The following is a 57,671-nucleotide window of genomic DNA, read 5'->3' on the forward strand; positions in this document are numbered from 1 at the left end:
AACATCTTAATGTCAATTGATATTATTTATTTTTTGATCAATTGGTTAAGGTTTGATCTCCCCCTGCATTAAATGTCACATGCAAAACTCTGCAAATTTAAAAATCACCTAGAAAAAATAACAAAGTTTGAACTGCTGAGATAGTTCTTGGAATAAAGATAGTGGAAGGCATTTTAACTTATAAAGAGTGGTAACTAGTAGATACATTTGAAGCTATAAATCTCCTCAACTGACAGCTAGTTGAGGAGGTTTAAAAGAAAAGCATATTCACCAAGCAAAATATTGACGAATATGTGTTATTTACTGAGCAGCTTTAGGTTCTGCTTCTTCTGCCTTTTTAACTTCTAAAAGCTCCACTTCAAAAACCAATGTTGAATTAGGTGGTATATTCATTTGACCCGATTCACCATAAGCCAAATCTGGTGGAATGACCAATTTAATTTTGCCACCAGGTGCAATTTTTTGCAATCCTTCAGTCCAGCCAGGGATCACTTGCCCTAAGCCGAAAGTAGCAGGCTTATCTCTAGAGTAAGAACTATCAAACTCAGTACCATCAGTCAAGGTACCACGATAGTGAACAGTAACTGTATCTGTAGCTAAAGGAGCCTTGCCTTCGCCTTCTTTTTCAACTAAGTAAAGTAGACCGCTTTCAGTCTTAATTACGTTCCTTTGATTGGCAAAATTCTGACGGTATTTGTTACCTTCTTCAAGAACTTTTAACTTATCCGCCTCCAATTTAGCTTGCATTTTAGCTTGTAAATCATTTGTGTAATCACTTAATATTTTATCAACTTCTTCTTTTTTCATGGTACTTTTACCATCTAATGATTCCTGGAGCCCACGAATCAAGTCTTCTTTTTTGATTTCAGATCCCAAATTTTTTTGCTCTTCTAAAGTTGAGTCAACATAACTTGCAAGGGAGCTGCCCATTGCATAACCTACTTTAGAAAGATCTATATTTGCTTTTTCATCTGCAGCAAATGCTGAGGAAGCGACTAAAACTAAAGCCACGCTTGAGGCTAGAAAGTTTTTTTTAAATAAAGACACCATAAGAACTCCTTGTTTAATTTAATAAATCTCATGAAAATCCTTTAAAGACCTCATGATGTAGAATTGCTAAATCTTCAATATGACTACACTTAATTCTGATTGAAAGATTACAACAAAATTGATTTTACGTCAAAATATGAATAACTCTTATTTATGAAAAAGGCAACTATTTAACATAATCAAATACGACTCTTTCTTCTCGTACTTTTCCGATTAACTCTTTAGCAACTTCATGAATCGGTGCTATCTGATAAGCATCTAAGGCTTCTTTATCAATAAATGTACTGTCTAATAATACATCCATACTCGCCTCTAATTTATCTCCAGCAATAATTACCTCAAAATGTGTGATACCAGGTAAATTTTTACAAGCCATTAAAGCGTTATACACCCTTTCTAAATTTTCCGCTTTAGAATATCCCTCAGCATTTTCTTTTAATTTAAACATCACAATGTGGCGAATCATCTTCTATTCCTCTATCAATTCCATCTAAGTTTCTTGTACTCACTAAATACAGATATTTTGAAAGTACTAAGCTATGCAAAATTTTTTTTCTAACATATTAGAAAGGTAAAAGTACATATTACTACACTTTTATCATTAACGCCGATTAACTCCTACTATCACTAGCCTGTTTTAATAAATTGCGGCTTTCTATTAAGAACTGATCAGCGTGGTCTGAAAACCATTGAGAAATTTGATTAAATTCCTGAACAAATGAATACTTATCTTTATTTTTTATCATAACTAAAGCTTCTGAAAAAATCTGATAAAATTTATCGATCGTTTCGATATTTTTATCAGATGACATAATAATATCTGCATATAGAGTAGGATCTTGTGCGAACAAGCGACCAACCATGATAAGTTCTAATCTGTAGATTGGAGAAGACAAATTGAGTAATGTATTTAAGTTAGCCTTCTGCTTACTCAGATTTAAACCATAGACAAAAGTCGTGAAATGTCTAAGAGCTTGAATTAACTGCATGCATTCATCATGTTCTTCAGGTGTTGTTTCTACTATATGGGCTCCCCAAATTTTGAATTGCTCAATAAGCCAATTATATGCTTTTTCATGCCTACCTTTTGTCAAAGCAATTACTTGTTTAGCAAGACTTACAACATCGGGACCAAACATAGGATGGAGCCCCACAACTGGACCTGTATGTTTTTTCATCATTACATCGAGTGGTTTTTGTTTTATTGAAGTTAAATCACACAAAATACATTCTTCTTTTAATATAGGAAGTTTTTCTATCACTTCGATAGTTTGACTAATAGGAACAGAAATCACCACTAGCCCTGCATTTTTAAGTGCATTTACTTTAATATCATCTTGCCAATCATTCGTCCCAAATAATACAACTTGGTAACCAGATAAACGAAACAACTTCGCATACAATTGCCCCATCTGTCCATAACCACCGATAATAACAATATCACCAAGCGACTGATTTAATTTCTTAAAACCCTTATCATTTTCACTTGTATAAGATTCACGCATGATTCTCCTTAAGATATCTTCAATGAGATCACCTGATATCCCAAGAGATTCTGCTTCTGCACGTCTTTTAGTAAGCATGCTTTTTTCTCTAGTAGGATCATATATAGGTAAACCATGCAGGCTTTTTACTTCTCCTACTTGTTCTACCAACGCCAAACGAGAATGCAGCAAATCCAAAAGTGCACGATCTATTGAATCAATTTGCTGCCTTAAATCACTTAATTCGTTAATAGCCATTAACTCAGTTCCCCTTAATTGATTCAATACAGAAAGTCTCTGTAAATAATACATTACAAAACATCTCGACTAATTTTACCTTTTTTTTCCAATAAATCATCATATTTTTACGAATTCCCCTAGAATACTTCCTCTCTTTTTTTACGATCAAGTTTACACCCCAATTGAAACGTAAACTTTAGATTACAAACAGGACTTTAATCAATCAAAACCTTAAATAAGAAAATAATTTAGCTTGCTGATTGTACTTCTAAGTTTACTCCTTGGGGTGAACTTAGTAGGATACTTGCGAGTTTGACACTCCTTTTAAGGAGATAAAACAAACAATTCTATCTAACTAATCCACTTTATCAAAGAGACTGTAAATATGAATGTACATAAAGATAATTTAAATAACGTAAATATCACAGACGAAAGTATTCTAATGACACCTTCGCAGCTAAAAGCGCTGTATCCATTAAGCCAAGAAGGAGCAAAGTTTATTGCTGAGGCTAGAAAAACAATCTCTAATATTATCCATAAAAGAGATCACAGACTGCTTATTGTTTGTGGCCCATGTTCTATTCATGACGTTGACGCTGCAATCGAGTATGCCCACAAATTGAAAGCGCTTTCTGATTCACTGTCAGACAATTTGTATATTGTAATGAGAGTTTATTTTGAAAAACCTCGTACTACGGTTGGTTGGAAAGGATTAATCAATGATCCTCATATGGACGGTTCTTTTGCAATTGAAGAGGGATTACAAAAGGCGCGTAAATTGCTCCTAGAACTAACTAAGATTGGTCTTCCTTTAGCAACTGAGGCCTTAGATCCAAACTCTCCACAATATCTTGGCGATTTGTTTAGTTGGTCTGCAATCGGAGCAAGAACAACAGAATCACAAACGCATAGAGAAATGGCTTCAGGGCTCTCTATGGCTGTAGGCTTTAAAAATGGAACTGATGGCAGTTTAGACACTGCCATCAATGCTCTGAGATCTGCTGCTATGCCACACAGTTTTGTGGGTATCAATCAACAAGGTCAAGTTGCGCTATTAAAAACCCAAGGAAACCCAGATGGTCATATTATTTTACGCGGTGGAAAATGCCCAAATTACAAAAAAGAAGATATTTTAGCTTGTGAAGCAGCCCTAGCAAAAGCAAATATTGAACCTTCATTAATGATTGACTGTAGCCATGCAAATTCTAATAAAGACTATAGAAATCAACCTTTAGTTGCTAGAAATACGAAAGAACAAATATTAGAAGGAAATCGTTCAATTACTGGTTTAATGATTGAAAGTAATCTTTTTGAGGGTAATCAATCATCTGAATGCCCAAAAAATGAAATGGTCTATGGTGTATCTGTAACTGATTCATGCATCAGTTTTGATAGCACAATTGATATTTTAAAAGAATTGAATGATGAATTAAGTTCTGTATTAAGATCAAGATTTGCTTGATTTTATCCAAAATTATCGAATGTATAAACGCAGGCTTTGCCTGATGATTATAATTTTTTATAATAAATAGAGAGCTTTGCATAAGGGTATGAATTATCATCAAATGGAAAAAGCGGTGTAAATTCATACCGAAATGCTGTTATTTTGCATATATTTTGTTTGTTTTTAAATCGCAACCTGATTACTAAATATGCGAGCTCAAAATTCATACAGAAATTCAAAGGTCTCAAATAGTTAAATGTTCCCATTTATTACTTTTGCCTCGCCTTATAAACATATTAATACGTGCAGTCTTCAAGGCGAGATAAGGGTAGTCGGAGGTTGGAATTGTTTTGAAAATTTATTGATTTAATTTTCTTTTTGACTTTACAACTTCACGGTTAAAATGTAAAATTAACAATCATTTTAATAGTACAAATTTAGTATGAAATTAAAAGATGTTTAAAATTTAACCGCCTAAGTTAGGCCTAAACAACACAAATTGAGGTAAAGGGCACATGCCAGTTATTAAAGTTAGAGAAAATGAGTCATTTGACGTTGCTTTACGTCGTTTCAAGCGTGCTTGTGAAAAAGCAGGTATATTAGCTGAAGTTCGTGCACGTGAATTTTATGAAAAACCAACAACAATTCGTAAACGCGCTAAAGCTTCTGCTGCTAAACGCCATGCTAAAAAATTAGCTCGTGAGAATGCACGTAGAACTCGTTTATACTAAATTTTTTGACGTAAATTTTAGCTTAGTTGCTTTTATTCACTCGTTTAAAATATCTATTACAACCGCAGCTAAGCTGCGGTTTTGTTTTTTGAGGCTTGCATGTCTGGTAGAATACCTTCAGATTTTATTAGTGATTTATTAGCTCGTGTTGATATTGTTGATGTAATCGACTCAAGAGTTAAGCTAAAAAAACGTGGGAATAACCATATTGCTTGTTGTCCTTTTCATCAAGAAAAAACCCCTTCTTTTTCCGTCAGTCAATCGAAACAATTTTTTCATTGCTTTGGATGCGGTGAGTCAGGAAATGCAATCGGTTTTTTAATGAAATACGACAGATTAGATTTTGTTGATGCAATCGAAGAATTGGCATCAAGCCAAGGGCTCGATGTTCCCTATGAATCGTCAAATGGTAAAAATAGGCTACAGAGAGACACCAAAGTCAATCTCTATGAATTAATGGATAAAATATCCCAATTCTATCAAATACAACTCACTTACCCTACTGCAGAAGCTGCAAATACATACTTGAATAATCGAGGAGTATCTTCTGAAATAATAGCCAAATACCAAATAGGTTTTGCTTCAAAAAATAGCTTAATTAACAGAATTAAAGATCGTGCAGAGCAGTTTGAAACACTTTCCCTACTCGGTATGCTAGGGCAAAATGAAGATAAAAAATATTATGAACGCTTTCGCGATAGAATTATGTTTCCCATTAGAGATAAGCGAGGAAGAACTATAGGTTTTGGCGGACGAGTCATAGAAAATATCTTACCTAAATACCTAAACTCGCCAGAAACAGTTTTATTTCAAAAAAGTAAACACCTCTATGGCTTTTATGAAGCGATTAATAGCTCACCGCCTCCTTCTAAAATAATTATCGTTGAAGGTTACATGGATGTTGTTGCACTTGCCCAATTTGGCGTAATCAATTCTGTAGCCACTTTAGGAACTGCAACATCTAAAGAACATCTGCAGTTACTTTTTCGTTCAGTAGATACAGTTATTTGTTGCTATGATGGTGACAAAGCAGGTCGTGATGCAGCATACAGAGCATTACAAGCGGCTCTTCCGATTTTAGAAGATGGCAAACAAATCCAATTCACATTTTTACCTGAGGGAGAAGACCCTGACACTTTAGTAAGAAAAATTGGTAAAACACAATTTGAACAATTGCTAGATGATGCAATGGGTTATGATGAATTTTTATTTGAAACTTTAATAAAAGATAAAGAATTAGACAACAAACAAGGGATCACTAAATTAAGCGCGCAAGCTATCCCATTAATTGCGCAAGTTCCAGGTATTACTCATCAACTATTGTTAAAGAGACAACTAGGTAACAGAATAGGACTTAGAGATTCAGTACAAATTGAACAGTTATTTCATGCGTATTTGGTTCAACAATCAAGAAAACCAAAGCATGATAGAAACCAAAGAGCTGATTTCAATTCAAAATTGGCGCAACCCTTTACATCGCTAAAGACAATACCATCAAATAGTAAGGCATTAACTTCAGGACTAAGTGAAAAGAAAAATTCCCCTAACCTCAATATATTACTTATGCTGCTAATACAAAATCCTCATCTTGTGGATTTAGTTCCCTCCACTGAGGGATTAGACGAAAATATATTTAGTGACTTAGCCATATTTAACTACCTAATTGAGCTAAGTAGAAGTAAAAATAATCTTTCAACTGGGCAACTCTTAGTGTTAATTGAATCTGATGAAGATCTCAACTCCATCCCTAACTTAAGTGAGTTCGTTAAAAAGTTTGCTGCCATACAGCATGAGATTTTAGAAGAATATATAGAAGATACCTTCCTAGAATCCTTAGCCAATTTATATGACGAATTACTTGAAGTTAGACAAGACGAGTTAATTTCAAAATCAAAACTAGCCGGAAAATTATCACTAGAGGAACAACAGGAATTACAAGCTCTAACGGTCGCTTTGAAAAAAAACTAAACTGACTCTTGAAAAAGCTTATATTAACTCAACATTATCTTTAGACGTATCTTGATGATCTCATTTTGTTTAGCAGCAAATTATATATTTTGATCCGTTTTAATTGCTCATTTAATGCAGAAATTTGAGAAAAACTTGTTAGAATATGATATAATTAAAAGTCTAAGATTATTAATCTAAATTTAAATGACTCTTTTTACAACATGGCTTTATTTTACGCCTTGTAGCCTCTCACTTTTTTAATGTACATTTAATCGGAAAGCACATATGGAAAACTCACCACAGTCACAGCTCAAAATCCTTGTAACAAAAGGCAAAGAGCAAGGGTATTTAACTTATGCTGAGGTTAATGACCATTTACCTGAAGATATTGTCGATTCAGATCAAATTGAAGACATTATCCAAATGATCAATGACATGGGTATTCAGGTTTTAGATATTGCCCCTGATGCTGATGATCTTCTTTTGACAGCCCCACCGCTTGAAACCGACGAAGATGCGGTTGAAGCAGCTACACAAGTATTATCAAGTGTAGAATCTGAAATTGGTCGTACAACTGATCCAGTAAGAATGTACATGCGAGAAATGGGAACGGTTGATCTGTTAACCCGTGAAGGTGAAATAGCTATTGCTAAACGTATAGAAGATGGCATAAATGAAGTACAATCTGCAGTATCTGAATACCCTGAAGCAATATCTTATCTTTTAGAACAATATAAGCTCGTTGAAGCTAATGAAGTCAGATTATCTGATCTTATCGTGGCATTTGTTGATCCAACAATAGCAGAGTCTGATGTCGAAACAGAATTAACGTTGGAAGATGAACCTATAGACACAGATATTGATGAGCCTGAAGACGATGAAGAAGTTGATGCTGATGCGGGTGAAACAGACAACAGTATAGATCCAGAAGTCGCAAGAGAAAAATTTGGTCAATTATCTGGACAGTATGAAATCACTCTAGCGATGATAAAAAAACATGGCCGGTCTCATGCTAAATCAGTAGCTGAAATTATCAAGCTTTCAGATATATTCAAACAATTTAGATTAGTCTCTAAACAATTTGATTATTTAGTCGCGAACATGCGAACCATGATGGATGAAATCCGTGAACAAGAAAGGCTTATCACTAAATTGTGTGTTGAGTATTGCAAAATGCCTAAAAAGAATTTTATGGCCTATTTTGTTGGTAAAGAAACTTCTATGTCATGGTTTGATAAAGCATGTGGTCTGAAAAAACCTTTTGCAGAGAAGTTACCCTCGGTGAGGGATGAAGTGGAACGCGCTGTAAACGCACTCTGCGAGATTGAAAAAAATACGGGTTTAACATTACAGCAAGCAAAAGACATAAACAAACGAATGTCATTAGGCGAAGCAAAAGCAAGACTTGCTAAAAAAGAGATGATAGAGGCTAACCTACGTTTAGTTATATCTATCGCTAAGAAATATACTAATCGCGGTTTACAATTTCTTGATTTAATCCAAGAAGGCAATATTGGGTTAATGAAAGCGGTAGATAAATTTGAGTATCGTCGTGGGTATAAATTTTCAACTTACGCCACATGGTGGATAAGACAAGCCATAACGCGCTCGATTGCAGATCAAGCAAGAACTATCCGTATACCTGTTCATATGATCGAAACAATCAATAAACTCAATAGAATTTCAAGGCAAATGCTCCAAGAAATGGGCAGGGAAGCTACACCTGAGGAGTTATCTGAAAGAATGGGAATGCCAGAAGATAAAATCCGCAAAGTACTTAAAATAGCTAAAGAACCAATTTCTATTGAAACTCCAGTTGGAGACGATGATGATTCACATTTAGGGGATTTTATCGAAGATACCGCGTTAGAACTTCCTATTGAATCTGCAACGATGGAAAGTCTCAAAAATGCCACCCAGGAAATTTTGAGTGGTTTAACAGGAAGAGAGGCAAAAGTTTTGCGTATGCGATTTGGTATAGATATGAATACAGATCATACTCTAGAAGAAGTAGGTAAGCAGTTTGATGTTACACGTGAGCGTATCCGTCAAATAGAAGCGAAAGCATTACGTAAATTAAGACATCCAAGCCGTTCTGATGTATTAAGAAGCTTCCTGGATGACTAAAAAAGATTAAAAATACGGCAGATAAACGAAAGTCACTAGATTTTTTCATCTTAAACATATATAATCTTCCGTATATTTTAAAGGCCCTATAGCTCAGTTGGTTAGAGCATCCGACTCATAATCGGCAGGTCGCAGGTTCAAGTCCTGCTGGGGCCACCATTCTAATAATTCCTCTAACTTTTTGAACTACCAATATCATAGCTTTATTTCTCTGTTAACAATTAAACTAATTAATTAGTTTTATATATTCTATCATCCATCAATTATGTCTATTGTTTATAATAGCTATGAACTTATTTTAAGGTAGAATCATACAAAGTGTATAATAACAATATTCTATGAAACACTCACCTTAGAAAGATAGATACCGTATGATCTTATAGCTATTCTTTTTCTTCCTTTTACCGCTACTCATTCAGTTAATTTAGATACTAGGAATGTACTAACTTGAAATCAATTAACTATAGTATAATTAGGCTAGAAAATCACATCAGTTGGCGCGAATATAATGAATGAAAGTTTTTGCTTAAACGATTAAGATATTATTCAATGATTTATAGACGCACAGAATTAATCTTTATCAAAACTTATTCGCGAATAGTCAATAGTAGTTCCCTTGCTGCTCTTTTGATTTAGCGTTTATTGATAATAAATACTTATTTTTATATTAATGAGATAGGTAGGTTATGATTTAATGAAAAATATAGAAGAACAGCATCTTTTATACTTATCAGTAAAACTCATTGAATATGTAGAATGCAATTTTGAGTTTTAGATATGTATTCTCACAATTGGCTATTTCTGCGCTCTAGATAAAAAACATAAGCTTTTGATTTAAAATAGAAACTCAGTAGCGAGAGTAACACTTATCTTAAAAGCCACAGGAATTTATTGTGGGCCTGGTGAAAATCAAGATATAGGTTTTAGCATGAATTATTGCAGCTGACTTACCATCGAAATACAATCTACTTTAACAACATAAAGTCTGCACAGTAGAAAAACAGTGCAGTCTTAACAAGGAATATAATTGGAAAAGTAGTAAGATCATCCACGAAAAATAATTACGAGGAGAATATTTATAAAATTAGCTAATAATATTAGGTTTATCCTTGTCGTTATTTTGTATTAATTCACTTTTAGGTTTAGTACTGGTTGATTTACTTTCTAATTTATTTTTATCTACAACATAGGATTTAGCCAAAATTAAGTCGTGGAGTCCTTGCCTATTTTTCAAAATAAATTGAATGATAATTAACGGAAAAAGAAATGGCAGCACTACATATTTGATCAGATTACGTAAATAGGCATGCAAAAATGTTAGTTTACCTCCTTGCTCATCAATAACTGCCATACCAAGCAATAATTTCCCTGGTGATGCTTTTAGTTTACTTGATTCTAAAAAAGCAAATAACAACATTGGTATTTGCCACAATATAAAACTAAATAGATAAATATGTTTTTCAAAATTTAGATTTTCAAGTGAAATATCTCCATTGTTATCGACAAGGAGTATATTTTCAAAAAGATTTATCCCCGAAACAAAGAGTAAAAGGATATGGGCTAAATCAATAATTAAAATATCTATGACATAAGCAATAAAACGCTCTGAATGGGAAGCTAATTGGTTTTGCTGAATCATAAAACTCTCTCTTTTTTCATACGTAGAATCATCTATTTTACTCTTTTCTGTCAGTTCCAAAGAACTATTTATTCCACATTTATAAGTTTCTGTTTGTTCTTTATGGTGATTTTCAATTGTCATCTCTATATTTGTGATCCTTTTAAGTGTGGGAATACTTTTTAATTTTTTGAAGTTAGCAAAATTGGATGAATAATAAAGAATTTAATCTTTGCTAATTGATATAATTAGTAGGGAATTGCCATAGCAAGACTCGACAAAGTAATAAGAATAATAGAAAAATAAAATAACTTTTTCGATGCTCTTTGATAGCATAAGGTTAACGGCATTTGATCTTGAAAAGTAGTATTACTCGAGGGTATTTTAAATAATTTAAAAGCAAGAAATAACCAATAAACACTCAAAATAAATGCTACAAAAGTGTAAGCTAAGCGTTTTTGTTCGATTAATCCTAAGGCAGTGCTTAACAATAGAAAAATAAAACAGTAAATAAGACACTCTACTTGTGTGCGCTTTAGACCTTTTACGTGCGGTAAAACGGGAATTTTAGCTACTTTATAATCTTCAAAACGATTGAGTGCAATAGCATATGCATGTGGCATTTGCCATACACTGAACATCAATAGAAGAATAAGCGCACTTAAATCAAAATGATTAGTCACAGCGACATAACCAATAACTGGCGGAACAGCCCCAGAAACACTGCCTATTAAAGTGCCGTAAATCGAATTGCGTTTAAAGTATAATGAATAAAATCCTACATAGACTAAGAGACCAAGTAAACCCAAAAGCCCTGAGAGAGGATTGACAAAATAAAATAGAACCAGTAAACCAGCTATTGTCAGAATTACACTATAAAAAGAGCCTGCAATAAGACTTATTTCACCTGTTACCGTAGCTCGCATAGAAGTACGCTTCATTAGGGCGTCAATATCCCTATCTATCAGATTGTTTGCGACACAACCACCAGCAATTATCAAAGCAACGCCTAAGATTGACCAAAAAAAAAGCAGAAACGGATAAGCCTCACGGGTGGCTAAGAAAAAGCCCCCGAATACAGCTATTAAATTTCCAAAAATAATCCCTGGTTTGGTTAATTGAATATACGCTTTTAACATAATTGTAATAGTATCACTTAATTCACTAAGAGTGAATTTTATATTGAAATCATTATGAAGAGAACTTTAGCAACCAACATAAAAATGAGAAAGGCTGCAAAAAAATGCAGCCTTAGGAGTTAAGTGAAATGTACCTCACTTAAAATATTATTCATTTTACATACTTAACTAAGCATCATATTATGATGCAAGCTCACCAATACCCAAACAGAACCTGCAACTACTATGCCTACGACAATAATCGTATAAATCATAGAAATAAAGTTCCAACGTTGTTCTTTTGACGTATTAATATGTAAGAAATAAACAATATGCACAACCATTTGTATAGCCGCACAAACAGAAATAATCACCATTTTAGTTGACGACGCCATTTCTGGCATATTCATCACAACGGCAAAAGGGATCACTGTTAAAATAACTGCTAAAACAAACCCAATAACATAAGATTTCATTGAACCATGATAATGTGCTGAAGGTGAATGATTTGCGCTCATTATATGCTCCCCATCAAATAAACAAAGGTGAATACGCCAATCCAGATAACATCAAGAAAATGCCAGAAAAGACTTAAGCACATCAAGCGAGTACAATTTGTTTCAGTAACACCACGTCTTGATACTTGAATCAACATAACAATTATCCAGATAAGCCCAGCAGTTACGTGAATACCATGAGTTCCAACAAGTGCAAAGAAACCAGATAAGAAACCACTTCTATCAGGGCCAGCACCGATACTAATCAGATGGTGAAATTCATAAAGTTCAATAGCTAAGAATCCTGAACCCAGCAAAAAAGTGATAAAAAGCCATATTAAAATTCCACTTTTATTATTCACTTTCATAGCCAGCATAGCAAAACCAAACGTAATACTACTGATTAATAAAAACGCTGTTTCAGCAATAACAAGATTCAAGTTTTCGAAAATTTCACTCGGGGTCGGACCACCAGCAGTACCGACCACTAAGACCGCATAAGTCGCAAATAGTGCTGCGAAAATTAAGCAGTCACTCATCAAATATACCCAGAAACCTAATACTTTAGTTCCTTGAGCATCATGATGATGCTCATCATGTGAATCATGAGCATGACCATCAAATTGCATTGTATTACTTGTCATATTTCACTCCTGCTTTATCAAGTTCTGCATAGTGAGCATTCTCAACTTCTTCAATTTTATCGACTTGAACATAGTAATCGATATCTTCATCGAAACTTTTAATTATCCAAACTACAATTGATCCCACAAAGCCAACAAGTGCTAACCACCAAATGTGCCAGATGAGTGCAAAACCCATGACCAAGAGAAGACCACTTATATACATACCCGCAGCCGTATTTTTTGGCATATGAATTGGAGAATAAGATTTTGGTTTTTTATACAATGTACCGTTCGCTTTCATTTCACTCACTGCATCTCTATCTGATACTTTAGGTAAAACTGCAAAGTTATAGAAAGGAGGTGGTGATGAAGTCGCCCACTCTAAAGTACGTCCATTCCAAGGATCGCCAGTTACATCGCGAAGTTTATCTCTATTTTTAATACTTACAATAATTTGAATCACTTGACTTGCAATACCTACTGCAATAATTATTGCACCAATCGCAGCCACAACTAAAAGAGTGTGATATTCAGGATCAATACCTTGACTTAAACGACGCGTCATACCTTTGAAACCAAGTACATAAAGAGGCATAAATGCTACATAGAAGCCTATGAACCAGCACCAAAATGCCAATTTACCCCAGAAAGGCTCAAGTCTAAAGCCCATTGCTTTAGGGAACCAATAGGTAAATCCTGCAATACATCCAAAGACCACAGCGCCAATAATTGTGTTATGGAAGTGAGCAATCAAGAATAAACTATTATGAAGTACTGGGTTCGCAGCAGACACTGATAATAAAACGCCTGTCATTCCGCCAATAGTAAAAGTAACTAAAAAACCTATCGTCCAAAGCATGGGCACTTCCATTTCAACGCGTCCTTTATACATGGTAAATAACCAGTTAAAGATTTTGACACCTGTTGGAATAGAAATAATCATTGTCGCTACACCGAAGAATGCATTAACCGCAGGACTATTTCCCATCGTAAAGAAGTGATGGAGCCAAACAATGAATGATAAAATTGTGATAGCAACTGTTGCCCAGACTAAAGAGGTATACCCGAACAGACGTTTACGTGAGAATGTCGCAGTAACTTCCGAGAATACACCAAATACTGGTAGTACAAGAATGTAAACTTCAGGGTGTCCCCAAATCCAAATCAAGTTGACGTACATCATCATATTCCCACCCATATCATTGGTGAAAAAATGCGTACCTAAGTATCTATCTAACGTTAAAAGTGCAATAGAAACAGTTAATACAGGGAATGAGATGATGATAAGAATATTCGCACAAAGCGATGTCCATGTGAATACAGGCATTTTCATTAAAGTTATGCCAGGAGCACGCATTTTTAAAATGGTGGCAAAAAAGTTAACACCTGTTAACAAGGTACCTATCCCTGAGATCTGAAGGCTCCAAATCCAATAATCTACGCCCGTACCAGAACTATATTCTGTCAAAGAGAGCGGAGGATATGCAAGCCAACCGGTTTGAGCAAATTCACCCACACCGAGTGAAATATTGATAAGTACAACACCCACAACAAACAACCAGAAACTCAAGTTATTCAAAAATGGGAATGCCACATCTCTTGCACCAATTTGTAATGGAACAACAATATTCATCAAACCCACAATAAATGGCATTGCCATGAAAAAGATCATGATGACGCCATGGGCAGTAAAAATTTGATCATAGTGGTGTGCATTTAAATACCCCGCTTCGCCAGCCGAAGAAAGGACTTGCTGTCCACGCATCAATAACGCATCAGCAAAGCCTCTAAAGAGCATAATAAATGCAACCACGATATACATAATACCTATACGCTTATGATCTACTGAAGTAAACCAATCGCGCCATAGCCAACCCCACAATTTATAGCGTGTGAGAAGTCCCACTACGAGAGCACCAATTATACCAATAGCAAGAAGTGTTACTACGATTATTGGTTCATGTAATGGAACGGCATCTAACGTTAATTTTCCAAACATATTTTCGTTCCTCTAAATAGAATTAATGAGTCGCTGCATCATGTGCATGATGAGCACTCTCATCGTGCCTTTGACCGCCATGGTCTGCGTGATTAGCATGCCCAGCGTTATCACCTGCATATAAATTTTGAGAAAACTGCGTCACGACGTCTCTAAAAAGGCCTGGTTTAATATTAGTAAAATATTGTACTGGTGCATTTTCAGAGGGCTTTGCTAAGACTTTGTATGCTTCAAAGCTATTTAAATCTGCACCCTCAGCACGAACCTTATTTACCCAAGCATCAAAATCATTTTCATTTTTAGCTAAGGCTTTAAATTTCATACCAGAGAAACCAGGGCCACTGTAACTTGCAGAGATGCCTTTGAATTCCCCAGGCTCGTTAGCAATTAAATTTAGCTTAGTTTGCATACCAGCCATCACATAAATTTGACCACCTAGTTGAGGAATAAAAAATGAGTTCATGACTGATTGAGAAGTCAATCTAAATTCTACAGGCCTGTCAACAGGTAGAGCTAATTCGTTTATAGCTGCAACACCTTGTTCTGGATAGACAAATAACCATTTCCAATCCAAAGAAACGACTTCTACGACTAAAGGTTCTTTATCGCTTTCAAGTGGTTTATATGGATGTAAAGAATAGGCTGTTTTCCAAGTGATTGTTCCTAAAATGATAATAATAATTAAAGGAACCATCCAAACAACAAATTCAATCTTATTTGAGTGTTCCCAGTCCGGCTTATACTCATTTTTAGTATTTGATGCTCTATATTTCCAAGCAAAAAATACGGACAGAACAATAGCAGGAATAACAACAATCAGCATAAGGCCTATAGCCCAATAGATTAAATCACGTTGCTGAACACCTACTGCCCCTTTCGAGTTAATAAGTGCAGCATTTTCACATCCCGTTAGAACAAACAGAGAAGCAAAAAGTGTGAAAAAACCCATTGTTTTTAGCCAGGTTTTGTATTTATTTAATAAATTCATTGAAGAACCTCTGACATAATAGAATTAATGGAGTTTTCAAAGCACGCATTATTCTAAGTCATATTGCAATACAAAGTAAATCATACTTTCAAAATGTTGTGATATCCGTGTTACTTTTAATCTTTAAACCACAACTAAGTTACATTACACACACAAATTTTTAACATCCTCTTAACAATTGGGCTTATTCGCCTTTTCTTTATAACTTAAATCAATAAAGTGGTAAAAATATTAAAGTATTTATTTCGCTTATGTACTTATTTTTCTGCATAATTTGTTGCAAAATTGCTAATTCTTTTTATTGTTTTGGCATCTTTTAATTCTTTAAATTTTGTTGTTAATAAATTGAGATTTTAAAACAGAATAATTTTAGCGTTGTATTCATCAAATCTTGATAAAGTACAATTTAGTGTGTATGAATTAGAAAAGTTCTGCAGTGAATAAAATATTATTCAATCCTCATAAAAATTATTTTTGGTAAAATAATACATAAGATTCATTATAGATGCAGGGCATAGCCGCTAAATTAATCATGTCCCTTTTCATTTGATGTCCAAACGTTAGCCATATGGAGTGAAGTAAATAGACTATATTTATCAGCTAATTTGACGATTTGCAACAGTTCCACCCAATAGCAATCAAGATGCAGGTTTTGGTTAAGTTTGCGCCACCTGAATAGTCCTTGGAATACTATCTGTACATGCAACTGGAAGTAACTCTTGTATATTTAGTCATTTTGGGTAGTATAAAGTAAGCATTATTTTTGCACTGTCAAGCAATTGAACTCGCTTTGGTTAACCTAACAAATTCAGATTAAAAAGCAAAAAAATAGTTCTTTAGGCATGCGTTATATCCCAATTAAACAAATTGGATTTGCTAAGATGATTTAAGTCATGTTAGGCTTATTAATCAATTTAGATGGTTATGTTTCGTGTTACACTACGAACTAAAAAATGCTTTGCTATCAATCCGGTAATTAACATTTTTTTAACTTATTTTATCACTTATTTTATCAAACTTAAGAGAGCCAATATATGTCTAATAAACCATTTGTATATCAAGCCCCTTTTCCTCTTTCACCAGATGATACCGAATATTATCTTTTATCAAGTGATCACGTTTCTACTTTTGAATTAGAGGGACAAACTTGTCTTAAAGTTCATCCTGAGGCACTCTCTTTAATGGCTATGCAAGCATTTCATGATGCTTCCTTTATGCTAAGAACAAGTCACCAAAAACAAGTGGCTTCAATATTGCATGATCCTGAGGCGAGTGATAATGATAAATATGTTGCTTTACAATTTCTTAGAAATTCGGAAATAGCGGCAAAAGGAATTTTACCTACATGCCAAGATACAGGAACGGCTATTATCATGGGTAAAAAAGGACAAGGAGTTTGGACTGGTGGTGGTGATGAAGCTGCATTATCTAAGGGTGTATATGATGCATTTATTAACAATAATCTGCGTTATTCTCAAAATGCCCCTATTGATATGTTTAAAGAAGTAAATACCGGCACTAACTTACCTGCACAAATCGATCTTTATGCGGTTGATGGTAATGAATATCATTTTTTATGTATTGCAAAAGGTGGCGGTTCTGCAAATAAAACCTTTCTATACCAAGAAACCAAAGCGACCCTTTCGCCAAATGTGTTAAAAAAATTCCTTGTTGAAAAAATGAAATCTCTCGGCACATCAGCCTGCCCTCCTTATCATCTTGCATTTGTTATTGGTGGTACTTCTGCTGAAGCAAATCTTAAAACAGTAAAATTAGCTTCGACTCACTATTACGATACGCTTCCTACAGAAGGAAATGAACATGGTCAAGCATTTAGAGATATCGAACTGGAGCAGGAACTTTTACTTGAAGCTCAACAATTAGGTATTGGTGCGCAATTTGGTGGTAAATACTTCTGTCACGATGTTCGTGTGATTCGCCTTCCTCGTCATGGTGCATCTTGCCCTATTGGAATGGGTGTTTCTTGTTCAGCTGATAGAAATATTAAGACTAAGATTAACAAAGAGGGTATATGGATAGAAAAACTAGAAAATAACCCTGCTCAATTTATTCCTGAAGAATTGAGTAAAGCCGGCGAAGGTGAAGTCGTTAGTATTTCTCTTAACCAACCAATGGCTGATATTTTAAAAACACTTTCTCAATATCCTGTTGCTACACGACTATCGCTTACTGGAACCATTATCGTGGCAAGAGACATCGCACACGCCAAGCTCAAGGAACTTATTGATAATAATCAACCGTTACCTGACTATATTAAAAACCATCCTATTTATTATGCTGGCCCTGCCAAAACACCTGAAGGTTTACCATCAGGTTCATTAGGTCCTACCACAGCAGGTAGAATGGACTCTTACGTTGATATTCTTCAATCGAATGGTGGAAGTCTCATTATGCTTGCTAAGGGTAACCGTAGCCAACAAGTAACTGATGCTTGTAAAAAACATGGTGGTTTTTATCTCGGGAGTATCGGTGGACCAGCTGCCGTGCTTGCACAACAAAGCATTAAGAAGTTAGAATGTGTGGCTTATGAAGAGCTTGGTATGGAAGCAATTTGGAAAATCGAAGTTGAAAATTTCCCTGCGTTTATTCTTGTGGATGATAAAGGTAATGATTTCTTTACTCAGATTGATAATAAGCAATGTAATATTTGTGTTAAAAATGTCTAATACTCATTGGTATTGTTGTTTTATTAAGTATTTTAATTATGGTTCTTTGATTTTATTTCTGGGTAATTCGACTTAATCAAGATTGCTCTCTAAGAAGACTTAGGATCGTAAAAGCTCACAAGCTAGCTACTAAATAGGGGGCTTATCCCCCTATTTAGTAGCTTTGTATCGTATAAAAACGATTTAATAGATGCAATCAGATAACCGGACCATATCTTATTATCAATTTTGACGTATAAATGTTGCTACACTGTTGTCTTGTGCCATCTCGTTGATTGCATTTGTAAGCACAGTATTAAGCACTTCTTCTATTTTAGCTTGCGAAGCTGTTAATGCACCTTCGAGTGAATATTGCCCACGATACGTTTTACTGTGTTGTAAAGAATTATTTACCGATCTAGTTTGCAATGTTAATTCAACAACAGCATCGATTCTATGTTTTAAATTACCTTCTGTCACATTCGCATCAAGTCTATTTAGGATGATTTGGACTGTTACAGGGGCATTACCACCAACTGAAAACCCTCTGGCTGCCATTTGCTTCTCAACTATTTCCTGGAGTAGAAAACGGACATCACGATTAGGCATTAGTTCAATTAATTCTCCTTTGCGTTCCAATTTAGCTAAGGTTGCGGTACTTCTATTATCTACACTGACCACATTAATCGATGTTGCGTTAATTGTAAGATCTTGATTTGGTAGCGTGATCCTAGGTGCTAGATTAATTTTGTTATTTTGTGGTGCAACACAAGCAGTTAAAAAAACTGTTGTTAATAGAGTTGTTGCTAAAGCTATATTTTTAAAATTCATGATGTTCCTCTTAAATATCAATTGAGTAATTAAGGTTATTTTTTAATAATTGTATCACTGTTGAACTAAAGCTTAAACCTAAAATAAGTTAAAATAAATCATCTATGATAAAATAGTCATTCACTTCCATGCAAATAAGGGGCCTATCATGAATACTGAAACTCAAATTAACCAGCGATTAGCGGAACTTAATCCTAGCTACCTAAGGATTGAAAATGAAAGTTATAAGCACAACGTACCAAAAAATTCAGAAACTCACTTTAATGTAGTGATTGTCAGTGAGGCATTTAACAATCTATCATTAATAAAGCGCCATCAGACAATTTATGGGTTACTTTCAGAGTTAATGAAAAATCCTATACATGCATTAGCACTTCACACTTTCACAAGTAAAGAATGGGAGAGTCAAAAAATTGATAATTTGAGCTCTCCAGAGTGCCTAGGTGGAGGTAAAAAGTAATATTATTCTTTAAAACCTAGTAGCTGATTGACTTGTTCTACACAAGCTAAGTACCTTTTATCATAATCACTTTCTTTAATCCTGACATAGCCTATTGCATTTTTGTCTAGGCTATCTATTATGACTTTTGTACGCGTAGACATATTTGTTTGGTTCTTTTCATCTTCTATTAATAAAACTAAATCAAAACGATATTTATCAATCATGGCCTGTATAAGGTTGTGTTCTTTACCCATATTTTTCTTACAAGAAACTTGTAATGATACAAAATCGGTATCGACAAAAACTACTCGATTGGCGAATTTAATTGCAAAGTCAATGTAATGAGCCTGACCAAGCGCAATCTTATCATAATCATTAAATTGGAGCGCTTTGACTTCATTCCCTAGATGCGTAAAAAGGTATTCTTTTTTATAATCCCAAGCGCTTGTGGTATTAAATGTATTTGATAGTTTATTGACAAGTGTCGATTTACCTACTAGCGCACAACCAATAACAGCAACCGTTCTGACAAAAAATGGCTTAACCTCTGTTGGTATGTATTCCCAATATTGAAAAGGATTCAGGCGTATTTTCTCCCCACTGATAGGCATTACACCTCTCTTAGGATCTATCAGGATAGTTTTAGCATTAAATAGCTCTTTATACTTAGGAGTATCTGTTAATTCACTTGAATAGATAAAATCAGGCACAATGCCTTGTTCATTTAAAAACTCTTTAACGCTGTCACGCCAGTCATGCCAACCATTAGGGTAGGGCTCAATACCAATTTCATTAAACAGATGGATTTTAATATTACTTTGGTATTTAAAAGTCTGTAATAACCATCTTAGCCTATCACTAATCGTTGGTTGCTTTGACATTTGACTCGCATCAAATAAAGCTTTGTCTCTAGGTTCATCATAACAGAGTATTACATGCAATTTATCGACTTGGCTTGCTGCTCTTTGTATTAAATAAACATGCCCTGTATGTAAAGGATAGAATTTACCAAAAATAACCCCCTGTATCTCGTTATTTTTAGGAAAATCAATCCTCAAGTACTCATGAATTTTTTGCAACTTTTGACCACTGGGCTCTTTGACCTTATCATTTAAAAGTTGACTTAAATATCCTTTACTTATTCCACATGCTGCAGCGACTTCTTGTAGTGTTCTTCGTTGATTTTTAATCGCTTGTTTAATGTATTTATAAGTCATGAATCTAGCTTCCATTCTTTAAGTTTGTTCTATGAGAGAACTAAACAATCTATTTAAAACAGTGTTATTTTTTATAATATAAATAATAGTGTATCCCTGCATTTACTCTTAGGATAATAAAATTTATTCTAGTTGATCAAATATATTATGTCATGCACGTTTTTCAGATTTTGCCTATTTTCAACTACGGAAAGTTAAACTTTCCTATCTAGGAAGCTTAATTTTCTGTATGAAAAGTGATCCACTCACTCATTAGAGAAAAAAAATGCCGTCATTCTAAAGAAAAACGGCACTTAAATAACTCATTTCATCTTATTCATCTATGCAATAAAGTGTTATGCACTAAATTGCTTTCTAGTAAAAGATGATTTATCAGAACGTCCAGCCGAGCGAGGCCTATCAGCTCCTCCACGGCGTCCTTCATGATTACCGCCTCTTGGACCACGTCTATCATCAGATGAACGTGCAGGTCTGCCATTTCCTGATTGCGCTTCTACCTGTGAGACAAATTGCATATTTAATGGTTTATTCAGCACTCGGGTTTTAGTAAGATGGCCTAAAATATCAGTTGGCATCCCACGTGGTAATTCAATAGTAGAATGAGTAGGATACAACTTGATGTTACCTATATAACGACTACTGATATCGCCCTCATTTGCTATGGCGCCCACAATATGTCTTACCTCTACACCATCATCGCGTCCGACTTCTATACGATATAAATCCATATCACCAACTTGGCGACGTTCTTTACGCTCAGGGCGACTATTATCAGCTCCTCTTGATTCTCTTTCTCTTCCTCGTCCTTCGAAACGGGACTCTTTTCTATCAAAATCTCTCGAAGGTTTATTTCTCATAACAGGATCTGGTTTTATGACTAATGGTCTTGATACTTGAGCCATTTTAAGAAGTGCTGCAGCTAATGTTTCAATATCAATACCTTGAGGTTGAATTTTTTCAATCAGTGCTTGGTATTTATCTAAATCATGGCTTTCGATTTCTGTTTTTACTTTTTCAGTAAAAGATTGAATTCTATGTGCAGCTAGCGTTTCTGCTGTAGGTAATTGAACTTCTGGGATCACAATACGCATGGTACGTTCAATATTTTTAAGTAAACGGTATTCTCTGCTATCAACAAATAAAAGTGCGCGCCCAGCTCTACCTGCACGTCCAGTTCGACCAATTCTATGCACATAAGATTCTGCATCTTGTGTGATATCATAGTTTACAACAAGGCTAATACGTTCAACATCTAACCCCCTTGCAGCCACATCAGTTGCGACAAGAATATCAAGTCGACCATCTTTCAATCTATCTAATGTTTGCTCACGTAATGATTGATTCATATCACCATTCAGTGCAGCTGCATTGTATCCGCCTTTTTCAAGAACTTCTGTAACCTCTACTGTCGCATTTTTAGTTCTTACAAAAATAATTGCCGCATCAAAAGCTTCTACTTCTAAAAAGCGGATCAGTGCATCATTTTTACGAACACCAGCAACACGCCAAAAACTTTGGCTTATGTCAGGGCGGGTTGTATCACTTGCTTTAATGCGTACTTCTTCAGGCTCATTCATAAAGCGACGTGTGATACGTCTTATCGCTTCAGGCATCGTAGCAGAGAATAGTGCAGTTTGATGTTCACTTGGGATCTTTGACATGATAGTTTCTACATCATCAATAAAACCCATTCTTAACATTTCATCTGCTTCATCTAGCACAAGACCCTTGATGTCTTTAAGCTTTAAAGTGCCTCTTTCCAAATGGTCTAATAATCTACCCGGCGTACCAACAACAATTTGTGGTCCTTGCTTAAGTGATCTTAATTGTCCTTCATAGCGTTGACCACCATAAAGGGCTACTACATTCACATTTTTCATATATTTTGTGAATGTTTCGCATGCTTCAGCCACTTGTATTGCCAGTTCACGTGTAGGAGCTAGCACTAAAATTTGTGGTGATTTCAGATTAACATCTAGATTTTGCAATAATGGTAATGAAAATGCTGCTGTTTTACCACTCCCTGTCTGAGCGATACCTAATACATCTTTACCTTTCAATAAATGAGGCATACATGCAGCTTGGATTGGCGAGGGTTTTTCATAGCCCAAGTCTGTCAATGCAGATAAAATTTCTTGCATTAAACCTAATGACGCAAAGGTCATCTCATTTTTAATTTCATTTGAATTTGATGTTGCTTCGATGTGTGTTTCTTTATCTATATTTGTTGTCATTTTCTAACTCTATTGTAGGTAACATAACGAATGAGTCAGTCCAACAAACTAGTAAAAATGTAATTAGTTTCATTAAATTGCGTGACCAACTCGAAAAGACAGCACTCTTATCCTAATATAAAATAAGATCTACTGTATAATTTAAGGTGAGTTTGATTCGGCTAGGTCTTCTTGTTGTTGAGCTATTAAAGCTAACTCTAATAGTGCATAGCGATGTTCAACATAGTTATGAACATTATTCGCTATCGCTTTTTTAAACAGCGATATTGCCCTATTTACATCTCCTAAACTTAAGTAATGCTTTCCTAAATAAAAGTACATTTCAGTTAAATATTCTGCAAATGTAAAATTATCCAGATTTTGTTTATCTAAACGATGCATTAACTCTTTTTCTGAAATGTGCCCTAAATAAAACGCGACAATATTCCAGCCCCAGTAATCTCGTTCTGATACTTCATCATAACGATTTTGTAGTGATTTTTTAGCAGCACTTTCATCAATCTGACGTTCAATCAAATAAAGCCATAAAATACGATATGGGTCTGTTGTATCTTCTTGATAAAAAGCGACTAAATCCTCTTGAGCCATTGCATAACGCTCACCGTAGTATAAAGCTATACCACGATTTAAACGTGCATAGGTGTAGGTAGAATCAAGTTCTAATACAGAATCAAACGCTTCATAAGCCGCATCAAAATCAGCGGCTTGCGTCGAATATATTCCTAGATAATTATAAATTTCCGGAATATCTGGGCGTATAAATAAAGCTTGGGTAAAATCATTACGGGCCAAAGCACGTAAACCTAAGCTGTCATATAAGACACCCCGCTCATATAACAATTGAGCTCTTTCTTCCTCGGTCAGCACTGTGGTCGCAAGAATTTGTTCCATTCTTGCAAGCATAACTTCCTGCTGAATAGTAGATTGCAAAGGTACTGCCATCAGATTATCATTTGATACTTGACTTTGTGATGTGCATCCCGTTAAAAATAAAAATAAGGTAATAGATGACAAGCATATATGCTTTTTCAATGATTTGTTTAAAATACATTTCATCTCTTTTACCCATAATTATTTATACTTTCTAATAATTTAACTTCGGAACTTTTTCAGTATACCACAATTTCTACTCTGCGTCTTGCCCTTGACCCGACCCATTTGTATTATTTTGTGAAGATTCAGTATCTGGTTGTACAGATAATGCTTCTTCATTTTGTGGTTGAGCTTCTTTGATACTAAGTCTTACACGACCTTGTCTATCAATTTCTAATACTTTAACTGGTACTTCTTGACCAACAGCAATGTAATCAGCAATTTTTTCAATGCGTTTGTCTACGATTTGAGAGATATGCACAAGTCCTTCTTTACCGCCAGCAAAGCTAACAAAAGCACCAAAATCTGCAACTCTAACTACTTTTCCTTCATAGATTTTACCAACAATCACTTCTGCTGTAATCTCTTCTATACGACGAATCGCATGTTGAGCCTTTTCATTATCAGAGGAAGCTATTTTAACAAGACCCGTATCATCAATTTCGATGGTAGTACCTGTTTCTTCAGTTAATGCACGTATTACCGCGCCACCTTTGCCTATAATGTCTTTAATTTTATCTGCGTTAACTTTTAATGTATGGATTCTTGGGGCAAAATCAGATATTTCAGTATTAGGTTGAGTAATTGTTCTCTCCATCACATCTAGGATATGTAAGCGAGCGCCTTTTGCTTGATTTAAAGCAACTTGCATGATTTCTTTAGTGATTCCTTCAATTTTAATATCCATTTGAAGTGCTGTAATACCTTCACGGCTACCAGCAACTTTAAAATCCATATCACCTAAGTGATCTTCATCTCCTAAAATATCAGAAAGAACAACAAATTTATCATCTTCCTTAACTAACCCCATAGCGATACCTGCAACAGCTGAGCGGATAGGTACGCCGGCATCCATAAGTGCAAGTGATGCACCACATACAGATGCCATTGAAGAAGAGCCGTTAGATTCTGTGATTTCAGAAACGACCCTGACTGTATAAGGAAATTCTGCCGCGCTTGGCATTACTGCTGCAACACCACGTTTAGCGAGACGACCATGGCCAATTTCACGGCGTTTAGGTGAGCCTACCATACCAGTTTCACCAACAGAATATGGAGGGAAATTATAATGGAATAAGAATTTATCTGTTTTTTCACCGACTAATTCATCAATAACTTGAGCATCTCTTTCCGTACCTAAAGTGACGGTGACAAGTGCTTGTGTTTCACCACGAGTGAAAAGTGATGAACCATGAGTACGAGGAAGTACACCAGTGCGTACATCTAATCCACGGATCATGTCTTTTTCACGACCATCAATACGAGGAGCACCACTAATAACTCTTTCTCTCACTACTTTAGATTCTAAAGCACCAAGAATAGTTAAAATTTCAGATTCATCAAGTGTTTCATTTTCTTTAAGTAACTCTTCGCAAACACTGGTCTTAATTGCATCTACTTGCTCATAACGAGTTTGCTTTTCAGTAATTTGGTATGCAGCTGAAAGTCTATCTTCAGCAAGCATTTGAATTTTTTGATTAAGTTCAACATTAGGGACAGGTGGAACCCAATCCCAAGCTGGCTTAGCGGCTTTTGAAGCAAAAGCTTTGATTTCATTGATTACGATCTGCTGTTGTTCATGTCCAAAAACAACCGCACCTAACATTTCATCTTCACTGAGAATATCTGCTTCTGATTCAACCATTAAAACTGCATTCTCAGTTCCTGCAACAACTAAATCAAGTCGACTTTCTTTCAGTTCAGCTGTCGTTGGATTTAAAACATATTTATTGTTAAGGTAACCTACACGCGCGGCACCAATTGGGCCATTAAACGGAATACCAGATACTGCAAGAGCAGCTGAAGCACCAATCATAGATACAATATCAGGATTAACTTCTGGATTAACAGATACAACCGTAGCAACGATTTGTACCTCATTTAAAAAACCTTCAGGAAAAAGAGGTCTTAGTGGCCTATCAATTAAACGACTGACTAATGTCTCACCCTCGCTAGGGCGTCCTTCACGACGGAAAAAACTGCCTGGAATTTTACCAACTGCATAAGTTCTTTCTTGATAGTTAACAGTAAGAGGAAAAAAATCCTGACCAGCTTTAACCTTTTTTTGTCCAACAACTGTAACAAATACTGCAGTGTCGTCCATGCTTATCATTACTGCGCCTGTGGCTTGTCTTGCCATCATATTTGTTTCTAATGTAACGGTATGCTGTCCGTATTTGAATTCATGTACAATAGGTGTTAACACTATATATTCCTCTTTTTAAACTTTTTATTGCTTAGCAGCTGTGAGTGATGTTTTATATTGCTTTTTTTTAAATTTATTAACTGGGCTTACTTTTTTAAACTTACAATCATCAATTAAAAATTAACAATTAATATGTGACTTCCACTCTTCATCATTATTCATTATAGAAATAGTTTTATTTATTTTAAGTACGGCTTATGATTCTTAAAGAATTCAGAAATATTCAATTTAGCGGCCTGAAGATAATGCCCTTTTTGATGGAACTTTATTTAGATTTAGCTATTCAAATACTATTAATTCACTTTTTGCTTTTTTAATGTTTTTATTTACTACGTATTATTAGACCGATATGAATTTTTTTGTAATACGACAAAGGGGCTTGTGCCCCTTTATCGTATTTTTCAGAAATTAACGACGTAATCCTAAGCGCTCAATGAGCGTAGAGTAACGTTTAACATCTTTATTTTTCAAATAATCAAGAAGACTACGGCGTTGTGCTACCATACGTAACAAACCACGACGACCGTGATGATCTTTTTTGTGTTCAGAAAAATGTGACTGTAAATCATTGATCCTAGCTGTTAATAATGCAACTTGAACTTCAGTTGATCCTGTATCATTCGCATCACTACCATATTCAGCAACGATTTTCGCTTTTGTTTCTGCTGTTAGAGACATAACTTCTCCTAAATAAGGGTTAAAATATAAATAAATTAGCGCCGATCTCTAATTCAGCACTAACATGATTAAAGCTGGGTTATTGTACGCTTTCATCAATGCTTGTGCAACACAATAGATAAGATTATTAACTGTTATTTAATTTGGTAATGTCTCAATTTATTTGCAACAGCAGTATGCGATAAACCTAATCGTTTACCTAATTTTCGAGAGCTAGGATAGGCAGTAAACAATTGTGAAAGTACTTTACACTCATAGCGATTCATTATGTCCACTAAACTTCCCTCAAGCTCTTCTTCACTCAGCATCGTAATTTCTTCTTCTAAAAATGTTATATCCTGCACTCTCATTGAATCAAAAATCAAATCATTAGCCGTAAGATGCTTGGAGTCTAATTGAACTAAACTCTGATAAAGTGTATTTTTAAGTTGTCTGATATTGCCAGGCCATTCGTGCTCTAAAAGAATTTGTGCAACATCTGCAGTACATATCGGAGGGGTAATTTTTAGCTGTTCCGAAAGCTCTGATAATAAAAAATGAGTCAGGGGCATAATGTCAGCCCTCCTCTCTCTTAGAGGTGGGATAGTTAATGTTATTACATTAAGTCTATAATACAAATCTTCACGGAATAAACCTTGTTTGACCAATGAAAATAATTTTTTTTGAGTAGCGCAAATAATTCGGATATCCACAAATATTTCATTGTCTTCACCTACGCGCCTAAAAGTGCCATCATTAATAAATCGGAGTAGTTTGCCTTGCATATGAGGTGACATTTCTTCAATTTGGTCAAGCAGGACTGTACCAAGGTGCGCTTGTTCAAAAAAACCTTTTTTCACAGTAGCAACTGGAGGTAAATTCGAAACAAAGCCGAAAAGTTCACTTTCAACAACATCATCCGGGATTCCAGCACAATTTAATGCTAAGAAAGGTTGATTTGATCTAGGGCTTGCAAGATGGCAGGCACGTGCAAGCATATCTTTACCAGTGCCTGTTTCACCTTCAATTAATAAGGGAACATTCAATTGGGCTGCTTTGGTGGCATGTTTAATGATTTGTTTCATGGGATAGCTTTCCGCTATCCAATCATTTAAAACCACCTGCAGATTACGCATTTTGATAGGTTCTAGTCATCCAATCACGGATAGATTGTGTGATACTTTCAGTTTTTAGCTGAGTTAATATTTGACGTTTATCATCATAAACTTGCCCACCAACATCTTCTGCAATGCGCTGAACGGATTGAAGCATCAGTTTGAAGTTTTGTATCGGTTCACCGGCTGAAGGCAGAACCATGAAAAACGTCACACCAATAGTTGTAAAATCAATCATTTGATTAGGATCAAAAGTGCCAGGTTTTACCATGTTTGCGACACTAAATATAACAGGGGATGCCGTAGTAGATAAATGTCTATGGAAAATATTCATATCGCCATAATTTAGCCCTGCATTAAGAAAACTATTAAGAAGTAAATCACCCCTCAATATGTTGTTGTGGACACCCATAACATGTAACACAATAACAAGTTCTTCAACGGGTTCCTGCTGTTCTTCAATTGCTGTAGTTTCCTCTGCTAAAGTTTGATCATCTGTTGTCTCAGTAATAGCAGATTCATTTTGAAGAACTTCTGTTTCATGATTTTCATTTGCATCTGTTCTTAATTTAATCTCAGTATCCGTAATTGTATTAGAGGGGTCAGAGTGCAAATCTTTATTCATTTGCATATGCTCTTCAGCATCTCCTTTTTTAACTCTTACTTCACTTACATCAGTATCTAACGCATGAATCTGAACTTCATTATCAATTGCATCAATGTCTTCAGAAAAAGAAGGAGTATCGTTTTCACTACGGCGAGAAACTCTTTTTTTCTTACCAAAAAGGGTTGACTTCTCTTTACGTGAACTCCAAACACCATGTAAAAAAAGAGCAATAATAGCTAATACACCAATAACAAGTAAAATGATTCGCAAATTTTCCTTCACAGTATTCTCTTATTAATTTTATATGCAGTTAAATTTAAGGGCTTATGCATTTATAAGCTTCGCGCTTTGTGCAAGTGTTTAAATTAGCATTCAATTGAAAACTCTTGCTGATATTTAAATTTTTCATTTCTTATAGGCCAATGAATGCACAGGGCTAGTTAAAAGCTCCTATTATCAACGTAATAACCTGTAGAATATAGAATATTCTCCATATTGTTCTTAGATTATAAGAAAATATAGATACTTTAAAGAGTGTATCACAAAATTGATTCATCTATTATACACTTTACCTTGCCATATTATAATCTTAGTGGCAACTTGTAAAGTAAATGTTACATGCACTAGGCTTATGGACAGATAAGTTTTATTGTTACTTTTATCAACAAGCAGAGAAAAATAAATAAAAAAGTGTGTCCAACTTGAAATAGTCTTTCACTGTAAATATTTCTTACCCTCTAGAGGCTGTTGACATAGAAGACTCACAAATTGATCATGCCTAAAGTAGTTTATAAACAACCTCTTGAAGTGGAAAATATTTAATAAGTGGTATGAGGTTTTTGTAATTAACTCGTAAAAGTATATTATAAAAGAGTAAATGTCATGCCAAGATTGAATTTATAAGATTAGTCAGTGGAATTTCCTACAAAAACTTTTTAACCGTGTCCATATAGATTATATAAATAGATCAGATCGATTATTTTTAGAGAGTGCTTTATAAAGGTTGTTTTTTATAAGATCTGTACTGGTTTGCCTTGGCATGATTTACCCAATGAATTTGGGTATTGTAATGCTGCTTATAAACGTTTTAATCGTTAGGCCCATCAACAAGGTTTTTTAGAGATTCTAACAACGCTTGCTCACATCAATGAGAAAGAGTGTGGAGGTGTTGATGGCACTATTATTTGTATACATAAGTTCAGTATAGTATAGGTACTGCAACTAATAGCACTGAAATCATCGGTAAATGCCGAGGAGATAATTCGGCTATAAAACATCTTATAGTTTATGGTTGATAGTTGATAGTTTGAGACTATCAAATCACCAAGAACTCAGTGTGAGACAGCGGCATGGCGTTACGCATGCTGTAAGTTTAATTAACCATACTGGTGAGTTTGAATGTTTTATAGCTTATAAAAGTTATGATCTAAAAACTTAAAGAGAGCTGATATCCAACCTCAACAAAACATCCATCATTCCAAAACATAATCATGGTAAGGACTGAAATACAGGCTCAATTGATAAATACTTATACAAAATAGGGTTCTTGGTCGAAAATGCTTTTGCTAGGATAAAGCATTGCAGAGCAATCGCAACGGGGTATGATAAATTAAAAATTTGCTTTAGAAGCACTACTGCAATTGCTTTTATTATGCTGTCTTGACCATGTATGTCTAAAAAAGCTTTCGAAATGTGAACAGCTCCTAGTAAACCACTAATCGATGGCATTCCATAAAGTCCTTTTCGATAACAATCATATTATCTTTTCATTCTGTTATAGGTTATAACCATTAGTTATTAGGATGTTTGCAAATAAAAAGGCATGATGTTCTCACATTTATTTTTGTTACTACTCTTAATTTTTTGGGTATACTAAGCCTCAGTATATTTAATTATTGCCAGTTTTATGTTCAATTTTAATATGAGAATACTTTATGACTTTGGAACAATACTCTTCAAGTCCGGAACAAGACATCATCTTTAATGATAATACCCTGACTATTGGCCATACACCACTTGTAAGGTTAAATAGGATCGGGAATGGTAATATCTATGCCAAAATAGAGTCAAGAAACCCGAGTTTCAGTGTTAAATGCCGAATCGGTGCTAACATGATTTGGGAAGCTGAAAAGCATGGGATTTTGACCCATGATAAAACATTAGTTGAACCCACGAGTGGCAACACAGGCATTGCATTAGCGTATGTAGCATCAGCTAAAGGCTACAATTTGATACTTACTATGCCAGAAACAATGAGCGTTGAAAGAAGAAGATTGCTCAAAGCTCTTGGCGCAGAATTGATATTAACCCCAGGCAATTTAGGTATGAAAGGGGCAATTGATAAAGCCAATGAAATTGCAGACGCAAATCCTTCTAAGTATTTAGTTCTTCAACAGTTCAGCAACCCGGCTAACCCTGCTATTCATGAAGCAACAACAGGCCCGGAAATCTGGAGAGCCACACAAGGAAAAATTGATATATTTGTAGCCGGCGTAGGCACTGGCGGCACAATAACAGGCGTGAGCAGATACATAAAAAATAATTTGAAAAAAAACATTTTGTCTGTGGCCGTTGAACCTTCTGATTCTCCAGTTATTCAGCAGGCCTTAGATGGACAAGAAATTAAACCTGGTCCTCATAAAATCCAGGGAATTGGTGCAGGATTTATTCCTGCGAATCTCGATTTAAGTCTAGTTGACAAGGCCATACAGATTACAAATGAGGAAGCATTTGAGATGGCTCACGAATTGATGAAAAAAGAAGGGATTCTCGCAGGAATCTCATCTGGAGCAGCAATAAGTGCCGCGCTTAAATTAAATCAACAACCTGAATACCAGGATAAGATGATAGTTGCTATCTTGGCCTCTTCTGCTGAGCGGTATTTAAGTTCTGCCTTATTTGCTGATATTTTTACCGATGAAAGCCTAAAATAGCACTTAAACGTGATATAGATCACAAAAAGGCACCTTTAAGGGTGCTTTTTTGTGTCAGTTAATAGAAACTTTTCCAAATTATAGCTTAAGTTGAATGATTGTTTTTGAGGTTTATCATAAATCAGATATAATCTCGGCTGTATACTATACATTAGTTATTTTTTACGATTTAGAATGATTCTAAAATTACATTTCATCTAGTTAATGGAGATACGATATGTTTCAACAAGACGTTGTTATAATTGCCCCAAATGGCCTTCACACTCGCCCTGCGGCACAATTTGTTAAAGAAGCCAAAAATTTTTCGTCTGAAATCACTGTGATTTCTAATGGCAAGTCCGCTAGCGCTAAAAGCCTCTTTAAACTTCAAACATTAGGATTATCTCAAGGCACAACTATTACACTTCAAGCTGAAGGTGAGGATGAAAAAGAAGCAGTTGAGTATTTAGCAAAACTTCTTGATACATTAGAATAATATTTATCAATATTTTTTTAAAAAAATCATGTATGATTATTATATGAAGGCAACATTTATGTTGCCTTCTTCGAAAATAGAACTCAAAAAATATACATTTTTTTTAAACAGTAAATTAAAGAAGGGCTAATTATGATTTCAGGTATCCCAGCTTCTCCAGGCTTAGCTTTTGGTAAGGCACTTTTACTCATTGAAGATGCTTTAAATATCAATAATAAAAAAATTGATGAATCTTCGATAGATGAAGAAATTCAACGCTTTCTCTCAGGACGTGCCAAAGCGGCTGAACAACTTGAGGTAATCAAGAATAAAGCAGCTCAATCACTTGGTGAAGAAAAGGAAGCCATATTCGAGGGGCATATTATGCTTCTTGAAGATGAAGAACTAGAACAAGAGATCACTACTTTAATTACAAAAAATCGTTTAAGTGCTGATGCTGCTGTTTTTAATGTAATAGATGAACAAGCTAGAGCTCTTGAGGAACTTGATGACGAGTATTTAAAAGAACGAGCAGCTGATGTTCGTGACATAGGTAAACGTCTTTTAAAAAATATATTAAATATGCCTATTGTTGATTTAAGTGCAATTGACGAAGAAGTAATTTTAGTTTCTAGAGATTTAACACCTTCGGAAACGGCACAACTCAATTTAGATAAAGTTCTTGGTTTCATTACTGATATTGGGGGCCGCACATCTCATACATCTATAATGGCTCGTTCTTTAGAGTTACCTGCTATTGTTGGTACGGGTAATATTACCTCACAAGTTAAAAATGGGGATATTCTCATCCTCGATGCACTCAATAATGAAGTGCATATCAACCCATCTACTGAACTGACGGAGCAGAAAAGAGCAATTGCCCAAAGTTATCTTGATGAAAAAAATGAGTTAATCAAATTAAAGAATCTTCCTGCTACAACCCTTGATGGACATCAAGTGGAAGTGTGTGCGAATATCGGTACTGTAAGAGATGTTGCTGGTGCTGAACGTAATGGTGCAGAAGGTGTTGGATTATATAGAACAGAATTCCTCTTCATGGACAGAGACAGCTTGCCTTCAGAACAAGAACAATTTTTAGCGTACAAGGCGGTTGCAGAAGCGGTTGGCGATCAAGCTGTCATCGTAAGAACTATGGATATTGGTGGGGATAAAGAACTTCCTTATATGAATTTCCCTAAAGAAGACAATCCTTTCTTAGGATGGAGAGCTATCCGTATCTGTTTTGATCGCAAAGATATACTTGATGCACAAATCAAAGCCATACTAAGGGCTTCTGCGTTTGGTAAATTACGCATTATGTTCCCAATGATCATTTCAGTCGAAGAAATTCGCCAGCTTAAAATTGAAATTGAGCGTTTGAAGAGTGAACTTCGCGAAGCAAATCAAGCTTTCGATGAGTCTATAGAAATCGGTGTTATGATTGAAACTCCAGCTGCTGCGATGATTGCCCATCATTTGGCAAAAGAAGTGGATTTCTTTAGTATAGGTACCAACGATCTCACTCAATATACTCTGGCTGTTGATAGAGGTAATGATATGATTTCTCATCTTTACAACCCATTATCGCCTTCAGTACTACTTCTAATTAAGAAAGTAATTGATGCATCTCACGCTGAAGGTAAATGGACAGGAATGTGTGGTGAACTTGCTGGTGATGAAAGAGCAACACTATTACTTCTTGGTATGGGCTTAGATGAATTCAGCATGAGTGCTATTTCAATTCCAAGAATTAAAAAAATTATTCGCAACGCTAATTTCAGCAAAGCTCAGGAACTTGCAAAAGAAGCACTTGAACAACCTACTGCAGAAGGTATAATCTCATTAGTAGATAAATTTATTGGTAATCATAAAAATTAATACGCAAGTATTTAAAGGCGTGTTAATATAATGTGATAAGTAATATGAGATTCATAATACAGTTCTGAATTGTAGCTACATGGATCAACCTGAACACCTTTCTTTAGTTTTAGAAAGGTGTTTATCACCAGGCTAGCAATAGTTAACCTAAAACATGTAATGAGGATATTCACATGGGATTTTTTGATAAAATTAAGTCATTAATGTCAGATGAAAAAACTGATGCAGCACACATTGAAATTTTTGCACCAATTTCTGGAGAAATTGTAAACATCGAAGATGTCCCTGATGTAGTTTTTGCTGAAAAAGTTGTAGGTGATGGCATTGCAATTAAACCTACAGGCAATTTAATTGTTTCTCCTGTCAATGGCACTATTGGTAAAATTTTTGAAACTAATCATGCTTTTTCAATTGAATCAAATGAAGGTATAGAACTTTTCGTTCATTTTGGTTTTGATACAGTTCAATTGCGTGGTGCAGGTTTTACTCGTATAGCAGAAGAAGGGCAATCTGTAAAAGTTGGTGATCCTATCATTGAATTGGATTTAGCTCTTCTTGAAGAAAAAGCCAAATCAACATTAACCCCGGTTGTAATTTCTAATTTAGATGATATTAAAGAAATGTCTAAATTAAGTGGTAATGTTGTTGCTGGTCAAAGTCCAATTTTAAAAGTGACTCGTTAATTTCTTATACTCAGTTATTCGTTATACGAATAACTGAGTTTTAACCCCTTTTTATAATTATAATTTTTAGCTGTTTTTGACTACTTTACATTTATTATTAATCACTCTTTTCTATCTTATCGCTTTAGTTGTCACTACTCTTTCAAATTATTACCTTAAAAGCCATTCTTTTTTGTTCAACCTTTCTTCTATTTGATACAATATTGAATAGAAATAATATTAGCAGAACTTAAATTAAGCTTTCATGACTTATTCCGATAATTTTTAAGGCGTCCACTTATGCTTTCATCATTAGAAAACCAATTGCAGAAATTTAGAAACTCTTTCCCCGCTCTTAGTGGTAACTTAATTTATTTTGACTCTGCCGCTACTTCATTAAAACCACAAGTACTAATAGATACAACTGTGAATTTTTATTCAACTGCAGGTACAGTACATAGAAGTCAATATAAAGAAGCGCAATCATTAACAGATCTTTATGAGGAGACAAGAACATTAATTGCAAGATTCATCTCAGCCCAGCAGCCAGAGAACATTATCTGGACTAAAGGCGCCACAGAATCAGCCAATTTAATTGCGCATAGTTATTTCAAAGATATATTAACTGCGGATGATGAAATTATCGTTAGTGAGTCTGAGCATCATGCCAATTTAATCCCTTGGATTATGCTTGCTAAAACCACAGGAGCAACTCTGATCACGCTTCCACTCAATGAAAATGCTATTCCTTGTCTTGATTCATTTAAAAAATTGATCAATACCAAAACAAAGCTTTTAGCCATTACACAAATGTCAAACTTGACAGGTGCAATTACACCATTGCAAACTTTCATTGAGGTAGCTCATCGCTATGATTGTAAAGTGGTTATTGATGGTTCACAAGGAATCGTCCATTCAAGTATTGACGTTGAGGCGTTAAACATTGATTTTTATTTTTTTTCTGCCCATAAACTCTATGGCCCGACAGGTGTTGGTGTACTTTATGCCTCGCCCTCTGTAATTGATGACATGCAACCTTGGCAAGGTGGTGGCAAAATGTTGGTACATGCTAAAATGGAGGATTATATTGCTGCAGAACCGCCATACTGTTTTGAGGCGGGCACACCTAATATTGCAGGGATCATTGGTTTTAATGCTGTATTAAAATGGTGGCAACAGTGGCCATTAGATGGCTTTGAAAAGCATGCTATATCGCTTGCAACAAAGACACATCATCTGCTTTCTGAGCTTCCACTTTATAAGAGGATTAGTGTACCTAGCAGCTCAATTCTGACATTTACTTTAAAAGGGATTCACCCTTCAGATCTAGATATGCTTTTAGCTGAACAAAACATCGCTATTCGCTCAGGTATGCACTGTGCTCATCCATTGAATCGTACATTAGGCATTAATGGTTCTATTAGAGCCTCTTTTGCACCCTTCAATACAGATAAAGAAGTTGAACTATTTATTAGCGCAATAAAAAAAGCAGTTAGCATTTTACGTTAACAAACCTGCAAGAATGAATTCCTGCAGGTCATTTAGATTGGGAATACTGGATTTAATAATTGAAAAGCTGTGTCAATATAATTAGCTGTATAAGTACTGCTTAACATTGAAAGACTTTCCAATTAAAGCCTGTATTAATTATTAAATGGATGGCGAAGAATGATTGTTTCGTCTCTGTCAGGTCCGGTAGAAATGATATCTATCGGTACCCCTGTTAACTCTTTAATACGCTTGATATAGTCAACTGCAGCCTTTGGTAGTTCTGTATGGGATTTAACACCATATGTACTTTCAGACCAACCTCGCATTGTTTCATACACAGGCGTAATACCTTCCCATCCTTCTAAAGATACAGGCGTATTATCAACAACTTCACCTGATGCTAAGCGATAGCCTACACAAATTTTGAGCTCTTCTAGACCATCTAAAACATCAAGCTTAGTTAAGCAAAAGCCTGTTAATGAGTTTAGTTGTATTGCACGACGAAGTGCCACGATATCTAACCAACCTGTACGTCTTCTTCGTCCAGTAGTTGAACCAAATTCATGACCTTTAGCACACAAGTGTTCACCGATATCATCATTTAATTCTGTAGGGAAAGGACCACCACCAACACGCGTTGAGTAGGCTTTGACAATACCAAGCACATAATCAATATGGCATGGACCAAAGCCCGCTCCAGTAGATACTCCGCCTGCTGTAGTGTTTGAGGAAGTTACGAAAGGATACGTCCCATGATCAATATCTAACAACGTTCCTTGTGCACCTTCAAACATGATAAGTTCATTATTTCTACGCGCTTTATCCAATAAATCCGTCACATCAACAACCATGCTAAGCAGTGTATCAGCTACTGCCATCACATCTTTCAACACAGTCTCATAATCCACTGTAGATTCTTTGTAATAATTTTCCAAAGTGAAATTATGAAAGCTCATTATGTCATATAATTTTTTAGCAAATAGTTCTTTATTATACAAATCACAAATACGCAAACCACGACGCGCAACCTTGTCTTCATAAGCAGGACCAATACCACGTCCTGTTGTACCTATAGCTTTTTTACCTAAAGCTTTTTCTCGAGCGGCATCAAGTGCAATATGATAGGGTAATATTAGTGGACAAGCGGGAGAAATTTTTAGACGACTTTTGACGGGCACCCCTGCCTCTTCAAGAGTTTTCATCTCTTTCATTAATGCCTCAGGTGATAATACGACTCCGTTAGCTATAATGCTTGTGACATTGTCTCTCAATATTCCGGAAGGTATTAAATGTAAAACCGTTTTTTTGCCTTCAATAACTAAAGTATGACCTGCATTATGTCCGCCTTGATAGCGCACCGCATATTTAGCCTTTTCAGTCAGTAAGTCAACAATTTTACCCTTACCTTCGTCACCCCATTGGGTGCCTAATACCACTACATTTTTTGCCATGTTTGCCTACCTTAAGATGCTTTTTGCATTTATTATTTGAGTTTTACCCCTATGTACATAGGGGCACAGATTGAATTATTATTGCGGCGCTAAATAAGTTTCAGGCTGCTTCATGTAACGGAAAAATTCGTTGTCTGGACTTAGTACCATGACATCAGTATTTCCTTTAAATGATTCTTCATACGCTCTTAAGCTACGAATAAAAGAGTAAAAACCTGTATCTTGATTAAATGCATCAGCAAAAGTTTTAGCAGCGATTGCATCACCCTCACCCACAAGAATTTGAGCATCCCTTTGGGCTTTAGATTTCATGATGGCCGTTTCTCTGTCTGTTTCTGAACGAATACGCACTGCAGCTTCTTCCCCTTGAGCACGATGACGAGTTGCAACAGCTCTTCTCTCTGCTCTCATATTATTAAATATTGCATCAGAAATTTCATCAGGTAAATTTATTTTTTTAATCCTAACATCAACCACTTCAATACCAATTTCAGATAAGCGCATTCTGGCATTATTGCTTAAATTGATGGCATCTGCACTAAGCTCACCATCTACAATTTCCTCATCACTGACTTCATTTGCACCACTATTTAATATATCTCTAACCGCTGTAAAACGACTTCTTGAATCCTGAACTATTTCTTTTACATCTAATCGTCCGAATTCAGAACGCAATCGGTCAATAAGACGAGGCCTAAGAATGTTTTCTGCAAGTAAACCATTCCCCCCTGTCACTTGGTAAAACAGTCCAAAATCTGTGATTCTCCATTTTAAATAAGAATCAACAATCAAGTGCTTACTTTCACGGGTAATAAACCGTTGTTCAGCAGTTTGCATTGTTTGAATACGGGCATCTAAAATTTTAACGTTATTGATGAATGGAATTTTAAAATGAATGCCTGGAGAATGAACGCGAGTTTGGCCATCATCATCCCTGACTACTCTATTAAACTGTAAAACAATCCCACGAGTCCCTTCAGGAACAACAAATACAGAATTATAGGCTACTAATAAGCCGATAACGACAATACTAATTAAAAATGGACGCATGTTTAGTTTCCTCCCGAAATAGCGCTTAATCTATCCGATGCGTTATTAATACGACCTTGTGGAACAATACGCTCTACTGCAGGCGCAGTTCTTGGAGAGTTTGATGTCACAGGTGTGGTGCTTTGAGTTTCGCTATATGTCGTAGACACTGAGGATGAAGCACTGTTATTGGGTGCATTAGTATTTATCGTATTATTGACTGCTGAATTATTATTAGATGTTCCCTGTGAGGTACTTTTTAATAATTGATCTATAGGTAAAACAGTCAATTTATTCCCATCTGAATCCATGATGATTTTACGGGTTTGTGATAATACTCGTTCCATTGTTTCGATATACAAACGCTGACTTGTAATCACTGGATTTGCTTGATATTCAGGTAAAAGTTTTACAAAACGTGCTACTTCTCCTTCTGCTTGCAAAATTGTGTTTTCTCTAATTGCATTGGCATTTTGGATAATACGTTCGGCTTCACCTTTAGCTAATGGCAGTTGCCTGTTACGATATTCACCCGCTTCATTAATAAGCTGTTGCTCATTTTCACGAGCAGCGATCGCATCATCAAAAGCATCTTGGACTTCACGAGGAGGTTTAGCTTCTTGGAAGTTCACCTCTTCAATTTGTACACCCATGTTATATGGGGCTATTGTTTTTTCTAATTCCGTTTTAGTATCAAATCTTATTGAATCACGGCCTTGGGTTAAAATAATTTCCAACGCATTACGACCAATAACACCACGAAGGGCACTATCTAGTGCTTGAGTTAAACTATCATTAGGATTGACGACACTAAAAAAGAAACTCTTAGGATCAACGATGGTATACTTGACGTTCATATCAACTATATCAATCAATTTTTCATCTGATGTTAGCATTCTTCCGCTAGAATTGATGTCGTAACGTTTTTTAATATCGATTGTACGATAATCATCAATAAAAACTGGTCTCCAATTAAGTCCAGGTTGCTTTATTTCATGAAAAGCACCAAATCGAGTTATGACTGCAACCTCAGCTTCTTTAACCGTATAAAATCCTGATACTCCCCAGAGCGCTAAGCCTCCAAGTAAAATAGCTGGGATGAGTTTTGAAGGAATTTGCATATCTGAAGAGGGTCGATTACCGCCACCATTGCCTTTTGATCCTTTGGCATCTTTAAGGATTTTAGAGAACACATCAGTAATCGAACTGCCACCTTTATTATTTTTAGGCCTATTTTTGGTTTCCGGCTGACCCCATGGATTATTATTTTGCCCTTCATTACCTGATTTATCGTCTTTAGGCTCATTATTTGTTATTGGATCTTTATCCTTTTTATCCTCATTCTTACCACCGAAACCTAGCGGATCTTTTTTGCCGTTGTTTCCGGGTTCATTCCATACCATAGTTTTTGCTCCGTTTATAGGGTTTAAAATACGCTTAGATTACATTCTTCTAATGCAAAGGCAAAAGAAGACCTTCTGAGTTACTTAATTGGCATATAAAGACAACCCAGAAGATTATTTTCATTATTACACTAAGGTGAGTTTTACTTGACTCAAAATTAAGCCGCCAAAGTAAATTTTTTACATCATTTAATTTAGATAAAGGATCTTTTCTTATTAGAATGTATAGGTCATCCTATACCAAAATCTTGATGTCAAAAGCCAAAAGACCGTTTTTGTCTTAATAATAAAAATCAATAAGTAGTTAGTTTTTAATATAGTTTTAGTTTTTAATATAGTTTTAATTTTTAATATAGTTGAGATAATAAACACATCAACATCACAAGAAGTAATAGATAAGATCATACTCGTAATATTTCAGGTTATAATTGACCACCCACCTCAAATTATAGCATACGGTATCATAGCATAACATTTTAAATTTTAACTAGCTGTTAGCTATATTTATGATCTTAAATTATTCATCAATCATCAGTTCTGTTAAATAAGGATATTTTTTAATCAACTTCCCTAGAATAGAATGGCTGATTGTTATTTCTAATCTTAACTCTCCATCTTCAGAGATTGACTCGCTTAGAATCATTTTCTCATTATAAAAGTAACTTCTCCATTGACCCGCATATTTAGGTGGCAATATCAATACCTTACGAGTATGGGATTTTAATAATATTTCGCTAATAGCTTCCCATAATAGATCAATGCCTATCCCCTCATGAGCGGAAACCCAAACACGAATAGGTATACATTCGTCATTCTTTTCAATTCTTGGCGTAAAATCTTCTAATAAATCAATTTTATTCATTACCTGCAAAATAGGTAGCTTATCAGCTTCTATTTGCTCAAGAACTGATTCAACAGAGGTAATATTTTCTTCACGCCTCTCATCTGAACAATCAATCACATGCAATAATAATGTCGCTTCACGGGTTTCTTGTAAAGTCGCTTTAAATGCGGCGACCAAATCATGAGGTAAATGACGAATAAAACCTACAGTATCAGCTATCACTAACGTGCCTATTTTTTCAACATCTAACCGCCTTAGTGTTGGATCTAATGTCGCAAACAGCTGATCTGCTGCATATACCTTTGCTTCGGTAAGCCTATTAAATAAAGAAGATTTACCTGCATTTGTATATCCTACAAGAGATAATTGTGGAATTTCGGCTCTTACTCTAGCTCTCCGACTTTGATCTCGTTGCTTTGCAACTTTCTCCAAACGGCCTAATATTTGAGCTATTCTTCCCCGTAATAATCGTCTGTCGGTTTCTAATTGAGTTTCGCCAGGACCTCTGAGCCCTATTCCCCCTTTTTGTCTTTCTAAGTGTGTCCAACCTCGGACTAGTCTGGTTGAAAGGTGGCGTAGCTGCGCTAATTCTACTTGTAATTTACCTTCATGTGTTCTTGCCCTTTGTGCAAAAATATCAAGTATTAGTCCTATTCTATCAACAACCCGGCACTCACAAATTTTTTCAAGATTTCTTTCTTGACCAGCACTTAAACTATGATTAAATAGAATAACCGAGGCTCCTGTTTCTTTGACTAATTGGGCTAATTCTTCTGCTTTTCCCTCTCCAATAAAATATTTTGCATGGGGGGTCTTACGACTAGCCGTCACAATTTGTAGGGGGGTTACACCAGCTGAGATGACTAATGCTTCAAACTCAAGAAGATCTTCTTGTTCCTCATTATTGTGAAAATCTATATGTACTAATAGAGCTTCTTCTCCGCCTTCATGTCTGTCAAACATCTGTTCTCCACTTAATTCTTGGCATCAATTCACATGATAATCTATTTTTAACTTAAAAATCATCTTGTCATCATTCTTATATCATTTTCTTTTGTTACTTTTTGAGATAAACTCCATAAAAAAACCGAGTCTATGCTCGGTCTTATATCACAATTTAATTAGGCTTTAAAGCTCATTTTCTTGACTGCTTTCATTTTCATGGTGATGTGTATGATGAATTCCATGATGGACAGCCCGTGCAGGTACAACAGTTGAAATAGCGTGTTTGTAAACCATTTGACTTACTGTATTTTTTAGTAAGATCACAAATTGATCGAACGATTCGATTTGCCCTTGCAATTTAATTCCATTCACTAAATAAATTGATACAGGAACACGTTCACGTCTTAATGCATTTAGATATGGATCTTGAAGAGATTGTCCTTTTGCCATTTTAATTTCCTTTTATAATAATATGTTACATAATTAACAAATTAGTTTACTTGCGCAAATTTACCTGTCAAAACAACTTAGTTGAAAGAAGCAGAATAAAAATTTTAAATTCAATAACTTAAAATATAAATTACGGCTATTCTAAAAATACCTCTATTCAAAAGCATAATGATCATACACTAAAGTGTTAAAATCTCGCTAGCATTATGTAACATTTTTTACATAAATATAGGGTATTTTTCAATTTGACTTCGCAAGTCAAGAATGACTCTTTGACTAAGTGATTGACTACGCTGGCAATCTATCAATCTTGCTCCTTGCCAACTTCTCAACCAAGTAATTTGCCTTTTAGCTAACTGTCTTGTCGCAGCAATTCCTTTAAATATAAATGTCTCTTTATCACATTTACCTTCAAGATACTCCCAAGCTTGGCGATAACCTACTGAACGCATTGATGGCATATCAATGCTTAAATCCCCACGGCGCATGAGACTTTCTACTTCTGCAATAAAGCCCTGTTCTAGCATAAGCTCGAATCTCCTCGCAATACGCTCATGCAGCCACCCTCTGTCTTCAGGCAATAACGCAAACTGTAACGTTGGATAATCCCAACAGGGTCCTTTTTCTTCTTGAAGCAAACTTAATGGTTTATCTGTTAAGTAGTAGACTTCAAGTGCACGAGAAATACGTTGACCATCATTTTCATGTAGTCTTTGCGCAGTTTTAGGATCGACTTGCTTTAAAAAACCATGTAAGGCAGGCCAGCCTTGTTCAAGAGCTTTTTCTAATATTTGCGCCCTTAAGTGTTCATCCGCTTTAGGTAATGGTGACAATCCTTCTAGCAGTGCTTTAAAATAGAGCATCGTTCCCCCCACCAATAAAGGAATTTTACCTTTATGATGAGTATCTTTAATCAATTTACGAGCATCTGTCACAAACTCTGCAGCCGAGTAAGTTTCACTTGGCGACAAAATATCAATCAAATGATGCGGGTAAGCTGCCTGTTCTGCTGAAGTAGGCTTTGCCGTGCCGATATCCATACCCTGGTAAATTAACGCGGAATCAACACTTATGATCTCAATAGGAAAGCTATCGTATAAGTCCATAGCAAGTTGTGTCTTGCCTGAGGCTGTAGGCCCCATTAGCATTAATACAGGTAAAGACTCAGTTTTTAGCATAACGTTTCCTTCCGGACAGATGTATTAACTGCTATTTTTTTATAGCATTTAAAAATAAATCTTTCTATAGTTTATTGTAAACAAATCATACAAATGGACATTAAAATAATAATTACCCATCATTCATTTAGAAGTATTAATAAGATCCTTCCACTCTCCTACTGAGAAAAAGAATGATATTTTCAAGTTCGAAAGCTCCCAGATTTTCTAACTCTGTAATTAATGAAATTGCTTGCGCTAACGACCAATTTTGAGTTTGTACTTCACGTGATTGAATGGATATCTCTTTCGCAAGATAATTAATAGACTCCTGCAATAACCAATTTGCTAACTCACACTCCTCTAGATTCTCTTTTTTTTCTATGAGGTTACCCATAAATAAAATCAATGACATAAAGACAGAACTAATATCACAATGCCTCAAGGGAGCAGGCACAGTGTCAACTTCAACTTTTTTTAAACGACTGTCTAAGCGATAACTTATCATTAACGGTGGTATATAAGAGGAAACTTTTTTCAATATCTCCCACTCTTTATCATTCAATTTTAAGGTAATCGGGACTAAGAGCGCTTGAGACACCCCTTGATTGACCACATGATGAAGTTGTAGTTTCTTTAATTGTAAAACAGCATCTGGTAAAAAAACACAAAATAATTCATCTCGCTCTACACTGTTCTTTCGGACTAATAGAACCGTTTGTTGATTTAAAATATAAAGCGCTTTGCCAAATGTTTTATATCGAGTTACATTTTCCTCAGTTTCATTGTCTGCAGAGAAAAACTGAGTTTGTTGAGTTTCTTTTCCGTCATGTTTTTCACTGACTAACGCAGTCATATCACAAGAGGATTCCGTCTGTTTTGTTTTTGCACAAAAGAGTAATGACTCATAAAGCTGTCTTTCTTTTCTGGTAGGCGCTTTGGTTTGATGTGAATAACTATTATTAATTTGTTGCCGATTCACTTGAGGATTATTTTGTTCTTTTGCCCCATCAGAAATTGCCATATATTCACTCAGATTAAATGGTGTTTGTTTCTTTTCGAAATTGGGGTTGGTTTCTAAAATATCATTGGGTGTATCTACTTTTTTTGTTGCAGACAAAGTATCTTTTTCAGGAACTGAAGAAGGATGTAAAGAGGAAAAACCAGAATTAGGGGCAACTTTTTCTAATACACTATGTTCACTCGGTGTTAATTGAGACGATTGTGTTGCAAATTGATTATCACCAGCAGCTTGCCTATTTTCATCGCTAATCACAGGTATGATAGGTTGATTAGAATCAGTGTGTTGACGATACTCTTGTGCTTTAAGCGATTCAACAACCGCTTGATAAATAAAATCATGTACTAATCTGGCTTGATGAAATCTCACTTCATGCTTAGCAGGATGAACATTGACATCTACTTGCTCTGGCGGTAAATGAAAATAAATAACATAAGCCAATTTATCATCAGAAGCCAACAGAGCCGGATAATAATGTGCAAAGGCTTGCTTTATCGCATGCAGAATCACTTTGTCTTTGACTATTCTGCCATTAACATAACAAAATTGAATACCCTTAGTAAAATGTGTTTCATTTTCTAAGCCCAAATTAGGCCATATCCAGGCTGTTATAGACAAGTCAAAATGTGTCCATTCAATATGTTGAGCATTTTCAATAAATTTAGATCCACAAACCGCTTCGATTCTCTCTATTTGTTTCTGTGATAACTCTTTTTTAGGATTAACCCGATACTCTCTTAACTTTTTTGCTTGGTGAGAAAGAGTGAAAGCAACATCATAACGAATCAGCGCAATTCTCTTTATTATTTCATCAATATGATTAAATTCCGTTTTTTCTGCACGTAAGAATTTTCTTCTAGCGGGCGTATTATAAAAAAGATTACGCACCTCAACACTAGTACCAACAGGATGGGCAGCCGGTTTAATAACAGCATTCATCTCACGTCCCTCAGCATAAACTTGCCAAGCTTCACTTTGTTCAGCCGTTTTTGAGGTTAAAGTAAGTCTAGAAACTGAACTGATACTTGCAAGTGCCTCTCCCCTAAATCCAAAACTTAAGATTGAGAGTAAATCATCCATATTTTTAATTTTACTTGTGGCATGCCGACACAATGCTAGGGACAACTCCTCTTTAGGAATTCCTGAGCCATTATCACGAATTAAAATAAGACCCGCTCCCCCTTGTTCTATTTGAATATCTATGTGGGTCGCCCCTGCATCAAGACTATTTTCTACAAGTTCTTTGACCACAGATGAGGGCCTTTCAACCACTTCACCTGCGGCAATTTGATTCGCTAACTGCGGAGGTAAAATTTCAATGTGCATTAGTTCCATCCTCTTGAAGGATAAAAGAAGGTTATATTGTGTTTCTCTTTTTATCTATACGATTATTTTAGAGTTTTCTTATCTGATTTTTATGCTATTTGCTATTTGCTATTTGCTATTTGCTATTTAGGGATTTTAAGTGATTGTCCTAATAGTACATTATCGCTTTTCATTTTATTTAATTGTTTGATCTCATCAGGATTAACCTGATATTGATGTGCAATTTTTATGAGTGTATCCCCTTTTTTTACTTTATGGATTAGGTATCCTTTAGCACTATTTTTAGTTGCTTGAGCTTTGGGCATACTTTTTGCTCTTAGCGATCCTGATGTATTGACTGGGTGATCTAAAAAGTATTGTTTCAGACCAGCATATATCGCTTCAGCCAATTTATTTTGATAAGCTTCACTACTTATCAATTTCGCTTCATCCTTATTACTAACAAACCCTACTTCAACAAGTAATGAAGGAATGTCAGGTGAACGAAGAACACCTAAACTCGCATGAGCAGGTTTTTTCTTATGCAACTTCCCTACCTGATCAAGTCCTTTTAGTACTTCTAAAGCAGCTCCGTATCCTACTTTCTGAGCATGTGCAAATTGTAAATCTATAACGGCTTGACTCAGATATTTATCTTTTTCATTTCCAGATAGTACATCTCCCGCGCCACCAAGTAATTCAGATTGCTTTTCTTGCTTTTCAAGCCAACCAGCCATTTCAGTATCAGCCCTTTTGTTGGAGAGTACCCAAACTGAAGCTCCTTTTGCCTCTTTATTTGGCGCGGCATCGGCATGAATAGAAACAAGTAGATTGGCTTTTTGTTCCCTTGCGATTTCCGAGCGTTTAGGTACGCTGATAAAATAGTCTCCTGTTCTGGTTAAAACAGGTTTAAACATCGGATCATTTTCAAGGAGCTTTTCTAATTTTTTACTCACTGCAAAGACGATTTTTTTCTCTTGTTGTCCTGCAGGACCAACAGCTCCTGGATCTTTACCTCCATGCCCTGCATCAATGGCAATGACAATCGGACCTGATGAATAATTACTTTGATTTTGCGATTTTGTTTGTTCAGTTTGATTACGTTTTGGGACCGCTGTTTTAAGCTTATCTTTACCCTTTTGCTCTATAAACTTTTGTTTAGCTTCTGTTTTTGCGGTTGTATTATTTGTTGAATTAGCTACTTTACCTGTATTCTTAGTTGCTTCTTTTCCAGGTACTACTGACTTATTTTTATTATTCAATACAGAAAAAACATCTTCTTTAGGCGCTGCTGGCGAGTTGCCATTATTCCGAGCATCCGGAGTGGTAGTGGCTTTAATTGAAATCAATAAAAAATAATTTTCTCCTTTTTTTATAAGGGATTTACTTGCGGAAATAGGCTGACTTACAGGAACAATCAATCTGGATTTCCCCTTTGCGCCATTACTGGCGATAAGCGCTTTCATTAGGTTAGCGCCACTGAATTCAAACGGCAAACCTTGTAGTGCATTGTTAGCATCAAAATCAATATTTAGCTGCTGTTTTTTTGCATCAAAAAATATATCTGCCTTGACAGACGAATTAAAAGCCAGAGTAAGGGATGACTCATTAGGTCTATTAGTAAATTCTAGGTTTATCAGATAACCTGCAGCTTGAGTACTAAAACTGATCCCAACCAAAAGGAAGCATACAATAGTAAACAAGACGTTCCTAAACGTGTGCAATGCTTTAACTAAATACATTATGAAAGATAGACTTTTGATAGACTGAGTACACTTAGTTGCTGCAAATTCAATAATTGGGCTTGTTGATTTAATCATATTAATAATGTTTTGGGTATGTAATAGCTAGATTTTCTCATTTGAGTTAGTCTCTACCTGCAAATTGAAAAGCCCCTAATATTGATTCACCGATTGGACTTTGACTTTCTAATAAAACGTGTCTTCTATTAGGTTCATTAATTGAATCACTATGGCTTAACTTAAGTAAAATATCGGGGGATGGTAACACACCTTCCCCTTTTGAGGGCCACTCAATTAATAAGATCACTTGCTGATTATGCATTGGAGTAAGATAATCTCTCATGCCCATCATTTCAAGCTCTTCTGCAGCAGCCAAGCGATACAAATCAAAATGAAAAATACGTTTATTTCCTAATTCATATGGCTCAACAAGTGTATATGTTGGACTCTTAACGTGGCCTTTATGGCCAAGTGACTGAATAAACCCCCTGCTAAATGTTGTTTTGCCAGCACCTAAATCCCCCTCTAAATGAATCGTTACCAAGGGAACATGTAAAATTTGTGCTAAGGTGGCAGCAAGTTGTTGGGTCTGTGTTTCATCGTTTAGAAAAAAACTGTGTTTCACTGTCATAGAATTTATCACTTATAATTGTATTACTCTGCCCTGTATTGTATTGTATTGTATTGTATTGTATTGTATTGTATTGCGCTTATTATGCCACGCTTTTTGATATAATATTGCTACTATGTTACCTAATGGATTAACATAATAATACTCAAGATTAACGTGAAAATTGCCTTATTACGATCGTCAATCAAATACGCTGGTGTATTGCTAATAAGAACACTTTTTGCCTTAGCTATTTATTATACCGTTTTATCCTCAAAATGAGGACTTTTTTTCACGTTAGATAATAGGCCCATGGATAACTGTCGAAACAACTCACCTCTTAGCACAGAAAAAATAACGCTCATCAAAGCAACTATAAGAGAATTAAGTCTAGAACTAGGTTTTTCCCAAGTGGGTTTTTGTGATCTAGACGTCAAGAACGAGCACAAGCGTTTAAAACAATGGTTAGATAACCATTATCATGGTTCGATGGAGTGGATGCATAATCATCTAGAGCTTAGAGAAAACCCCAACCTATTACTTGAGGGGGCATTAAGTGCAATCGTTGTCAGGTTAGATTATCTCCCTGCGGATGCTAAATTTGCTCAAGTATTGTCTCAACCAGAACTTGGTTATATTAGCCGCTACGCCTTGGGACGTGACTACCACAAGGTAATGAGAAAAAAACTGGCCCAACTAGTAGAAAAATTAAAAGAAATTCTTCCCCTGTGGTTTAAAAAATTATCACTCTCCTATCGACCATTTGTTGATTCTGCGCCAATTTTAGAAAGACCCTTAGCAGCCAAAGCAGGATTAGGATGGGTAGGAAAACACTCCTTGTTAATTAATAAAGAGGCGGGATCTTGGTTTTTTATTGGTGAAATATTAATCAACATGCCATTATATTTACAAGAATCACCAGCGACTATAGAGTCTCTGTGTGGTACTTGCCAAGCTTGCCGTACTATTTGCCCGACACAAGCGATTGTAGATGATTATATTGTCGATGCAAGACGGTGTATTTCTTATCTGACCATTGAGAACAAAGGTGCTATTCCTTTAGAATTTAGACCCTTAATGGGAAATCGTATTTATGGTTGTGATGACTGCCAGCTGATTTGTCCACACAATCGACTTGCCCCACTAGGCCAGTTAGAAGCACTTATTGCAAATAAAAAACTCAAAGCTCCCACTTTACTGTCATTATTTAGCTGGGATGAAATGACTTTCTTAAAGGAAACAGAAGGCTCGCCTATTAGAAGAATTGGTTATGCTGCCTGGCTTCGCAATATTGCAACGGCTCTAGGTAATATTCCTTTTGATGAAAATCAAAGTCCTCTATTCATAAATGCACTGAATGAAAAAAAGGGACTATCCGAATTAGTCGATGAACATATTGATTGGGCTATCTCTCGCCATAGAGGACAGGCTATTTTAGTAACGCAACAACAAAAAAGATTGGTTCGAAGTATAAAAAAAGGATTACCTAGAGACGCTTAACATGTTTCAGCTTATGGTTACTCGGTGTTATCAATCAGATAACATCATACCAAAATATCTGCTTAATCCATAATCAGACAATGGATTAAGCAGTCTAGCTATACTATAAACTCTATTCAAATAATTTTTTGTGTAGAGCTTTTACAATCTCATCAGCATCTTTTGATGGAACCAAAACACAAAAATTGTGGCTGCTGGCGCCAAAACAGATCGAACGAATAGGATAAGGACTCAGTACATCAAAAATATCAGCCCCTGCTCCTGCGCTCTTAGTTAAGTGATTTCCAATAAGCGCCACAAGCGTCAGATCCGTTTCCACATCAACACGACATAAGGCATTGAGCTCATCAATTAAAGATGGTGTTATTAAGGCATCACCTGTGGTAGTAGAGCCTGTTGTATCTAATGTCAAAGAAACACTAATTTCTGAGGTAGTGATTAAATCCACTGAAATTTGATGCCTTGCTAAGATGGCAAAAACTTCAGCTAGAAAGCCTCTTGCATGTAACATTTGCAGGCTATGAAGCGTGAGAAGGGTTTGATCTCTTCTAAGAGTCAATGCTCTAAAAAGTGGAGTTTCTTCAGTCACTTGACTAACATAAGTCCCTCCAGCGTTTGGATCTTTGCTTGAACCAATAAATACAGGAATATTTGCCCTAACTGCTGGCAGTAAAGTCGCAGGATGTAAGATTTTAGCACCAAACGTAGCCATTTCAGCCGCCTCAACAAAAGAGATGTTTTTTATAGGACGGGCTAGAGGAGCAATACGAGGATCAGTCGTATAAATACCCGGGACATCGGTCCAAATAGCCACTTCACTGGCATGTAACCCTTCTGCTAATAACGCTGCACTATAATCACTGCCTCCTCGACCAAGCGTAGTGGTTTGATCTTGCTCATTAGAACCAATAAATCCTTGGGTAATAACAATATTATCAGCGACTAAGTCTTTTAAGGTTTTTTCTGCATAATGAGTAATCAATTCTATTTTTGGCATCGCCCTGCCAAAAAAACTGTCCGTTTTCATTACACCACGCACATCAAAAAAGACTGCACAAACGCCTCTTTGCTGCAAAACTGCTGTGAATAATGTAGTTGATAACAGTTCACCATGAGCAACTAATTCATCGGCCAACATTCTTCGCTTATCCGAAGATATATTTTTAGTCTGACACTCTTTAGCCAATACGTCTATGCGGTCAAGTAAGTTTGTTAATGCTTGATTTGGTTGAAATTCAGTTTGAAGATGACCCAAGATTTCTTCTTGAATCAATCTTACAGCAGCTAAAGTCTCACTTTTAGCTACATCATCTAATCCATTCGCTAACTTCACCAGATGATTAGTAACGCCTGCGGAAGCAGAAAGTACCACTAATTTTGTTTTCGGTTGAGATAAAATAAGATCAGCACAACGGGTCATTGCCTCGAAATTGGCTACACTCGTTCCGCCAAATTTGGCGATAGTGATATCTAATTTAGGAACTGAGCTAAAATCAGTGTGAGTATGTAAAGAAGACTCTTTTAAAGAGTAAGGGGCTTGTATATGACTTGTTTGATTCATAGTTTATCTCGTGTTAATAGTAGGTTAACACAAGGAGGGGGCGGGTTCGCTAGAAGTATGAGAATATCTCATTATATGCACGAGCATATTTTCTTTGCAAAGAAGTGCTCCACCTTGTGGCCAATTGAACGGCACGTGTGACAGCCCAAAGGATTCAGCCTTTGTAGCCGAGTATTGTTCTTCCGCAAAACAACACTCTCGGCACTACACTCCCTGACTTATTTTCATTAGATGCGGTCTTCAAATAAGCTACCTAGATAGTGCGCCTCTTCTTGGTCTGATCCATTTTAACTTTACAGTAATGAATTAGACATAAGCTGTTATTTTTCAGATTTTTATCTAAAATGCAAGAGTTAAATGAAAATAATTATTCTTTTTGTGTCAACTGATAGCGAATGTGCCAATCAGCGAGAGCTAAATGTGCTCTTGCCTCAAGATCTTGCTGAATAAATTGCTGACAAATTTTTGTCTCATTATGATTTATCTGGGGACAATTAGAGTGAGATTCAATGGAAATAAGAGGATCATTTTTACAATCTAGCTCACATGAAGAAGTATTAAGCAGTGACCATTGATTCTGAAAATTGCGCACATCACCTGTGAATTGCAAAGCTAATGCATTTTGGCCATCAAATCGATCATCAAATAAATTACGTCCTGACTTTAAATAACTCATCTCAACATTTAGTAACTCAAAGAGTGTAGGGAACATATCGCGATGAGAAGCCGGTAAATGAAGTTGATGCCCACAATTCTCTTTATTTGCCCAAACAAGAAAAGGCACCTTATGAGCTAAAGATGCTCGGTTCAAACCGGTATAAAGGCCAAATGTTCTGGCGTTATGATCGCCAGTGGCAGCAATCACTAATCGATTGGCCATGATATCCTCTTTTGCATTCAATACAAATTTACCCAATTGATTAGCTGAATATCTAAAAGTCTTAAGATTATTTTCTAAAAGGGGGGAACTTTTATCGCCTAACCAATAGGTTAAATCTAAGTGAGGACTCTCTTCATTAAGAGGTAACGTGTAAGGAGGGTGATTCGTTATAGTAAGTACAAAAATAAAAAGAGGTACTTTTTCTACAGCCGCCTTTTGGGCTATTTGATAGTTCTTACGATAATCAGTAATAGCTGCAAATAAGAATTCATCAGGGACTCCCCACATATCCATATAACTTTCTGGATAATTTTGTAAAATAAAACCGGCATCAATCACTTCATCAAATCCCTGATTGGGTAATGATTGATCTAAGTTTCTCCAGCTAGCTCGACCAGCGGTAAAAAATACCGTATGATAACCAGCCTCTTTTAATCTCATCGCTACGGACCAAGGCATCGTGTTATATGCATATTTACCCTGAGTTAGTGGTGTAATAGGAGAATGATATAAGATCCCCTCTAAACTGGGAAAAGTTCCATTTTGAATCGCATCAAAATTATCAAAGTGGCATGCAAACGCTTTTGCCCGATTCAGTTCGCCTAATACATCAAACGCATCATTCTGATAGATAAAAGGTTCTTGTCCCATACTCTCCATCAAAAAAAAGAGTAGATCTTTGGGAGCATGTTTACTACTCAACACATTGTTACTTTTCTGCCTATCCATTTTTAAATGTTCATATTGCTCGGATGAGAACTCACTCTTCGTATACAATAAGTTTAATAATTCCTCTTCAGTCGTTACTTTGAAACCTAAAGCATCAGCGGCTTCAAAAACAGAAGAAAACCCTAATTGACGCACCAAAACTTCTGTATCCGACATTTTTGGCTCATTTTTTTTTGCAGCCAACGCATAATAAAGCGATGAGAGGTAATTAGGCACCAGATTATTGAGAAAAGAATTATTCGTAACGACCATGTGCTGACGTTGTAAAGCAACACCAGCCAGTGTCCCTTTAGCCATAACACCTAAACATAGAAAAAAACACAAATAGGCAATAGGCGCAAAGATACTCTTTTTGAGCCTATTTAAAAAAATTTGGGTCAGTTTAGATGAGATTAATACATTGATTTTCATTAAGAAAATTACTGCTAATACAATAAAAATAGTCATTTTTATAATAGGAAAATCACTGATGAGTGTTTGAATGATAGCAAATGTATCATCATCAAATAAACCAAATACCAAAGCATTAAAAGGTGAACCATAAAAAGAAAAATAGCCATAATTAGCCACTAAAACGATTAGCACAACCACCCAAAGGGTACTTTGCCAAATACGAATAAATCGATTTGTTGGTGTAAAATAAAATAGAGGTAAGGCAACCAACAATGCAAAAATCACTCCAATTTTAAGATCGAATCTCAAACCCATAATAAATACTGGCAACACACTAGAAAAATCAACAATAAGATCTTCATCCTTTAACCAAAATAGCATGACCAATCTCGTAAAAAATGCCAATACCACAAAGAGGCTTAAATTTGTTATGACACTTGCAAAAAATATACATAATGATTGATTAATCCATTTAATCATCCCATACCATCCTAAATCCGTTTAGTTAAAGGTAGTTTAACTCCATCAAAACTCTCTTCAAAATAATGACGCAGGTAAAAATAAAGAAAACATTTTCTCAAACATTCTATTTCACGCTTTTTTATTTGCCTTTTTAATTCCGTTAATTAGTCTTCCACTTACTTGATTTATAATATCTAGGTTGATTAAACTACAAGACTACAAATATATAATACAATAAAAGAGATGTGCTTAAATACCCTTAATCTAAAGCCTAAGTGACCTAATATACTATACAAATTAAATATTAAAGAAGTATAAATTTGATGAATTAAGACCCATTCTAGCAAGGAAATATTTCAAAGGATTTTTATTAAAGTGAACCAGTTAAAAAGTATGTGAATTATCACAAAATTAACCTATCAACTTAATTTAGGAGAATAGGAGGATGATAGAATAGAGAATTTACTTGTCAAATTAACTCATGTTGCAATCGCTTGTGCATTCAAGGAAAAATGCATTCGCTATTTAATTTATCTGACTTTAACTCATCAATTTTACAAGAAGGCTTTAAGGGTAGTAACATTATGATTTTAAAGATAACATCACAAAAAAACAAGTGCATTGGCTTAAGAGGCTAAAAAAATCACAATAACCCACGGGTAATTTTTAAAGCCTATTGTAATATTTTTTGTCGTATTTTTAGTGCTCACGGCAAAAAATTATGCTTATCTTAACAAATTCCGCAATGAATCCATAATAAGGGACCCAATCTTAGCACTTAGCGGTGTAAATCTCCTGCAGATTCAGGTTGATATAGTAACGCTTTCACCTTAATTTTTGTTTCAACGCCATTAGGTAAAGCCCACGTAATTTCATCACCAACACGAAGCCCCAAGAGTGCAGCACCTATAGGAGCCATAATGGAGATATGCACACTGCTGTCTTTAGCATTGGCAGGATAGACTAGTGTCCTCGTGAGTTCTTCATTACTGTTCAAATCAATAAAAGTAACCTGACTATTCATACTGACAATATCATCGGGGACATATTTAGGTTGAACAATATCTGCACGATCTAATTCTTCATTCAATGCACTCGCCACAGCAGTATTAGCAAATTGAGGCTGTGATAAAATGTCGTCAAGTCTTTCTGCATCTAATTCATTAATAATAATTTGGGGCTTATTCATCATAGAACTCCTATTTACAAGTCACATCTTAATTACGATACAAAATAAAAAACACCCCTATCAGCAAAGATGGGGTGTTGTTTGGTTGGCTATAGCATCTATTCAGTGCATAGTGCTAATAACACAGTCTATTGAAAATGTGTTTAACTGGTATTATATTAAAGTTGATTAATTTTTTTAATTACAGTTTACTATAACACCATATTTAACTTTACAGTACAACTTTATTACGAGCATTGGGTCTATATATTGAGGCTACTCATTAATCTTATAAATTAATAGTAATCTTTATCACTGTAAATGAAAAGCCCTTTTTATTCAAATAAGCCATAAATTGAGTTATTAATGAGGCAGCCGAAGTGATTTACAAAATAGGCCCTTCGAAGCCTAACATTTAAAGTGACTTTTGTGGCCAAGGTAAAATGAATAAAAAAATTTTTAAGTCAACAAACTTAATGTCAACACCCCTATATTTTAATTAATACCCTTTTTTTCTATCGACTACACCACTCATCAGCCTACCTTCATTAAAGGCTCTGATATTTTGACTAATTTGAGAGACTGTTTCCTTAATAGAAGATTTAGCAGCTATATGTGGGGTTATGAACACTTTTTCATTTTCCCATAAGAGATGCTCGATATCTAAAGGTTCTTTAGAGAATACATCTAAACTAGCACCTGCAATATGATCGCTATCTAGAAGTGCTAATAAATCTTCTTCAATCACGTGCGCACCTCTAGCGAGATTAATAAAGTAGCATCCTTTATTAAGCTTAAGGAGCAAAGAGTGGTTGATTATTCCTCTTGTTTCAGGTGTACTTGGGAGAAGATTAATCAGTAATTGCGTACCTTGTAAAAAATGATCTAACTTATCTGCACCATAAAAGCCCTCAACACCAGGCGTATTTTGCGCTGAGCGGCTAAAACTTTTAACACGATATCCAGCATTGACAAGTGCAGTCGCAACAGCCTTACCTAAAACACCTGCACCGAGTATTCCTATTGAAAACTCTTCATAACTAAATGCATCTAAAGGGTTCCATTTTTTTTTACGTTTTAGAGCATCATAAGCATCAAATCGACGAAAATAGTGATATACCCTTGCAAGTGCATACTCAACCATTTGAAGCGCCATCCCCCCATCTTCAATACGAACTAAAGGAGCATTTTCTGGTATATAGCCTGGGTGTTTTTGTGCTTCATCGAGTATCGCATCGACACCAGCACCTAAAACAAAAACTGCTTTAAGATTTGGGAACTGTGTGAGCATATCTATTGGAGGCGCCCAAACAAAAGCAAAATCAATATCGCATTTACTGTAATTACTATTACCTTGATAATCAAAAAGCGTTAAGCCATCTAAAGACTGGGTAAAAGCCTTTTGCCATAATGAAAAATCAGCCGTTGGATGATAAAAAATAGCTTGCATGGTGTTATCCTTTATTAAAAGAGAAATAAAAACTGCTAAATTCAATTAAAAATTCACCATGATTTTAGAGTGTTTTTTTAATAAGATCTGTGATTTATTTAAAAGTTAAAGCGTTGCTTTTTAATTCATTGACCATAAACCATACAAAAATGCTTAAATAAGAAAAATGCGCATTACATAGAGCAAATCATGAAAGAACAAAACAATAAAAGCATCTCATATCGAGGGAGAAAATGTTAAAAATTAAAAAGCTTAAATGCTCAGGCTATTCAAACCATTCACATTTAAGCTTTTTAAACAATTTATAGAAAAGAAGATTTGTAAACTAAACGTCTACAAGAAATTCAAAGAACTAGAAATTAAATCATAGATACGTGAATCTTCTACTGCTTGACCGTTAAGCATACCTTTATCGTCTTTCAACGTAGCATTAAGCAAAATTTGCTTCTCTTGTACATCAAATAGTTCACCATTTAATTGAGACAAATCAATAAACATTCCGAGCATACTTTCTGCCGCTTTATTTGCTTCTTCTTCACTCATTTTTGAGTTCATTTGTTGAACTTGACTGATCATCTGAGTCGCAAATGCTTTATCTAACATAAGATTCATATTCATCTCTTTGACAAAAAGATCTGCTACTGATTCGCTAGGTTGATCATTTTTAGCGGTTCTAAGCGTCCAGTCTGTTGAAAACGTCATTTTACCTGCTGAATTAGCAAGATTTAATGCATTTATCGAGAATGTCGGTTCATAGTTTAAAATGGACTGATTATTCATTAAAACTGATTGTTTAAGAATCAGTGGAATATAGCTCATTTCAGCACCGACAGAAGAGTTTATCAATAAGCTCTCTTTAGGCATTTTACCAATTTTAGCATCGAGAAGAATGCCATCTAATGCTACTTTACCTACTTTTAGCGCATCTAATTGTAACTGGTAAGCAGCATCAAGAAGAAGTTGATTGCTTTTGTTGTCAGCTAACGTTGAACTGAGCATGAGCTTGTTAAACTCTGCAGATAATTCAGGCATAACGGCATTAGTTACGACACCTTTATCGACACTTAAATGATATAAAGCACTGTTAGGTTTGGAAGAATCTTGAGTAAATCCTAACTGGCCTTTTAACACAAACATATCGAGAGTAAAAGAGTTGTACGCACTATCAGATGCGCTAGTACCTATACTCTCAGAGAAAGTTAATTTAGGGGTAC

At 35.4% G+C, this 57,671-nt stretch carries 42 protein-coding genes, 1 tRNA gene, 2 pseudogenes and 1 riboswitch (1 of these 46 running past the window's edge); of the genes and pseudogenes, 13 read left to right on the top strand and 32 right to left on the bottom strand.

What is annotated here, in order from left to right; translation table 11 throughout:
• Positions 1-300: 300 nt before the first annotated feature.
• The 3 genes from fkpA to tyrA form a co-directional block, all read right to left on the bottom strand.
• Complete coding sequence (fkpA, locus tag ACFFIT_RS06270; protein ID WP_385876797.1) at positions 301-1,050, bottom strand: FKBP-type peptidyl-prolyl cis-trans isomerase; 750 nt, start codon at positions 1,048-1,050, stop codon at positions 301-303.
• Positions 1,051-1,216: 166 nt separating this feature from the next.
• Positions 1,217-1,516: a Dabb family protein gene (locus ACFFIT_RS06275; RefSeq protein ID WP_385876798.1), complete on the bottom strand. Its 300-nt coding sequence runs from the start codon at positions 1,514-1,516 to the stop codon at positions 1,217-1,219.
• Between the two features lie 145 nt (positions 1,517-1,661).
• Entirely contained in the window at positions 1,662-2,792 is a 1,131-nt protein-coding gene (gene tyrA, locus ACFFIT_RS06280; protein ID WP_385876855.1) for a bifunctional chorismate mutase/prephenate dehydrogenase, read from the bottom strand.
• A 367-nt stretch (positions 2,793-3,159) separates the two neighbouring features.
• Here tyrA and ACFFIT_RS06285 point away from each other — a divergent pair, with 367 nt between their 5' ends.
• From ACFFIT_RS06285 to ACFFIT_RS06305, 5 genes are all read left to right on the top strand, one after another.
• Positions 3,160-4,236 (top strand): 3-deoxy-7-phosphoheptulonate synthase, encoded by a 1,077-nt coding sequence (locus ACFFIT_RS06285; RefSeq protein ID WP_385876799.1) that lies wholly within the window; start codon positions 3,160-3,162, stop codon positions 4,234-4,236.
• A 497-nt stretch (positions 4,237-4,733) separates the two neighbouring features.
• Positions 4,734-4,949: a 30S ribosomal protein S21 gene (rpsU, locus tag ACFFIT_RS06290; protein ID WP_093320333.1), complete on the top strand. Its 216-nt coding sequence runs from the start codon at positions 4,734-4,736 to the stop codon at positions 4,947-4,949.
• A gap of 99 nt (positions 4,950-5,048) precedes the next feature.
• Positions 5,049-6,917, top strand: coding sequence for a DNA primase (dnaG, locus tag ACFFIT_RS06295; protein ID WP_385876800.1), 1,869 nt, complete (start codon positions 5,049-5,051; stop codon positions 6,915-6,917).
• Between the two features lie 267 nt (positions 6,918-7,184).
• Positions 7,185-9,026: an RNA polymerase sigma factor RpoD gene (gene rpoD / locus ACFFIT_RS06300; RefSeq protein ID WP_385876801.1), complete on the top strand. Its 1,842-nt coding sequence runs from the start codon at positions 7,185-7,187 to the stop codon at positions 9,024-9,026.
• Between the two features lie 82 nt (positions 9,027-9,108).
• Positions 9,109-9,185 (top strand) — tRNA-Ile (locus ACFFIT_RS06305).
• Between the two features lie 925 nt (positions 9,186-10,110).
• On the opposite strand, the gene ACFFIT_RS06310 is transcribed toward ACFFIT_RS06305, so the two are convergent.
• From ACFFIT_RS06310 to cyoA, 6 genes are all read right to left on the bottom strand, one after another.
• The gene (locus ACFFIT_RS06310) at positions 10,111-10,788 is read right to left on the bottom strand and encodes an RDD family protein (RefSeq protein WP_385876802.1); all 678 of its coding nucleotides are present in this window, start codon (positions 10,786-10,788) and stop codon (positions 10,111-10,113) included.
• A gap of 104 nt (positions 10,789-10,892) precedes the next feature.
• On the bottom strand, positions 10,893-11,783 hold the full coding sequence (cyoE, locus tag ACFFIT_RS06315) for a heme o synthase (protein ID WP_385876803.1): 891 nt from the start codon (positions 11,781-11,783) through the stop codon (positions 10,893-10,895).
• A gap of 164 nt (positions 11,784-11,947) precedes the next feature.
• The gene (gene cyoD, locus ACFFIT_RS06320) at positions 11,948-12,280 is read right to left on the bottom strand and encodes a cytochrome o ubiquinol oxidase subunit IV (protein WP_385876804.1); all 333 of its coding nucleotides are present in this window, start codon (positions 12,278-12,280) and stop codon (positions 11,948-11,950) included.
• On the bottom strand, positions 12,280-12,903 hold the full coding sequence (cyoC, locus tag ACFFIT_RS06325) for a cytochrome o ubiquinol oxidase subunit III (protein WP_385876806.1): 624 nt from the start codon (positions 12,901-12,903) through the stop codon (positions 12,280-12,282). Before cyoC ends, cyoD begins: the two co-directional genes overlap by 1 nt.
• On the bottom strand, positions 12,893-14,884 hold the full coding sequence (gene cyoB, locus ACFFIT_RS06330; RefSeq protein ID WP_385876807.1) for a cytochrome o ubiquinol oxidase subunit I: 1,992 nt from the start codon (positions 14,882-14,884) through the stop codon (positions 12,893-12,895). The genes cyoC and cyoB overlap by 11 nt, the downstream gene beginning before the upstream one ends.
• 22 nt (positions 14,885-14,906) lie before the next feature.
• Positions 14,907-15,872, bottom strand: a complete 966-nt coding sequence (cyoA, locus tag ACFFIT_RS06335; protein ID WP_385876808.1) for a ubiquinol oxidase subunit II — start codon at positions 15,870-15,872, stop codon at positions 14,907-14,909.
• A 1,034-nt stretch (positions 15,873-16,906) separates the two neighbouring features.
• On the opposite strand from cyoA, the gene fumA reads away from it, so the two are divergent.
• Positions 16,907-18,559 carry a class I fumarate hydratase FumA gene (fumA, locus tag ACFFIT_RS06340; RefSeq protein WP_385876809.1) on the top strand — a complete coding sequence of 551 codons (1,653 nt, stop codon included), beginning with the start codon at positions 16,907-16,909 and terminating at the stop codon, positions 18,557-18,559.
• 222 nt (positions 18,560-18,781) lie between these two features.
• On the opposite strand, the gene ACFFIT_RS06345 is transcribed toward fumA, so the two are convergent.
• Positions 18,782-19,369, bottom strand: a complete 588-nt coding sequence (locus tag ACFFIT_RS06345) for a YajG family lipoprotein (RefSeq protein ID WP_385876810.1) — start codon at positions 19,367-19,369, stop codon at positions 18,782-18,784.
• Between the two features lie 148 nt (positions 19,370-19,517).
• Between ACFFIT_RS06345 and ACFFIT_RS06350 the strand changes: the two genes are divergently transcribed.
• Positions 19,518-19,829, top strand: coding sequence for a BolA family protein (locus ACFFIT_RS06350; RefSeq protein ID WP_385876811.1), 312 nt, complete (start codon positions 19,518-19,520; stop codon positions 19,827-19,829).
• A gap of 2 nt (positions 19,830-19,831) precedes the next feature.
• On the opposite strand, the gene nadR is transcribed toward ACFFIT_RS06350, so the two are convergent.
• The 8 genes and pseudogenes from nadR to ACFFIT_RS06390 form a co-directional block, all read right to left on the bottom strand.
• Positions 19,832-21,028, bottom strand: coding sequence for a multifunctional transcriptional regulator/nicotinamide-nucleotide adenylyltransferase/ribosylnicotinamide kinase NadR (nadR, locus tag ACFFIT_RS06355; protein WP_385876812.1), 1,197 nt, complete (start codon positions 21,026-21,028; stop codon positions 19,832-19,834).
• A 335-nt stretch (positions 21,029-21,363) separates the two neighbouring features.
• Positions 21,364-23,193 (bottom strand): DEAD/DEAH family ATP-dependent RNA helicase, encoded by a 1,830-nt coding sequence (locus ACFFIT_RS06360; protein WP_385876856.1) that lies wholly within the window; start codon positions 23,191-23,193, stop codon positions 21,364-21,366.
• A 210-nt stretch (positions 23,194-23,403) separates the two neighbouring features.
• A complete protein-coding gene (gene nlpI, locus ACFFIT_RS06365; RefSeq protein ID WP_385876857.1) occupies positions 23,404-24,294 on the bottom strand; it encodes a lipoprotein NlpI in 891 nt (296 codons plus the stop codon).
• 94 nt (positions 24,295-24,388) lie between these two features.
• A complete protein-coding gene (gene pnp / locus ACFFIT_RS06370; RefSeq protein ID WP_385876813.1) occupies positions 24,389-26,560 on the bottom strand; it encodes a polyribonucleotide nucleotidyltransferase in 2,172 nt (723 codons plus the stop codon).
• 408 nt (positions 26,561-26,968) lie between these two features.
• Positions 26,969-27,238, bottom strand: coding sequence for a 30S ribosomal protein S15 (rpsO, locus tag ACFFIT_RS06375; protein WP_385876814.1), 270 nt, complete (start codon positions 27,236-27,238; stop codon positions 26,969-26,971).
• A 134-nt stretch (positions 27,239-27,372) separates the two neighbouring features.
• A pseudogene (locus ACFFIT_RS06380) lies at positions 27,373-28,320 on the bottom strand (sigma 54-interacting transcriptional regulator); the annotation flags it as partial.
• Between the two features lie 25 nt (positions 28,321-28,345).
• Positions 28,346-29,221, bottom strand: a complete 876-nt coding sequence (gene zipA / locus ACFFIT_RS06385; RefSeq protein ID WP_385876815.1) for a cell division protein ZipA — start codon at positions 29,219-29,221, stop codon at positions 28,346-28,348.
• A gap of 1,206 nt (positions 29,222-30,427) precedes the next feature.
• Positions 30,428-30,667 (bottom strand): hypothetical protein, encoded by a 240-nt coding sequence (locus ACFFIT_RS06390; RefSeq protein ID WP_385876816.1) that lies wholly within the window; start codon positions 30,665-30,667, stop codon positions 30,428-30,430.
• A 206-nt stretch (positions 30,668-30,873) separates the two neighbouring features.
• Here ACFFIT_RS06390 and cysK point away from each other — a divergent pair, with 206 nt between their 5' ends.
• The 5 genes from cysK (at position 30,874) to csdA (ending at position 36,375) form a co-directional block, all read left to right on the top strand.
• On the top strand, positions 30,874-31,872 hold the full coding sequence (cysK, locus tag ACFFIT_RS06395; protein ID WP_385876817.1) for a cysteine synthase A: 999 nt from the start codon (positions 30,874-30,876) through the stop codon (positions 31,870-31,872).
• Positions 31,873-32,089: 217 nt separating this feature from the next.
• Entirely contained in the window at positions 32,090-32,347 is a 258-nt protein-coding gene (gene ptsH, locus ACFFIT_RS06400; protein WP_385876819.1) for a phosphocarrier protein Hpr, read from the top strand.
• Positions 32,348-32,479: 132 nt separating this feature from the next.
• Positions 32,480-34,204 (top strand): phosphoenolpyruvate-protein phosphotransferase PtsI, encoded by a 1,725-nt coding sequence (ptsI, locus tag ACFFIT_RS06405; RefSeq protein ID WP_385876820.1) that lies wholly within the window; start codon positions 32,480-32,482, stop codon positions 34,202-34,204.
• Between the two features lie 173 nt (positions 34,205-34,377).
• A complete protein-coding gene (gene crr, locus ACFFIT_RS06410; protein ID WP_385876821.1) occupies positions 34,378-34,887 on the top strand; it encodes a PTS glucose transporter subunit IIA in 510 nt (169 codons plus the stop codon).
• A gap of 279 nt (positions 34,888-35,166) precedes the next feature.
• Positions 35,167-36,375, top strand: coding sequence for a cysteine desulfurase CsdA (gene csdA, locus ACFFIT_RS06415; RefSeq protein WP_385876822.1), 1,209 nt, complete (start codon positions 35,167-35,169; stop codon positions 36,373-36,375).
• Positions 36,376-36,509: 134 nt separating this feature from the next.
• Here the strand turns inward: csdA and ACFFIT_RS06420 are convergent, their stop codons facing one another.
• From ACFFIT_RS06420 to tsaE, 9 genes and pseudogenes are all read right to left on the bottom strand, one after another.
• A complete protein-coding gene (locus ACFFIT_RS06420; protein WP_385876823.1) occupies positions 36,510-37,808 on the bottom strand; it encodes an adenylosuccinate synthase in 1,299 nt (432 codons plus the stop codon).
• A 78-nt stretch (positions 37,809-37,886) separates the two neighbouring features.
• Positions 37,887-38,858: a protease modulator HflC gene (gene hflC / locus ACFFIT_RS06425; RefSeq protein WP_385876824.1), complete on the bottom strand. Its 972-nt coding sequence runs from the start codon at positions 38,856-38,858 to the stop codon at positions 37,887-37,889.
• 2 nt (positions 38,859-38,860) lie between these two features.
• Entirely contained in the window at positions 38,861-40,240 is a 1,380-nt protein-coding gene (gene hflK / locus ACFFIT_RS06430; protein ID WP_385876825.1) for an FtsH protease activity modulator HflK, read from the bottom strand.
• Positions 40,241-40,757: 517 nt separating this feature from the next.
• Positions 40,758-42,047 (bottom strand): ribosome rescue GTPase HflX, encoded by a 1,290-nt coding sequence (gene hflX, locus ACFFIT_RS06435; protein ID WP_385876826.1) that lies wholly within the window; start codon positions 42,045-42,047, stop codon positions 40,758-40,760.
• Positions 42,048-42,212: 165 nt separating this feature from the next.
• Positions 42,213-42,479 (bottom strand): RNA chaperone Hfq, encoded by a 267-nt coding sequence (gene hfq / locus ACFFIT_RS06440; RefSeq protein WP_385876827.1) that lies wholly within the window; start codon positions 42,477-42,479, stop codon positions 42,213-42,215.
• A gap of 218 nt (positions 42,480-42,697) precedes the next feature.
• Complete coding sequence (gene miaA, locus ACFFIT_RS06445; protein ID WP_385876828.1) at positions 42,698-43,657, bottom strand: tRNA (adenosine(37)-N6)-dimethylallyltransferase MiaA; 960 nt, start codon at positions 43,655-43,657, stop codon at positions 42,698-42,700.
• A 388-nt stretch (positions 43,658-44,045) separates the two neighbouring features.
• Positions 44,046-45,983 (bottom strand): annotated as a pseudogene (mutL, locus tag ACFFIT_RS06450) (DNA mismatch repair endonuclease MutL); the annotation flags it as partial.
• Between the two features lie 122 nt (positions 45,984-46,105).
• Positions 46,106-47,665: an N-acetylmuramoyl-L-alanine amidase gene (locus ACFFIT_RS06455; protein ID WP_385876829.1), complete on the bottom strand. Its 1,560-nt coding sequence runs from the start codon at positions 47,663-47,665 to the stop codon at positions 46,106-46,108.
• 163 nt (positions 47,666-47,828) lie between these two features.
• Positions 47,829-48,335: a tRNA (adenosine(37)-N6)-threonylcarbamoyltransferase complex ATPase subunit type 1 TsaE gene (gene tsaE, locus ACFFIT_RS06460; RefSeq protein ID WP_385876830.1), complete on the bottom strand. Its 507-nt coding sequence runs from the start codon at positions 48,333-48,335 to the stop codon at positions 47,829-47,831.
• Between the two features lie 291 nt (positions 48,336-48,626).
• Between tsaE and queG the strand changes: the two genes are divergently transcribed.
• Positions 48,627-49,814 carry a tRNA epoxyqueuosine(34) reductase QueG gene (gene queG / locus ACFFIT_RS06465; protein ID WP_385876831.1) on the top strand — a complete coding sequence of 396 codons (1,188 nt, stop codon included), beginning with the start codon at positions 48,627-48,629 and terminating at the stop codon, positions 49,812-49,814.
• 112 nt (positions 49,815-49,926) lie between these two features.
• On the opposite strand, the gene lysC is transcribed toward queG, so the two are convergent.
• The 5 genes from lysC to ACFFIT_RS06490 form a co-directional block, all read right to left on the bottom strand.
• Complete coding sequence (gene lysC, locus ACFFIT_RS06470) at positions 49,927-51,375, bottom strand: lysine-sensitive aspartokinase 3 (RefSeq protein ID WP_385876832.1); 1,449 nt, start codon at positions 51,373-51,375, stop codon at positions 49,927-49,929.
• Between the two features lie 94 nt (positions 51,376-51,469).
• Positions 51,470-51,654, bottom strand: a riboswitch (Lysine riboswitch).
• A gap of 88 nt (positions 51,655-51,742) precedes the next feature.
• Complete coding sequence (locus ACFFIT_RS06475; RefSeq protein ID WP_385876833.1) at positions 51,743-53,857, bottom strand: LTA synthase family protein; 2,115 nt, start codon at positions 53,855-53,857, stop codon at positions 51,743-51,745.
• 760 nt (positions 53,858-54,617) lie between these two features.
• The gene (rnk, locus tag ACFFIT_RS06480) at positions 54,618-55,028 is read right to left on the bottom strand and encodes a nucleoside diphosphate kinase regulator (protein WP_385876858.1); all 411 of its coding nucleotides are present in this window, start codon (positions 55,026-55,028) and stop codon (positions 54,618-54,620) included.
• Positions 55,029-55,506: 478 nt separating this feature from the next.
• Positions 55,507-56,457, bottom strand: a complete 951-nt coding sequence (locus ACFFIT_RS06485) for a 2-hydroxyacid dehydrogenase (RefSeq protein ID WP_385876834.1) — start codon at positions 56,455-56,457, stop codon at positions 55,507-55,509.
• 333 nt (positions 56,458-56,790) lie between these two features.
• Positions 56,791-57,671: the 3' portion of a DUF945 family protein gene (locus tag ACFFIT_RS06490; RefSeq protein ID WP_385876835.1), read on the bottom strand. Its footprint extends 529 nt past the window's final position; the window shows 881 of its 1,410 coding nt (coding positions 530-1,410); the start codon falls outside the window, past its right edge — the gene reads right to left on this strand; the stop codon is at positions 56,791-56,793.

The sequence above is a fragment of the Thorsellia kenyensis genome (assembly GCF_042432445.1).
Taxonomy (GTDB): Bacteria; Pseudomonadota; Gammaproteobacteria; order Enterobacterales; family Thorselliaceae; genus Thorsellia; species Thorsellia kenyensis.

Excerpts from the sequence above, each read along its gene's own strand:
- cyoD (WP_385876804.1), bottom strand. The coding sequence starts at position 12,280 with ATGAGCGCAAATCATTCACCTTCAGCACATTATCATGGTTCAATGAAA.
- miaA (WP_385876828.1), bottom strand. The coding sequence starts at position 43,657 with ATGCTAAAAACTGAGTCTTTACCTGTATTAATGCTAATGGGGCCTACA.
- hflC (WP_385876824.1), bottom strand. The coding sequence starts at position 38,858 with ATGCGTCCATTTTTAATTAGTATTGTCGTTATCGGCTTATTAGTAGCC.
- rpsO (WP_385876814.1), bottom strand. The coding sequence starts at position 27,238 with ATGTCTCTAACAGCAGAAACAAAAGCGAAAATCGTTGCTGAATATGGT.
- rpoD (WP_385876801.1), top strand. The coding sequence starts at position 7,185 with ATGGAAAACTCACCACAGTCACAGCTCAAAATCCTTGTAACAAAAGGC.
- cyoB (WP_385876807.1), bottom strand. The coding sequence starts at position 14,884 with ATGTTTGGAAAATTAACGTTAGATGCCGTTCCATTACATGAACCAATA.
- ACFFIT_RS06285 (WP_385876799.1), top strand. The coding sequence starts at position 3,160 with ATGAATGTACATAAAGATAATTTAAATAACGTAAATATCACAGACGAA.
- cysK (WP_385876817.1), top strand. The coding sequence starts at position 30,874 with ATGACTTTGGAACAATACTCTTCAAGTCCGGAACAAGACATCATCTTT.
- ACFFIT_RS06345 (WP_385876810.1), bottom strand. The coding sequence starts at position 19,369 with ATGAATTTTAAAAATATAGCTTTAGCAACAACTCTATTAACAACAGTT.
- cyoC (WP_385876806.1), bottom strand. The coding sequence starts at position 12,903 with ATGACAAGTAATACAATGCAATTTGATGGTCATGCTCATGATTCACAT.
- hflX (WP_385876826.1), bottom strand. The coding sequence starts at position 42,047 with ATGTTTGACAGACATGAAGGCGGAGAAGAAGCTCTATTAGTACATATA.
- hfq (WP_385876827.1), bottom strand. The coding sequence starts at position 42,479 with ATGGCAAAAGGACAATCTCTTCAAGATCCATATCTAAATGCATTAAGA.
- ptsI (WP_385876820.1), top strand. The coding sequence starts at position 32,480 with ATGATTTCAGGTATCCCAGCTTCTCCAGGCTTAGCTTTTGGTAAGGCA.
- ACFFIT_RS06350 (WP_385876811.1), top strand. The coding sequence starts at position 19,518 with ATGAATACTGAAACTCAAATTAACCAGCGATTAGCGGAACTTAATCCT.
- hflK (WP_385876825.1), bottom strand. The coding sequence starts at position 40,240 with ATGGTATGGAATGAACCCGGAAACAACGGCAAAAAAGATCCGCTAGGT.
- fkpA (WP_385876797.1), bottom strand. The coding sequence starts at position 1,050 with ATGGTGTCTTTATTTAAAAAAAACTTTCTAGCCTCAAGCGTGGCTTTA.
- cyoA (WP_385876808.1), bottom strand. The coding sequence starts at position 15,872 with ATGAATTTATTAAATAAATACAAAACCTGGCTAAAAACAATGGGTTTT.
- dnaG (WP_385876800.1), top strand. The coding sequence starts at position 5,049 with ATGTCTGGTAGAATACCTTCAGATTTTATTAGTGATTTATTAGCTCGT.
- lysC (WP_385876832.1), bottom strand. The coding sequence starts at position 51,375 with ATGAATCAAACAAGTCATATACAAGCCCCTTACTCTTTAAAAGAGTCT.
- ACFFIT_RS06310 (WP_385876802.1), bottom strand. The coding sequence starts at position 10,788 with ATGACAATTGAAAATCACCATAAAGAACAAACAGAAACTTATAAATGT.
- ACFFIT_RS06275 (WP_385876798.1), bottom strand. The coding sequence starts at position 1,516 with ATGATTCGCCACATTGTGATGTTTAAATTAAAAGAAAATGCTGAGGGA.
- rnk (WP_385876858.1), bottom strand. The coding sequence starts at position 55,028 with ATGAATAAGCCCCAAATTATTATTAATGAATTAGATGCAGAAAGACTT.
- ptsH (WP_385876819.1), top strand. The coding sequence starts at position 32,090 with ATGTTTCAACAAGACGTTGTTATAATTGCCCCAAATGGCCTTCACACT.
- rpsU (WP_093320333.1), top strand. The coding sequence starts at position 4,734 with ATGCCAGTTATTAAAGTTAGAGAAAATGAGTCATTTGACGTTGCTTTA.
- queG (WP_385876831.1), top strand. The coding sequence starts at position 48,627 with ATGGATAACTGTCGAAACAACTCACCTCTTAGCACAGAAAAAATAACG.
- cyoE (WP_385876803.1), bottom strand. The coding sequence starts at position 11,783 with ATGTTAAAAGCGTATATTCAATTAACCAAACCAGGGATTATTTTTGGA.
- ACFFIT_RS06420 (WP_385876823.1), bottom strand. The coding sequence starts at position 37,808 with ATGGCAAAAAATGTAGTGGTATTAGGCACCCAATGGGGTGACGAAGGT.
- ACFFIT_RS06485 (WP_385876834.1), bottom strand. The coding sequence starts at position 56,457 with ATGCAAGCTATTTTTTATCATCCAACGGCTGATTTTTCATTATGGCAA.
- nadR (WP_385876812.1), bottom strand. The coding sequence starts at position 21,028 with ATGACTTATAAATACATTAAACAAGCGATTAAAAATCAACGAAGAACA.
- csdA (WP_385876822.1), top strand. The coding sequence starts at position 35,167 with ATGCTTTCATCATTAGAAAACCAATTGCAGAAATTTAGAAACTCTTTC.
- tsaE (WP_385876830.1), bottom strand. The coding sequence starts at position 48,335 with ATGACAGTGAAACACAGTTTTTTTCTAAACGATGAAACACAGACCCAA.
- tyrA (WP_385876855.1), bottom strand. The coding sequence starts at position 2,792 with ATGGCTATTAACGAATTAAGTGATTTAAGGCAGCAAATTGATTCAATA.
- ACFFIT_RS06360 (WP_385876856.1), bottom strand. The coding sequence starts at position 23,193 with ATGACCTTTGCGTCATTAGGTTTAATGCAAGAAATTTTATCTGCATTG.
- ACFFIT_RS06390 (WP_385876816.1), bottom strand. The coding sequence starts at position 30,667 with ATGCCATCGATTAGTGGTTTACTAGGAGCTGTTCACATTTCGAAAGCT.
- crr (WP_385876821.1), top strand. The coding sequence starts at position 34,378 with ATGGGATTTTTTGATAAAATTAAGTCATTAATGTCAGATGAAAAAACT.
- fumA (WP_385876809.1), top strand. The coding sequence starts at position 16,907 with ATGTCTAATAAACCATTTGTATATCAAGCCCCTTTTCCTCTTTCACCA.
- ACFFIT_RS06475 (WP_385876833.1), bottom strand. The coding sequence starts at position 53,857 with ATGATTAAATGGATTAATCAATCATTATGTATATTTTTTGCAAGTGTC.